This window comes from Castellaniella hirudinis (assembly GCF_047468865.1).
Lineage (GTDB): Bacteria > Pseudomonadota > Gammaproteobacteria > Burkholderiales > Burkholderiaceae_B > Castellaniella > Castellaniella hirudinis_A.
Map to the genome: position 1 here is coordinate 1 of NZ_JBLGTV010000018.1, position 52240 is coordinate 52240.

Sequence of the window (52240 nt, forward strand, 5' to 3'; positions counted from 1 at the left end):
TGATAGTGGGTGGACACCTGTGAAAGTAGGTCATCGTCAGGCTTTTATACCGCAAAACCCCCGCAGCTTATCCGCTGTGGGGGTTTTGTCTTTGTGGCGGCAAATTCGTTAGAATGGTCTCCGATCAATTGTGGCGATTGCCCGCCCTGGAGACTTCATGATGCAAGACGAGAACACCCCTGATTTCCACGCCAGCCCCGGCTTGTCGCAAGGTCAGCTGATACATGTCATGTATGCCTTGTTCGCCATCGGGGTTCTATCGGCGGGCTTCTTGGGGGCAACCGCCATCGCCGCCGTGGTGATGGCTTATCTTAAGCGCGGCGACATGGTGGGCACCGTCCATGCGGGCCACATTGATTGGATCATCCGCACGTTTTGGTGGGGCTTGCTGTGGCTGGTGATCAGCGCCGCATTGGCCTTGATCTTTGTGGGCTATGTCACGGGCCTGGTGGTGTATATCTGGCTGATCTACCGCCTGATCAAGGGCTGGCTGGCCCATTTTTCGGGGGAGACCCCTTTGCCGGGGCTCTAGGCCACGGGCTGCGGCCTGTCGGGGGCCGGGATGCCGTCGTTTGACGCCGCATCCCGCTGCCGCCCGAACTGCCCTTTTGGGGGGATGTCCGGTTGCGGAACCACCCCGGGGCCCGATGGGTCGGGCCTGGGCGAAAATCGGCTTACTTCAGATGCTGGCTGACCAGTTTGGTCAGTTCAAACATGGAAACCTGGTCTTTGCCAAACAGCGGGCGCAGCTTGTCATCGGCGTTGATGTTGCGGCGGTTTGCCGGGTCTTGCAGGTCGTGTTTTTTAATGTATTCCCAGATGCGCTTGGTCACTTCTGTGCGCGGCACGGCTTCGTTGCCAATGACCGCAGCCAGAGTTTCGCTGGGGGTCAGTGGTTTCATGAAGGCCGCATTTGGCTTGCGTGCGGGTTTAGCTGTGGTTGCCATGAAACAGGCTCCTACTTGATTAAAAGAATTGCCCCCGAAGCTTAACGCGTGTTACCGCGAAAGACAAAGCGCCCCCTCAAAATAATTCAGCTTTTTCCTCTGGTGTAGCAAAAATGATCTCTGAACCTTCTCATCCGGGCCATCCTGTGGCCCCCGTGGCGTCCGGCGCGCAAACCCTGACGCTGGCGCGCCCGGATGATTGGCATCTGCATTTGCGCGATGGCGAGGTCCTGCGGGACGTCGTATCGGATTCCGCCAGGCAGTTCGGGCGCGCCATCATCATGCCCAATTTGAAGCCGCCCGTGCTGACGACCGCGGATGCCTTGGCGTATCGGGGCCGGATCGTCGAGGCGCTGCGGGCATGCGGCTTGTCCCAGGCCGATTTCCAGCCGCTGATGACTTTATACCTGACGGACAACACCGCGCCGGCGGAAATCCGCCGGGCCAAGGACAGCGGGGTGGTGCATGGGGTCAAGCTCTATCCGGCGGGCGCCACGACGCATTCGGACGCGGGGGTGACCGATCTGCTGGCCCATTGCCGCGCGGTGCTGGATGAAATGCAGCGCGTGGGCCTGCCTTTGCTGGTTCATGGCGAAGTCACCGACCCCGCCGTGGATCTGTTCGACCGGGAGGCGGTGTTCATCGACCGGGTGATGCGGCCGCTGCGCCAGGCTTACCCTGCCCTGAAAGTGGTGTTCGAGCACCTGACCACGGCCGAGGGGGTGGCGTATGTGCGGCAGGCCGAAGGGCCGGTGGCGGCCACGATCACGGCGCATCATCTGCTGTATAACCGCAATGCCCTGTTCAAGGGCGGGCTGCGGCCGCATTGGTACTGTCTGCCGGTTCTGAAGCGTGAGCGCCATCGCCTGGCGCTGCTGGATGCGGCCACCAGCGGAGAAGCGCGGTTTTTCCTGGGGACGGACAGCGCGCCGCACCCGCGCGGGGCGAAGGAGCAGGACTGCGGCTGCGCGGGGTGCTATACGGCGCGCCATGCGATGGCTTTGTATGCGGCGGCGTTCGAGTCCGTGGGGCGGCTGGATCGGCTGGAGGCCTTTGCCAGTCTGAATGGGCCGGGGTTTTATGGGCTGCCGGTGAATGCGGGGATGCTGACCCTGACGCGTGAGCCGGAGGTGGTGCCGGACACGCTGCCGATGGGCGGGGATGAATTGGTGCCGCTGGCGGCGGGAGAGGCGTTGGCCTGGCGGGTGGTGGCTTAGAGGGGCGGGGGCGCAGGGGAACAGCGACCCCCGGCGCCAGGTTGCGCCGGTTGACGGCGCTTGACGCCGGGCGCGTGGGTGGCGCGCCCGGCGGGTCAGGTTTCGCCGCGCTTGTCTTCCAGGGCAGCCCAGCGCTCGAACAGGGCGTCCAGTTGGGCGGCCAGGGTATCCAGGGCGGTTTGAATGCGGGCGGCTTCTTCGGGGCCGTCACGGTATAGATCCGGGTTGGACAGCGCGCCGGCGAGTTCGGCCTGTTCGGCTTCCAGGGCGGCAATCTGGTCGGGTAGGCTGGCCAGTTCTTCGGCTTCCCAGGGCGCCAGGCGGTTGCGGCGCGGGCGTTCGGCCTGGGCGGGGGCCGGGGCCGCGTCCGGCGCGGCCTGGCTGCGGCGCTGGCCGTCGTCGGGCGCCGCAGCTGTTTTGGCCGCGTCGCCAGCCGCAGACAGCGCGGGCTGCTCGGGTAGCGCGGATGGCCGGGGGCGCTGGGCTTCCCACTCGGCGTAGCCGCCGACGTATTCCTGCCAGTGGCCGTCGGCTTCGGCGGCGATGGTCTGGGTGACGACGTTGTCCAGGAAGCTGCGGTCGTGGCTGACCAGCAGCACCGTGCCCTGGTAGTCCTGCAACAGGTTTTCCAGCAGTTCGAGGGTGTCGATGTCCAGGTCGTTGGTGGGTTCGTCCAGCACCAGCACGTTGTGCGGCTGGGCGAACATGCGGGCCAGGGCCAGGCGGGCGCGCTCGCCGCCGGACAGGCTGGATACGGGGGAATGGGCGCGGGCGGCGGGGAACAGGAAGTCTTCCAGGTAGCTCATGACGTGCTTGCGCTGGGCGCCGATTTCCACCCATTCGCTGCCGGGGCTGATGGTGTCGGCCAGGGTGGCGGATTCGTCCAGGCGGTCGCGCATCTGGTCGAAGTAGCCGATGGACAGATTGGTGCCCAGGCGCACCGTGCCTTGCCGGGGGGCAAGTTCGCCCAGCAGGATGCGCAGCAGCGTGGTTTTGCCCGCGCCGTTGGGGCCGATCAGGCCGATGCGGTCGCCGCGCAGGATCAGGGTGCTGAAGTCGCGGATCAGGATGCGGTCGCCAAAGCCGTGGGTGACGTGTTCGAGTTCGGCCACTTGCTTGCCCGAGCGCTGGCCGTCGCCGACGGCAAAGCGCACCTGGCCTTGCTGGTCGCGCCGGGCGGCGCGTTCGCGGCGCAGGGCTTCCAGGCGGCGCACGCGGCCTTCGTTGCGGGTGCGCCGGGCTTCGATGCCTTTGCGAATCCAGACTTCTTCCTGGGACAGCAGTTTGTCGAAGCGGGCGTTGGCCTGTTGTTCGGCTTCCAGCCACTGCGCCTTGCGCGTTTGCCAGTCGGAAAAATTGCCGGGGAAGCTGAATAGCTGGCCCCGGTCCAGTTCGATGATGCGGGTGGCGACCGCGTCCAGGAAGCGCCGGTCGTGGGTGATCAGAACGAGGGTCATGCGGGCCTGGCGCAGCAAGGTCTCCAGCCAGGCGATGCCATCGAAGTCCAGGTGGTTGGTGGGTTCGTCCAGCAAGAGCAGGTTGGGTTCTTCGACCAGCGCCCGGGCTAGGGCGACGCGCTTGCGGGTGCCGCCGGACAGGCCCGCGATCGGCAGGTCGCCCGCCAGGCCGAGGGAATCAATGAGGGCGGCGGCGCGTGCGCCGCGCGACCAGTCTTCAGCGGCCAGATAGTCGCCTTGCAGGTACTGCAGAATGGTCTGGTCTTCGGGCAGGCTGGGCTCTTGTTCCACCGTCGCCACCCGCAGGCCTTTTTGCCGGCGGACGTCGCCGTCGTCCAGCTGGGTGCGGCCGTCCAGCACGCGCAGCAGGGAGGATTTGCCCGCGCCATTGCGGCCGATCAGGCCGATGCGTTCGCCGCTTTGCAGGGCCAGGTCGGCGTGATCCAGCAGCGGATGGTGGCCATAGGCCAGCTGCGCCTGGGTCAGCGCCAGCAGGGTGTCAGACATATCAATGCAATCTCGAAAACGCAGGCCGGCCATCATGGCGGGCCAAAACGCCATTGTCGCAGTTTGCGCCGGGCCTGACAGGCCCCCGGCCTCTGGATGTCTCGCGGCGCGGCCCAATCGGGCGGCGCACTGACGTACAATGCGTCTGCGGGGCAGATCGGGCAATCGCGGGGCGCATGCCCCGAGGAAGGTCCGGACTCCATCGGGCAAGATAGCGGCTAACAGCCGTCCGGCAAGCCTTTACCGGCAAGCCGAGGAATAGGGCCACAGAGACGAGTCTGTCATGCGGGTGCCTTCGGGCACACGGGTACGGCCACTCCGTACTGCTCGCCAATGCGTTGGCGGGGCATGGCAGGGTGAAACGCGGCAACCTCTATCTGGAGCAACATCAAATAGGCATGCGCCGGCCTTTGGCCGACAGGGCGGCCCGCCCGAGCATGCGGGTAGATGGCTAGATCACGCCAGCAATGGCCTGACCAGAGGAATGATTGCCCGCCGGGCGTGCCCGGCGTACAAAATCCGGCCTATAGATCTGTTCCGCTTTTCTCGTTTCGCCCATAGTCAATGCCGCGCATGCGGCGGGCCGCCGCATGCGCGGACGCGCGCCAGGGGAAGGGCCGAGATGATGCCGCGTTCCATACTGCGCCCGCCGCCGCAGGCCCGGACGCGCGCAAGCGGCAGGGTGCCGCCCAGCGCCATCGCGCCCCCGCCGTCCCGAATGAGCACAAGAACCGGCGGCGCGCCGCAGGCCGGGAAATGGGACGATCCGACAGGGAGAGTCGCCTTTTGCTTGGCGGATACCAGACAGACAAACGTGTAAAAAGCCCGGGTGCTTTCGAGTCCGGTATCCGGGCGCCAAACCAGGGCTTTGGGCAAGGCGTACAACGATGACGTCGGTTGGCCGGGCGGTTGGCAGCGCTTTGTCACGTTTTCTTTTTACAAAGGACATTCAATTCAACCTGCAATCCATTGATTTTTCATCGTTTTTATTTTTGAATCTAAATGGGAAAAGATTGTAAGTGCTTGTTGTCATTGGATAAATTCGGATTTCCGGCTTGACCCGGGTCATGAGATACCGTAGAGTGGGGAAAAGTAGAATTTTGTGGACCAAAGTGGGAGAACCACCCTCGTGTTTCAGGGGAGCAACGCGCTGACGCTGGATGCCAAGGGCCGGATGTCGATTCCGGCCCGGTATCGTGACGCGTTGCTGGCCGACGAACGCGGGGGCTTGACGCTCACTCGCCACCCCGATGGCTGCCTGATCCTTTATCCCCGTTCGATCTGGGAGGCAAAACGCACCCAGATTGCCGCTTTGCCGGCCAGCGCCCGCCCTTTGCAGCGGCTGTTGCTGGGCAGTGCGCTGGATGTGGAAATGGACGGGGCGGGTCGTATCCTGGTGTCGCCCGAATTGCGGGCGGCGGCGGGCCTGACGCGCGAAGTCATGCTGTTGGGGCTGGGGTCCAATTTCGAGCTGTGGGATCGCGAGCAATGGGAGGCGCGCAGCCTGCAGGATGTCAAACAGCTGGACCCAGCCGTCCTTGAGCAGATCTCTTTCTGAATTCCCCCATGGCGTATTCCCACCGTACCGTTCTGTTGGAACCGGCGATCGACGCATTGTTAAGCCCTGCGTTCGGTCGCCGCGCGCCGCTGGCCGCGCCGCCGTGCGAGGGGGTGTTCGTGGATGGCACGTTCGGGCGGGGCGGGCATAGCCGCCTGCTGCTGCAGCGGCTTGCGCCGGGGGCCCGGCTGCTGGTTTTCGACAAAGACCCCGTGGCGATCGCTGCGGCGCAGGCCCTGCGCCAGCAGGATGCCCGGGTCGAGGTCATTCACGATGGCTTTGCAACGCTGCCCGCCCAGCTGGATCGGCTGGGCCTGTCCGCCGTGGACGGCGTCTTGCTGGATTTGGGGGTGTCCTCGCCGCAGATCGACGATGCCGCCCGCGGGTTTTCTTTCATGCGGGACGGCCCGCTGGACATGCGCATGGACACCACGCGGGGCCAGACGGCCGCCGAATGGCTGGCCCAGGCGGACCAAGATCAGATCAAGGAGGTCATTGCTCATTATGGCGAAGAACGGTTTGCTTTCCAGATTGCAAAGGCGATTGTTGCGGGCCGCGAATCCCGCCCGCTGCGCACCACGGGCGAATTGGCCCAGCTCGTCGCCGGTGTCGTCCGCACGCGCGAAAAGGGTCAACACCCGGCCACCCGCACCTTTCAGGCTATACGGATTCACATCAATGCGGAGCTTGAAGAACTCGCGCGCGCCCTCCCGGCCGCTTTGAGTCATTTGCGCCCCGGCGGGCGCCTGGCCGTCATCAGCTTTCATTCCCTGGAAGACCGCCTGGTCAAGCAATGCCTGGCGGCGGCGGCCCATCCCGGGCAGGCGCAGGCGCGTTTGCCCATCCCCGAGAAAGATATGCCGCAGCCGTGGGTGTCGCTGCTGGGCAAGGTGCGGGCCGATGCGGACGAGGTGCGCGACAACGTGCGCGCGCGATCCGCCGTGATGCGTGTGGCGGCGCGCACGGATCGCCCCTTGGACAGCGAACAGGCCAGCCGTCTGGTGCATTTGCCGGGCCGGCGGCCCGCGGCCCGGGGTGGCCGGGGGGGGGGACGGTGATCCGGGTCGTGCTCTTGCTGGCGGTGCTGCTCATGGGGTCGGCGATTTCCCTGGTGACCGTGCGGTTTCAGACGCGTGAGCTGTTCGTTTCCTCTGAACGCCTGAAGTCCCAGGCCCAGGAACTGGATTCCGAATGGCGGCGCCTGCAGCTGGAGCGCGCCGAACTGGCCCGCAACGCCCGCGTCAGCGCCCTGGCCAGAACCGAGCTGCACCTGATCCCCGTGACGCCGGATCGCACGATCTACCTGCCGGCCCCCACCCCCGCCCCGGAAGGGAGGCCCAGATGAAACGCTTCGGCTTTCATGAAAGTCCGGTGCTGGCGGGGCGTCCGGCGTTCTGGCGCGCCCGCCTGGTGGTCATCGTGCTGATGTTGGCGTTCGCGGCGCTGGTCGTCAAGGCGGTCAGCCTGCAAATCCTGTCCAATGAATTCCTGCAGCGCCAGGGCGAGCGCCGCTACGAGCGCACGCTGGTGCTGCCCGCCTCGCGTGGCAAGATATTCGATCGCAGCGGCTCGGTGGTGCTGGCCTCCAGCATGCCGGCCCGGGCGGTCTGGGCGATTCCCGAGGACTTCCACAAGGCGACGGACGCGCAGGTGACGTCGCTGGCCCGCCTGCTGGGCATGAGCGCCCAGGATATCCGCCAGCGCACCCAGGATGAAGGCAAGAACTTCGTCTACCTGCAGCGGCAAGTGGCGCTGGATGTCGCCGACCAGATCCGTCAGTTGAAAATCCCCGGCGTGCAGCAATTGCCGGAGACCCGCCGCGTCTATCCCGAAGGCGAGGTCATGGCGCATATCGTGGGCTTCACCAATATCGAGGATCGGGGGATCGAAGGCATCGAGCTGGCGTTCAACGACCGCCTGTCCGGGCAGCCGGGTTCGCGGCGGGTCATCAAGGATCGCCTGGGACGGGTGGTCGAGGACGTGCAGGCTGTGGTGCCGCCGGTGGACGGCCAGAACCTGCGTCTGTCCATCGACGCCGCCATCCAGTTCGACACGTATACCGCCCTGGAAGAAGCCATGCGGGAGCACAAGGCCCGGGCGGCGGCGGCGATCGTGGTGGATGTCCAGACGGGCGAAATCCTGGCCATGGTCAATTTGCCCACGTTCGACCCCAACGACAGCGCGCAGCGGACCGGCCAGGCGCTGCGCAACCGGGTCATGACCGATACCTTCGAGCCCGGCTCCATCATGAAGCCGTTCACGGCCGCCCTGGCGCTGGATGAAGGCAAGGTGACGAACAAGACCCGCTTCGATACGGGCAACGGGCGCTACCGCTATCAGGGGGCGCTGATTTCCGATGTGGGCCGGTACGGCGTGCTGGACGTGGGCGGCATCATCCAGCACTCCAGCAACGTCGGGATGACCATGATTTCCGAGTTGCTGGATTCGAAGTCCATGTGGACCAAGTTTTCCGAGCTGGGCTTTGGCCGCGTGCCGCAGACGGATTTCCCCGGCATGGCGGCGGGACGGCTGCGGCCCTGGCAGCGGTGGCGGCCCATCGAGCGCGCCACCATGGCCTATGGCTATGGCTTGTCCGTGTCGCTGATTCAGGTCGCGCATGCCTATACGGCCTTTGCGCGCCATGGCGACATGGTGTCCCTGTCGCTGCTGCGCCGCGAGGGCAAGCCCACCAGCGCGCAGGTTTATTCGCCCGAGGTGGCGTTGCTGATGCGCGGCATGCTGGAAGCCGCCGCCGGGCCCGACGGCGCGCGCCGCGCCCAGGTGCAAGGGTATCGGGTCGCGGGCAAGAGCGGCACGGCCCGCAAGATCGTCAACGGCCAGTACAGCACGACGAAATACCGAGGTTCTTTCGTGGGCCTGGCGCCCGTGTCCGAGCCGCGCATCGTGGTGGCGGTCTCCATAGATGAACCCAGTGCGGGGGGGTATTATGGCGGCCGCGTGGCCGCACCCGTTTTTTCAGATATTGTTTCCAGTACCTTGCGCCGCCTGGGTGTGCGGCCCGATGCCCCGGTGGATGCGCTGGTGGCGGTGGCGGGGCAGGGGGGACGTACACCATGAATGCAATTGATATTTTGGCCTGGCTGGACGAACACGTGAACCGCCAGGCCCACCTGTGCCTGGACTCCCGCCAAATCCAGCCCGGCGATGTGTTTTTCGCCTGCCCGGGCGTGGCCGGCGATGGCCGCGCCTACGTGCGGCAGGCTGTGGATGCCGGGGCGGCCGCCCTGGTGTGCGCGGCGGGCGGCCCGCCGCCGGAGGTCTCCGGGGTGCCCCTGCTGCGGGTCGATGGCCTGAACACCTTGCTGGGCGAGGTCGCCCACCTGTGGTATGGCCGGCCGTCGGACGCCCTGGCCGTCATTGCCGTCACCGGCACCAATGGCAAGACGTCCACCACGCGCTGGCTGGCCGATGCCCTGAATGCCGGGGGCATGCCCTGCGGCACGGTGGGCACGCTGGGGGTCACCCTGGCGGATGGCCGCAACCTGGGCGGGGTGCTGACCACGCCGGATGTCCTGACCTTGCATCGCAGCCTGGCGGCCATCGCGCAGGCGGGCGGGCAGGCTGCCGCCATCGAGGCCTCGTCCATCGGTATCCAGCAGGGCCGGCTGGATGGGGTGCACGTGCAGGTGGCGGGCTTTACCAATCTGACCCGCGATCACCTGGATTACCACGGCACGCTCGCGCACTACAAACAGGCGAAATTCGCCCTGTTTGCGCGTCCCGGGCTGCGCAGCGCGGTCATCAACGCCGACGATGCGGCGGGCGCCGAGTTGTTGGCGGCGCTGCCCGGCGAGACCCACCGGGTGGGCTACAGCCTGAATGGCAACGAGGCCGCCGGCTTCCGGGCCGAGGACATCCAGCATGGCGCGGATGGCCTGATGTTCAACCTGGTTACGCCCAGCGGGCGGGTGCAGCTGCTGGCCCCCCTGGTGGGCGAGCACAATGTGTCCAACTTGCTGCTGGTGGCGGGCGTCCTGCGTGAATTGGGCTGGGGACTGAGCCCCACGGCGCGGGCGCTGTCCGTCCTGAAGCCGGTGCCGGGCCGCCTGCAGCTGGTCGGCGCCGTGGGGGGCGGGACGGCGGGGCAGCCGCTGGTGGTGGTGGATTACGCCCATACGCCCGATGCCCTGGAGCGGGTGCTGGTGGCCTTGCGGCCCCTGGCCCGGGGACGGGGCGGGCGGCTGCTGTGCGTGTTTGGCTGCGGCGGCGACCGCGATCCCGGCAAGCGCCCGCTCATGGGTGAAGTCGCCGGCCGTCTGGCCGATGTGGCCATCGTCACCACGGACAACCCGCGCACCGAAGACCCGCAATCCATTGCGGATGCCATCGTGGCCGGCATGCCGGCGGGGGCGCGGGTGCAGATCGACCGGGCGACGGCCATCCTGGACACCCTGTGGCGCGCCAGCCCCCAGGACGTGGTGCTGCTGGCGGGCAAGGGACACGAAACCTACCAGGAAGTCCAGGGTGTTCGCAGCCCCTTCGACGACCGCGAATGGGCGCGTTTCGCCTTGACCTGGCAGCATGGCCAGCCTTTGTCCACCGACAGCCGCCAACTGTCCGCCGGGGCCTTGTTCCTGGCGCTGCGTGGCGAGCGCTTCGACGGCCATGATTACCTGGACGCCGCCCGCCAGGCGGGCGCGCGGGCGGCGATTGTTGCCGAACGCGTTCCGGGCGTCGATCTGCCGCAAATCGTCTTGGGCAATACCCGCCGGGCCTTGAGCCACATGGCCACGGTGTGGCGCCGTCTGTTCGACATCCCGGTGATTGCGGTCACGGGCAGCAATGGCAAGACCACGACCAAGGAAATGCTCAGTGCCATCCTGGCGGCCTGGTGGGGCGACGCCGGGCGCCTGGCGACCCAGGGCAATTTCAATAACGACATCGGCCTGCCCTTGTCGGTTCTGCGGCTGCGGGCCGAGCACCGCGCCGCCGTGCTCGAACTGGGCATGAACCATCCCGGTGAAATCGCCTTGCTGGCGGCGATCGCCCAGCCGACGGTGGCGCTGGTCAACAATGCCCAGCGCGAGCACCAGGAATTCATGTGTTCCGTGCAGGCCGTGGCCGAGGAAAACGGCGCGGTGCTGTCGGCCTTGCCGGCCCAGGGGGTCGCGGTGTTCCCGGATGACGACCCCTACAGCGCGACTTGGCAGGCGCTGGCGGGCGCGCGCGCCGTGCGGCGTTTCGGGTTTGGCGACGGCGCGCCGGTGTCCGCCGCGCAAATCCATGCGGGCATGGAGCAAACGGAATTCCGTCTGCACATTGGCCGCGAATCCGTGATGGTGACGCTGCATGCGCCGGGCCGCCACAATCTGCACAATGCCTTGGCCGCCGCCGCCTGCGCCGCCGCCGCGGGGGCGCCGATGGCGGTGATCGCCGCGGGCCTGGGCGCGTTCCGGCCCGTGGGCGGGCGCATGCGTCCGCAGGCGCTGGCCGATGGTTTCCAGCTGATCGACGATACTTACAATGCCAATCCCGATTCCGTGCGCGCCGCCATCGACGTGCTGGCCGGGCTGGATGGCCGGCGCGTGCTGGTGCTGGGCGATATGGCCGAAGTGGGCGATCAGGGGGCGGCCATGCATGCCGAAGTGGGCGCCTATGCCCGCCAGTGCGGCGTGCAGGTGTTGCTGACCCTGGGCGTGGCCAGCCGGGAGGCCGTTCGCGTCTTCGGCGAAGGCGCCCAGGCGTTCGACGAGCTCGATGCCCTGTTGACGGCGCTGCTGGCGGCGCGGCCCGCGCATATTCTCGTCAAGGGCTCGCGCAGCATGCGCATGGAGCGCGTCGTGCAGGCCCTGCAGGCCCAGCCCGCGCCCCCGGAGGACGGCCATGCTGCTTGAGCTCGCCCGCTGGCTGTCCGATCATCATTTTCGCGCTTTCGGTGTCGTCGAATACATCACGTTCCGGGCCCTGCTGGCGTCGGCCACGGCGCTGGCCATCGGGCTGCTGGCGGGGCCGTGGCTGATCCGCCGCCTGACGGCCATGAAGATCGGCCAAGCCGTGCGCAGTTACGGCCCGCAGACGCACTTGCAGAAAAACGGCACGCCCACGATGGGGGGAGCCTTGATCCTGATCGCCATTGCGACGAGCACGCTGCTGTGGGCGGACTGGACGAATCGCTTTGTCTGGGTGGTTCTGCTGGTGACGTTCGGCTTTGGCTGGATCGGCTGGGCGGACGACTACCGGAAAGTGGTGCACCACGACCCGGAGGGCATGCCCGCCCGGCAGAAATTCTTCTGGCAGGCCCTGATCGGCATGGTGGCGGCCATCTACCTGAGCTTCGCTGTCTCGGTTCCCGCCAATACCGAGTTGTGGCCCTTGTTCCGCGATTGGGTGTTGAGCGGGTTTTCCATGCCTTTGCCGTCGCGGGCCGACCTGATCGTGCCGTTTTTCAAGAGCGTGCGCTATCCCCTGGGCGTGTTCGGTTTCGTCGCGCTGACCTGGCTGGTGATCGTGGGCACCAGCAATGCCGTCAACCTGACCGACGGCCTGGATGGCCTGGCGATCATGCCCACGGTGATGATCGGTTCCGCATTGGGGATTTTCGCCTATGTCGTGGGCCGAGTCGATTATTCCAAATACCTGTTGTTCCCCTATATTCCCGGCGCGTCCGAGCTGATGGTGCTGTGCGCCGCCATTGCGGGGGCCGGGCTGGCTTTCCTGTGGTTCAACACATACCCGGCCCAGGTCTTCATGGGTGACGTGGGCGCCTTGGCCCTGGGGGGCGCCCTGGGCACGATCGCTGTGATCGTGCGCCAGGAAATCGTGCTGTTCATCATGGGCGGGGTGTTCGTGGTGGAAACCCTGTCGGTCATGCTGCAGGTGGGCTGGTTCAAATACACCAAGAAACGCTATGGCGAGGGCCGGCGGTTTTTCCGCATGGCCCCCCTGCATCACCATTTCGAGGTATCCGGCTGGAAAGAAACCCAGGTCGTGGTGCGCTTCTGGATCATCACCATGATGTTGGTGCTGATCGGCCTGTCCAGCCTTAAATTACGATGAATACGCCTTATCGCTTCCCCTCGCTGCGCGACGATGGCCTGACCCTGATCCTGGGGCTGGGGGAAACCGGCGTGGCCGCCGCCCGCTGGTGCGCCGGCCTGGGTATCAGCCTGCGGGTGGCCGATACCCGGCAGAACCCCGGCGGGCTGGCGGAGTTGCACGCGGCGGGGATTGCGGCGGATATGCGGCTGGGCGACGACGCCCTGCGGGACGCGGTGCTGGACGGCGTGACCACGGTGGTACTCAGCCCCGGTCTGAGTCCGCACCAGCCGCCGCTGTCCGGCCTGCTGGCCACGGCGCGGGGCCGGGGCATCGACGTGCTGGGGGAAATCGAACTCTTTGCGCGGGCCTTGAACGACCTGAAACCCCAGGGCTACGCGCCCATCGTGCTGGCGGTGACGGGCACCAATGGCAAGACCACCGTGACCGCCCTGGTGCGCCACCTGGCCGAAGCCGGCGGGCGCCGGGTTCGCGCCGCCGGCAATATCGGCCCGGCCGCCCTGGCCAGCCTGCAAGCGGCGCTGTCGGCCGATGACCTGCCCGACGTCTGGGTGCTGGAATTGTCCAGTTTCCAGTTGGAATCCACGGTTTCCCTGGCTGCCGATGCGGGCGTGGTTCTGAACGTGACGCAAGATCATCTGGACTGGCATGGGTCGATGGCGGCCTATGCCGCCGCCAAGGCCCGCTTGCTGGCCATGAGCCGCGTGCGCGTGGTCAACCGCGCGGATGCCCTGGTGGCCGCCATGGTGGATGATCCGGCCGCCGCCGACGTGCGCAGCTTTGGCCTGGATGCGCCCGAACGCGAGGGCGATCTGGGCCTGTGGGCCCGCAATGGGCTGGACTGGCTGGCGTGGGTGGCGACGCCTGCCGTGCGGGCGGCGCCCGCGCCCGCACGGCGCAAGGCCGGCGCGGCCCCGGTTGTGGGCCGGCCCGCCGGGGCCGCGCAGGCGCTGATGCCCGCCGATGCCCTGCAAATCCGCGGGCGGCACAATGCGCTGAATGCCCAGGCGGCCCTGGCCCTGGGGGGCGCCGCGGGCCTGGATCCGGCCGCCATGCTGCATGCCTTGCGCAGCTACCGGGGCGAAGCCCACCGCACCGAGTTCATCCAGTCGATCGACGGGGTGGATTTCATCGACGACAGCAAGGGCACCAATGTCGGGGCGACGCTGGCGGCGCTGCAGGGCCTGGGTCGGCCCGTGGTGCTGATTGCCGGCGGCCTGGGCAAGGGGCAGGATTTTTCGCCTTTGCTGCCGGCCGTTCGGGCGCATGCGCGCGCTGTGCTGCTGATCGGCCAGGACGGCCCGTTGATCGGCCGGGTCCTGGCTGACGGGGGGGTGCCGCTGCTGGCCTGCGACAGCCTGGAAAACGCCGTGCAAAAAAGCCTCGATATGGCCAAGGCGGGGGATGCCGTCTTGCTGTCGCCTGCTTGCGCCAGCATGGACATGTTTCGCAATTACGCCCACCGCAGCGCCTGCTTTGTGGCCGCTGTGCGCGATTTGGCGGCGGATCGGGGGGCGGTGGCATGAGCGTGCTGGCCAGTCTGAACACCGTGCCGCCCGGGCGCACCACCATGTCCAGCGTCGATCTGGGGCTGATCGTGGCGGTCAGCGCCCTGGTGCTGTTCGGCTTGCTGATGGTGTATTCGGCTTCCATCGCGCTGGCCGACGGCCCGCGCTATGAAAGCTACGGGCGGTTTTATTTCGTCGGCCGCCATGCGGTGTTCATCGTGCTGGGTCTGTTGGCGGCCCTGTTCACCGCCAGCCTCCCCATGCGGGTCTGGCAAAAACTGGCGCTGCCCCTGTTTGCCCTGACCTTGCTGCTGCTGGTGATCGTGCTGGTGCCCGGCATCGGGCGCGAGGTCAATGGGGCGCGCCGCTGGCTGCCTTTCGGGCCGGTCAATTTCCAGCCGTCCGAACTGATGAAGGTCGCCGTGGTGCTGTTTGCCGCCGATTATGTCGTGCGCAAGCGCGACCACCTGCAGGGCTTTCTGCGCGGCTTTCTGCCCATGGCGGCGACGTTGAGCGTCGTGGGACTCTTGCTGTTGCTGGAACCCGATCTGGGCGCCTTCATCGTGATCGGCGCCGTGGCCGTCGGTATTCTATTCATCGGCGGCATCAACTTGAAGCTGTTCGCCACGCTGCTGACGGGGGTGATGTCATGCTTCATGCTGCTGATCTGGCTTTCCCCCTGGCGCCGCGAGCGCCTGTTCGTGTACCTGGATCCCTGGAATCCAGAAAACACCTATGGCAGCGCCTACCAGCTGTCGCATTCCCTGATCGCGCTGGGGCGCGGCGAATGGTTCGGCGTGGGCCTGGGGGCCAGCATCGAGAAACTGCATTACCTGCCCGAGGCCCATACGGACTTCATCGTCGCCGTGATCGGCGAAGAACTGGGCTTCGTGGGGGTGGCCTGCCTGGTGGCGGTATTTGCCTTCGTGGTGCTGCGCGGTTTCGACATCGCCCGCCAGGCCATGGTGCTGGATCGCGTCTTCGATGGCCTGGTGGCCCAGGGCGTGGCCTTGTGGATGGGGGTGCAGGCCTTCATCAACATGGGGGTATGCCTGGGCCTGCTGCCCACCAAGGGCTTGACGCTGCCGCTGGTCAGCTATGGCGGATCGGGCGTCGTGCTGAACCTGGTCGGGATCGCCCTGCTGCTGCGGGTCGATTTTGAAACTCGCGGCATGATGCGGGGGAAACGCCGATGACCCAGCCGCTGATCCTCATCATGGCGGGCGGCACCGGCGGGCATATCATGCCCGGGTTGGCCGTGGCCGATCATCTGCGCGCCCAGGGCTGGCGCGTGCTGTGGCTGGGCGACCCCGAGCGCATGGAGGGCCGCTTGGTGCCCGCGCAGGGGATTACCCTGCTGCCGCTGCGTTTTGGCGGGGTGCGCGGCAAAGGCCCGCTGGCCTGGGCCAAGCTGCCCTTCGCGCTGGCGGTGGCCTGCCTGCGGGCGCATCGCCTGCTGCGCCGGCATCGCCCGGACGTGGTTCTGGGGATGGGCGGCTATGCGGCGGTGCCGGGGGGCCTGATGGCGCGCCTGAGCGGTATCCCGCTGGTCATCCATGAGCAGAATGCCGTGGCGGGATCCGCCAACCGGCTGCTGGCGCGCCTGGCCCGCCGCAGCTTGGCGGGGTTTCCCGGGGCGCTGCCGGGCGCCGTCATGGTGGGCAATCCGGTGCGCCGGGCCTTGTTGTCCGTCGCCCCGGCGGCGCAGCGCTATGGCGCGCGCCAGGGGGGATTGCGCGTGCTGGTTCTGGGGGGCAGTCAGGGCGCGGCCCGCATCAACGCCCTGGTGCCCGATGCCCTGGCCTTGATGGATCAGGCGGCGCGCCCGCGGGTAGTGCATCAGACCGGCGCCCGCCACCTGCAGGCCGTGCAGCAGCACTATGCTCGCCTGGGCCTGCAGGCGCAGACCGTGGCGTTCATCGACGACATGGCGCAGGCGCTGGCCGACGCGGATCTGGTCATCTGCCGCGCCGGGGCCATGACGGTGGCCGAGGTGGCCGCCGTCGGCGTGGCGGCGCTGTTCATTCCCCTGCCGTCGGCGATCGACGATCACCAGACCGCCAATGCCCGGTTTTTATCGGACTGCCAGGGCGGCTGGTTGATGCCGCAGGCTGATCTGGCCCCCGGCGTGCTGGCCGATTGGCTGGCCTCCCGCAACCGGGATGAATTGTCCGAAGTGGCCCGGCACGCCCGCGAACATGCCAGCTTGAACGCCACGCAGCTGATTGCCGAAGCCTGCGTCCATACCAAAGAGGAATCGGCATGAAACATCGTATCCATCATTTGCATTTTGTCGGCATCGGCGGCGCGGGCATGAGCGGCATCGCCGAGGTGCTGTTGAATCTGGGCTATGCCGTCAGCGGGTCGGACGTGCAGGAAACCGCCGTCACCCGCCGCCTGGCCGCCCTGGGGGCCGCCATCCGCATTGGCCACGCCGCCGAGCACATCCAGGGGGCGGGGGCCATCGTGACGTCGACCGCCATCCACGGCGACAACCCCGAGGTGCTGGCCGCCCGCGCCGCCCATGTGCCGGTGGTGCCGCGCGCCCTGATGCTGGCCGAACTCATGCGCCTGAAGCGCGGCATCGCCGTGGCCGGCACCCATGGCAAGACCACGACCACCAGCCTGGTGGCCAGCGTGCTGGCGGCGGGCGGCCTGGATCCCACCTTTGTGATCGGGGGGCGCTTGAACGCCGCCGATGCCAACGCCCGCCTGGGGCAGGGGGAATACATCGTGGTCGAGGCCGACGAATCGGACGCTTCGTTTCTGAACCTGCTGCCGGTCATGGCCATCATCACCAATATCGACCTGGATCACATGGATACCTATGGTCACGATGTGGCCCGCCTGAAAAGCGCGTTTGTCGAATTCACCCAGCGCCTGCCGTTCTATGGCAGCGCCATCCTGTGTCTGGACGATCCCAATGTGCGCGAGATCATGCCCTTTGTCTCGCGGCCCATCACCACGTATGGCATTGATGCGCCCGCCCAGGTGCGCGCCCATGATCTGCGGGCCGAGGGCACTTCGATGTGCTTCGTGGCCGAGCGCCAGGGTTCCCGGGGCGCGCTGGCGCCGCTGAATATCTGCTTGAATCTGCCGGGGCGGCACAATGTGCTCAATGCCCTGGCCACCATTGCCGTGGCCACCGAGCTGGGCGTGGCCGACGAGGCCATCGTGGAGTCCTTGGCACAGTTTCGCGGGGTGGGGCGGCGCTTTACCCAGATCGGGGATTTCGCGGTGGCTGCGCGCCAGGGCGGCGGGCGCTACAGCGTGGTCGACGACTACGGCCACCACCCCGTCGAGATGGCGGCCACCTTGGCCGCGGCCCGGGGGGCGTGGCCCGATCGGCGGATCGTGCTGGCCTTTCAGCCGCACCGCTATACGCGCACGCGCGATTGCTTCGAAGACTTCGTGCGGGTGCTCAGTCAAGCCGATGCCGTCTTGCTGTCCGAAGTCTATGCGGCGGGCGAGCCCCCGCTGGTTGCGGCGGATGGCCGGGCGCTGGCGCGCGGCCTGCGGGTGGCGGGCAAGGTCGAGCCCGTCTTCATCGAGGACGTCGGCGACATGGCCGCGGCCATCCAGGACTTCGCCCGGGACGGCGATGTGGTGATCATCATGGGCGCGGGGACGATCAGCCGCGTGCCCGCTCAGTTAGGGAGTCCGCTATGACCACAGCATTTGGCCGGGTCGGCGTCTTGTATGGCGGGGTTTCCGCCGAACGCGAAGTATCCTTGATTTCGGGCCAGGGCATTTGCCAGGCCCTGCGGGAGGCGGGGGTCGATGCCCATGGGTTCGACACGGGCCGCCAAAGCCTGGGCGAACTGGCCGATGCCGGCTTCGACCGGGTTTTCATCGCCCTGCATGGGCGCTATGGCGAGGATGGCACCATTCAGGGCGCCCTGGAAATGCTGGGCATCCCCTACACCGGCAGCGGGGTGCTGGCGTCCGCTTTGACCATGGACAAGATCGCCACCAAACGTCTGTGGCTGCAGCATGGCCTGCCCACGCCGGCCTTCGCCGTGTACGGCACGGCGGCCGATCTGCCCGCCGTGCAGGCCCTGGGCCTGCCCCTGATCGTCAAGCCGCCCCATGAAGGGTCGTCACTGGGCCTGACGCGGGTCGAAACCGGCGAACAGTTGCCAGCCGCCCTGGAACTGGCGTGCCGGCACGATGACCTGGCCTTGGCCGAGCCGTTGATCCGGGGGCGCGAGCTGACCGTCGCGCTGCTGGGCAGTGCGGATCAGGCGCGGGCCTTGCCAGTGATCGAAATCCGGGCGCCCCAGGGGAATTTCGATTTCGAGCACAAGTATGTTTCCAGCGAGACACAGTATTTTTGCCCCGCCGATCTGCCGCCGGACTTGAGCCGGGAAATCCAGGCGCTGTCTGTCCAGGCCTATCGGGTGCTGGGCTGCGAGGGCTGGGCGCGGGCCGACCTGATGCTGGATGGCCAGAATCGGCCCTGGCTGCTGGAAATGAACACGTCGCCGGGGATGACCAGCCATTCGCTGATGCCGATGGCCGCCAAAGCCGTGGGCATGAGCTATGCCGACCTGTGTGTGGCCATCCTGGCCACGGCGCGCTGCAAGGTGCGCCGCGTGGCCGGCCAGTGACCGATGGAGCCGCTGATGTTCGCCGACGCCCGATTGACCAATCTGATTGCCAACCTGCTGGCCTTGCTGGCGGTGTCTGCGATGCTGATTGGCGCGCTGGCGTGGACGATCCGGCGGCCTTATTTTGCGATCGACCGGATCGAATTGGCGCCCATGAGCGACGCCCGTCTGCAATATGTTTCTCCCAGCGGCATGCAGGCGGCGCTGCAGGGCCGGGTGCAGGGCAATTTTTTCCTGCTGGATCTGGATCAGGTGCGCCGCCAGATCGAGACCGTCCCCTGGGTGCGCCATGCGGCCGTGCGCCGGGTCTGGCCGTCGACCTTGCTTGTGCGGGTCGAGGAACAGCAGCCCCTGGCGCTGTGGAACGAAAACCAGATGATCAATACCTGGGGCGAGGCCTTCACCGCCAATGCGGGAGACCTGCCCGACGATGTCTCGCTGCCGCAACTGAACGGCCCGGTGAATTCCGAGCGGCTGGTGGTGCAGCGTTATGCCGAGATCGCCCGCTGGTTCGCCCCGCTGGGCCTGCGCGTGCGCGAGGCGACGCTGACGCCGCGCTATGCCTGGGAACTGGCCTTGTCCGATGGCATCCAGCTCAACCTGGGGCGCGATCCGGCGGCCGATGCGGCCGATCCCCATGGGCGCTCGGGGGCCTTGCCCTTCGCCGCCCGCATAGAACGTTTTGTCCAGACCTGGCCGGCGCTGACCCGCCGCCTGGGCGACCGCCTGATTGCCAGCGCGGATCTGCGCTACCCCAACGGGTATGCCATCACGCTGGCCCCTGAAACCGCTGCTCAATCTAAACCACCCAAACCATGACTCGTGACATCAAAGACCTGATCGTTGCATTGGATATCGGCACCAGCAAGGTGGTGGCTGTCGTCGCCGAAATTTCGCCCGATGGCGGTTTTGAAGTGCTGGGCCTGGGCCAGCACGAATCCGAAGGCATGCGCAAAGGGGTGGTCGTCAATATCGAATCGACCGTGAATTCCATCCAGCGCGCCCTGGAAGAAGCCGAATTGATGGCCGATTGCAAGATCCGCGAAGTCTATACCGGGATTGCGGGCAGCCACATCACCAGCTTCAATTCCAGCGGTATGGTGGCCGTGAAGGACAAGGAAGTCACGGCCACGGATGTCGCCCGCGTGGTGGAAACCGCCAAAGCCGTCAATATCCCGACGGATCAGCAGGTGCTGCACGTGCTGACGCAGGAATTCATCGTCGATGCCCAGGATGATATCCGCGAACCCATCGGCATGAGCGGCATGCGCCTGGAAGTCCGCGTGCATATCGTCACGGGGGCGGTCAGCGCGGCGCAGAACATCGTCAAGTGCGTGCGCCGCTGCGGCCTGGAAGTCCAGGATCTGATCCTGCAGCCGCTGGCCTCCAGCCTGTCGTGCCTGACGGCCGACGAAAAAGAACTGGGCGTGGTGCTGGTGGACATCGGCGGCGGCACGACGGACATTGCGATCTACACCGGCGGGGCCATTCGCCATACGTCGGTGGTGCCGATCGCCGGCGATCAAGTCACCAGCGATATTGCCGCCATGCTGCGCACCCCCACGCCGGATGCCGAGGAAATCAAGCTGCGCCATGGCGTGGCCAAGCAGATTCTGGTGGATGCCGAGCAGATGATCGAGGTGCCGGGCCTGGGCGACCGCCCCAATCGCAGCGTCAAGCGCCAGGCCCTGGGGGCGGTGATCGAGCCGCGCATGGAAGAATTGTTCGGATTCGTGCAGCAAGTGGTGCGCGAGTCCGGGTACGAGGAACTGCTGGCCTCGGGGGTCGTGTTGACGGGCGGAACCGCCCTGATGCCGGGCATGGTCGAGCTGGCCGAAGATGTTTTCCTCAAGCCGGTGCGGATCGCCGTGCCGATGTACGAGGGAAGCCTGGCCGACGTGATGCGCAACCCGCGCTTCTCGACGGTCATGGGATTGTTGACCGAGGCCCGCATGCAGCGGGCGCGCGGTCGCAAAGTGGCGCAGCAGAAAGGGGCGGTCAAGTCCGTTCTGACGCGCATGAAGGAATGGTTCATGAACTAGCCCATCGGGCCGCGTGAACTATCAGGGGAAATGTTTTGTTTATCCGTATGTGAGGGAGTCGAACATGATGAGTTTTGAAATGCTGGATACCAGCCGCAACGGGACTGTGATCAAGGTCGTCGGGGTCGGGGGTGCCGGCGGGAATGCCGTGGCCCATATGATTCACGCCGGGGTGCAAGGGGTGGAATTCATCTGCGCCAATACCGATGCCCAGGCGCTGGCCACCAGTGAGGCCCCGGTGCAGATCCGTCTGGGGCGCACTGGCCTGGGCGCCGGCGCCAAGCCGGATCAGGGCCGCGCGGCGGCCGAGACCGCGCGCGAGGAAATCCGCGCCGCGCTGAATGGGGCGCACATGGTGTTCATCACGGCCGGCATGGGGGGCGGCACCGGCACCGGGGCGGGCCCCGTGGTGGCCGAAGTCGCCAAGGAGTTGGGCATTTTGACGGTCGGCGTCGTGACCAAGCCCTTTGTTTTCGAGGGCAACAAGCGCATGCGCCTGGCCGAGGAGGGCATCCGCGAACTTTCGCGCCATGTGCATTCTCTGGTGGTGGTGCTGAACGAGAACCTGTACGACCTGATGGACGACGATGCCACCCAGGAAGATTGCTTCCAGGCGGCCGATGATGTGCTGCACAATGCCTGCGCCGGGATTGCCGAGATCATCAATGTCGAAGGCAACGTCAACGTGGACTTCGAGGACGTCAAGACCATCATGGGCGAGCAGGGCCAGGCCATGATGGGCACCGCCATGGCCGCCGGCGCGGATCGGGCGCGCGTGGCCGCCGAACAGGCGATTGCCTGCCCCTTGCTGGAAGGCGTGGATCTGCACGGCGCGCGCGGCATCCTGGTCAACATCACGGCCAGCCGCAGCCTGAAGATGCGCGAAACGCGTGAAATCATGGAAACCATCCGCAGCTATGCCTCCGAGGAAGCCACCGTGATTTTCGGCACGGCCTACGATGAGTCCATGGGCGAGAACCTGCGCGTGACGGTGGTCGCCACCGGCCTGGGCGCGACCAACAGCCGCCCGCAGCTGGTGGCCACGCCGGCCGAGGCCCAACGCACCGGGACGGATGACCAGCCCATGCACCTGGGGCATGATTTCTCGGGCACCGACGTGCCTTCGGTGATCCGCAATCCGCGCACCCACGCTTCGGCCCAGGTGCGCGCCCTGGAAGGCGCCGGGATGGACCATTTCGACATCCCCGCGTTCTTGCGCAAACAGGCGGATTGACCGCCGGCTGCATCAGCGGTCACCTCACATCGCGGCGGTGTCATGCCGGTCGCGGCGCTTGGCGCGTGTTCCCCTGGCCCCTGGGGGAACGCGCGCCCTCGCATGTCTTGATGTTATTGTCGAAAAATTCCTGGAAAACCCTAGGCCGGGTTACAATGCCGGGATCAATTTGACGCGCAGTTTCTGCGTGCCATAGCCAACCAGTCATTACTCATGCTCTTACAGCGCACCATCAAACAATCCATTTCCACCAAAGGCGTGGGCCTGCATTCGGGCCGCCGCGTGGAAATCACCCTGCGCCCCGCCCAGCCCAACACGGGCATCGTGTTCCATCGCGTCGATCTTCCCCAGGTGGTCGATCTCCCCGCGCGCGCCGATGCCGTGGGCGATACGCGCATGGCGTCTGTGCTGCAGCAGGGCGCCGTGCGGGTGTCCACGGTCGAGCACCTCATGTCCGCCCTGGCCGGCCTGGGCGTCGATAACCTGCACGTCGATCTCAACGCCGAAGAAGTCCCCATCATGGACGGCAGCGCCGGCACCTTCGTCTATCTGCTGCGCAGCGCAGGCCTGCAGGAACAAGCCGCCCCCAAGCGCTTCATCCGGGTGCTCAAGCCCGTCGAAGTCCGCGACGGCGATGGCCCGGATGCCAAATGGGCCCGGCTGGAGCCCCACAACGGTTTCGCGCTGTCGTTCGCCATTGATTTCCATCATCCGGCCATCAATGCCACGGCCAACCAGGCGCAGGTGGATTTCTCCCAGGATTCCTACGTCAAGACCATCGCGCGCGCGCGCACCTTCGGCTTTGCCGCCGAGGTCGAAGCCCTGCGATCCATGGGGTTGGCGCGGGGCGGCAGCCTGGACAACGCCATCGTCATGGACGAATACCGTGTCCTCAATGCCGATGGCCTGCGCTACGACGACGAATTCGTCAAGCATAAAATCCTGGACGCCATCGGCGACCTGTACCTGGTGGGCAAGCCCCTGGTGGCCCGTTACGTGGCCTATAAATCAGGCCACGACCTGAACAACCGCCTGGTGCGCGCCTTGCTGGCCCAGCAGGACGCCTGGGAAATCATCCACTACGAAACCGCCGACGCCGCGCCGGCGGCCTTTACCCGCGACTGGCAACTGGCCTGAATCCCGGGTTTGGCGGCCAGCCGCGGGTCAGGCCGGGCGGTGGCGGCGCAGCAGCGTGTCGATGGCCTGGGCCAGCGGCCCCGGGCCGATTTCCCGCCCCAGGGCCTCGAACGCCTGCAACGCCTGGGCATCCAGCGGCTGGGCCAGACGCTGGGGCTTTTGGGTCACATTCCGTCCCATGGCGGCGTCGATCCGCACGACAATGGTTTCCACAGGCCAGCCGGCGTCTTGCAGATGCCGGGCGGCCTGGGGCGTCAGCTGGCGCAGCCGGGCCGCATGCGCCGGGCCCGGAACCACCACCGTCATTTGCTGTCCATCCATGCGGGCCACCCGTACCCATGGTTTCAGGGCCGGCGGCAGCTTGGCGGCCAGCGCCGCTTGCGCCGCCAGCAAGCGGTGGGCCGCCTGCACCAGGCCGGCCCCTTGGGGGTGGTGATCCAGCCAGTCTGCGGCGGAGACCCCCGCCGAGTGGCTGCGATGTTGGACAACCGAGGACATGAAGGAATGATTGAATGAAGACAAAGCCTGATGATTGGCGCGCAAAGGGCATACGCCGCCATTCTACCGCCAGGTGCCTGCAAGGCGCCGGTCTGGTGCTGGCCTTATGCCTGGCGGCCTGGGGCGGGGCCCGCTGGCAGGCTTGGCGCGCGCCGCAGCCCGACGCGGTGCTGCGCCTGGCGCACGATATCCAGCGCCTGGAGGACGCGGCCGCCTTGCAGGGCAGCATCACTGGCCTTGCCGGCAAGGTGGGCGAGCTTCAGGGCCGTGTCCTGGCCATGGATGCCTTGCGTGAGCGCATCGCCCAGGCGGCGGGGCTGAGTTACAGCGCGCCCGAGCTGGCGGCCTTGTCGATGACGCCGGTCGCGGGCCTGCACCCCGAGGCCGACCCGGCCCAGGTGCTGGATGACCTGGATGCGGAGCCGCTGGACATGGCCGGGTCGGCCCAGGCCCTGGGCCGCCACATTGATTTCCTGGGCGCCCAGCTGGATCGGCAGGAAGATGCCTATGCCCTGCTGGACGCCGCTTTGTCGCGCCAGGCCGGCTTCCAGGCCAGCCTGCCCACCCTGGCCCCGGTGGACTATCCCGCGCTCAGTTCGTCGTTCGGCTGGCGGCGCAATCCGGTCAGCGGGCGGCGCAGCATGCATGAAGGCCTGGATTTCGTCGCGCCGCGCGGCACGCCGATCCGGGCGGCCTCGGGCGGGCTGGTGGTGCGCGCCGGGACGATGCGGGGGTATGGCAAGATGGTCGAGATCGACCATGGCAATGGCCTGCGGACGCGTTATGCCCACGCCTCCAGCCTGCAGGTCAAAACCGGGGATATCGTGCGCCAGGGCGACCAGATCGCCCGGGTCGGCAGCACGGGCCGTTCCACCGGGTCGCATCTGCACTTTGAAATCCGCATGGCCGATTATCCGCTGGATCCCACTTTGTTCATCCAGCCGGGCGCCGCCACGCGCCGGGCCGACGCTCCCGTGCGGCTGGCGGATGCGGAACCCGTCAAAGCGACAGACCCGCAGCTGCGTTAAACTGCATCGTTTACCTGCGGTTGCCACTCGGTAACCGTGCCTGACAATCTTTCAGGTCGCCGGTTCTCGCAAACCCAGGGCCGGCGCCCCAGCGACGACATACTATGGTTTCTCTGCTCAAAAAAATCATTGGCAGCCGCAACGACCGGCTGCTGAAGCAGTACCGCAAGCAGGTCGCGCAGATCAATGCGCTAGAACCCTCGCTGCAAGCACTGTCCGACGACGAGCTGAAGGCCAAGACCGCCGAATTCCGCCAGCGTCTGGCCGATGGCAAATCCCTGAATTCCCTGCTGCCCGAGGCGTTTGCGGTGGTCCGAGAGGCCAGCAAGCGGGTGTTTGGCATGCGTCACTTCGATGTGCAGATGCTGGGCGCCATTGCTTTGCACAACGGGAAAATCGCCGAAATGCGCACCGGCGAAGGCAAAACCCTGATGGCCACGCTGGCGGTGTATCTCAATGCCCTGCCGGGGCGCGGCGTGCATGTGGTCACGGTCAACGATTACCTGGCCCGCCGCGACGCCGATTGGATGGGCCGCCTGTATGGCTTTCTGGGCATGCGCACCGGGGTGGTCGTGCCGCAGCAGGAAAACGAAGAAAAACGCGCCGCCTACCAGGCCGACATCACATATGGCACCAATAACGAATACGGCTTCGATTATCTGCGCGACAACATGGAATTCCGCCCGGAAGACCGTCGCCAGCGCAGTCTGGCCTACGCCATCGTGGACGAAGTCGATTCCATTCTGATCGACGAGGCGCGCACGCCGCTGATCATTTCAGGTCAGGCCGAAGACAACACCGAACTCTACGTGCGCATGAACGCCGTGCCGCCCCTGATGGCGCGCATGGCCGAAGAACCCAAGCCCCACGAGCCCGAGCCCGAGGGCGACTTCTGGGTGGACGAAAAAGCCCAGCAGGTGCATCTGTCCGAAGCGGGCCAGGTCAAGGCCGAGCAGGTCATGATCAAGCAGGGCATCTTGCCGGACGGCGAATCCCTGTACGACCCGCGTCATATTTCCCTGATGCACCACCTGCTGGTGGCCCTGCGGGCGCATAACCTGTTCCACAAGGATCAGCAGTACGTCGTGCAAAACGGCGAAATCGTCATCGTGGACGAATTCACCGGCCGCCTGATGGCGGGACGCCGCTGGTCCGACGGCCTGCACCAGGCGGTCGAGGCCAAGGAAGGCGTGCGCATCCAGAACGAAAACCAGACCCTGGCTTCGATTACTTTCCAGAATTATTTCCGCATGTACGACAAGCTGTCGGGCATGACCGGCACGGCGGATACCGAAGCCTACGAGTTCCAGGAAATCTACGGGCTGGAAACCGTCATCATTCCCACCAACCGGCCGATGGCGCGGCAGGATCAGAACGACCAGGTCTTCAAGACCGATGCCGAAAAATACCAGGCCATCCTGGCCGATATCGTCGATTGCCACAAACGCGGCCAGCCTGTGCTGGTGGGCACCACCAGCATCGAAAACTCCGAATTGCTGTCCAATGCCCTGACCCGCGACGGCCTGCCGCACGCGGTGTTGAACGCCAAGCAGCACGCCCGCGAAGCGGAGATCGTGGCCGAGGCCGGCAAGCCGGGGCACATCACCATCGCCACCAATATGGCGGGCCGGGGCACCGACATCGTGCTGGGCGGCAGTGTCGACAAGCAAGTCGACCTGGTGCGCGCCGACCCGGATCTCGGCCCCGACGACAAAGAAGCCCGCATCGCCGCCATCCGCGCCGAATGGGCGCCCCTGAACGAAGCCGTCAAGGCGGCCGGCGGCCTGCGCATCATCGGCACCGAGCGCCACGAATCGCGCCGCATCGACAACCAGCTGCGGGGCCGCGCCGGGCGCCAGGGCGATCCCGGCTCGTCGCGCTTCTATCTGTCGCTGGACGATTCCCTGATGCGCATTTTCGCGGGTGACCGCGTGCGCGCCATCATGGATCGCCTGCGTCTGCCCGAAGGCGAACCCATCGAGGCGCGCATGGTGTCGCGTTCCATCGAGTCCGCCCAGCGCAAGGTCGAGGGCCGCAACTTCGACATCCGCAAGCAGCTGCTGGAATACGACGATGTGGCCAACGACCAGCGCAAGGTGCTGTACGGCCAGCGCAACGAAGTCCTGGAAGCCACTTCGGTGGCCGACACCATCGCCAACCTGCGCGATGCCGAACTCTCGGCTGTGTTCCGCCGCTATGTGCCCGAAGAAACCATGGAAGAACAATGGGACGTGGCCGAGCTGCAAAAGACGCTGGAGTCCGATTGGGCCATGCCCATGCCGTTGGTCGAGATGCTGGAAAAAGAGCCCAATCTCACCGATGACGACCTGCTGGATCGGGTGCTGGCCGAAGGCAAGCGCCTGTACGACGAAAAAGTCACCCTGGTGGGGCAGCAGGGCTGGGAGCCCTTCGAACGTTCGGTGCTGCTGCAGGCGCTGGATTCCAACTGGCGTTCGCACCTGGCGTCCCTGGATCATCTGCGCCAGGGCATTCACTTGCGCGGCTATGCCCAGGTCGACCCCAAGCAAGCCTACAAGCGCGAAGCCTTTGCCTTGTTCTCCGATATGCTGGATCGGGTGCGCAACGAAACCATCCGCGTGTTGATGACGGTGCGCATCCAGTCGGCCGAGCAGGTCGAGGTCGAAGAACCTGCGTCGCCCGGGCTGGAAAACGTGCGCTACCACCATGCGGACTACGACGCCGCCCTGCGCGGCGAAGATCCCGGCCTGGATCAGCCCCCCGCCGCTGGTGCGGGGGCCGCTGCCGCCGCCGGCGCCGTGCCCCGCGTGGGCCGCAACGACCCTTGCCCCTGCGGCAGCGGCAAGAAATACAAGCATTGCCACGGCAAGCTGGCGTGATTGAAAAGGCCGGGGAAACCCGGCCTTTTCAATGGGGTGCGCGCCGGTGCGAGTCGATGTGGAAAAGCAAGGTATCCCGAGCGCTTACTCGATACTGAGCACCAGGCGCTTTCCCAGGACACGGGCGGCGCGATCCAGCGTCTTCAAGCTGGGCCAGTGCCGGGCGTCTTCGAGGCGTTTTGCCTGTGGCCAGCTGGTTTCCAGCGCTCGGGCCAGGTCAGCGACGCTGCGTTCGCCCCGGGCGGCGCGCAACAGCAACGCGCCTTGGGTCTTTGCATCTGGGGCGATATAGCATGATGCGTCCGCCACGTCGCGGCTGGGCATGGGGACGTCCAACCCTTCGGCCAAACGGCCTTCGAGCGTCAGGGTCAGGACTTCTGCGGCATTGAACAGCGCCTCGTCCATGGAGTCCCCTTCGGTGAATGCCTCGTCGAGGTCGACAAACTGGATGCAGAAGCCGCCAGACGGGTCTTCTGTAATATGGGCTGGATAACGAACGTCCATGATCGAAGCCTCTCTGCTTATTTGAGCCGAATGCCGATTTGCCGTTCGATGCTGGCCAGTGTGCCTGCTTTGATGTCACGGCTGCCGTGGAGAGGAACGGTTGTGCGTGCGCCGCCCTTGCCAAGGCGGACGTGGCTGCCTTCCTTTCTGAGGATTTCCCAGCCTTCGGCTTCCAGCCGCTTGATCACGTCTTTTCCATTCATCCACGTCCTTTCATGGTATATCAATAAAGGTCTATATTCAATACGCGGCAATTGGCAATGGATGTATTTCAGGCGTCGCCGGATGACGCCGGACTGTCTACAGCAAAAACACCGTCGCCAGCCCCAGAAACAAAAAGAACCCCAGCGAGTCCGTGGCGAAGGTCAGCAGCACCGAAGATCCCACGGCGGGGTCTTTGCCGAAGCGGTCGCGCAGCAGCGGGATCAGCACGCCCAGCGAGGCCCCGATCAGCATATTGCCCACCATGGCGGCCATCATGACGGCGGCGATGGCGTAGGAATCCGAGATCACCCAGGCGAAAGTGGCCGCCACCAGGCTGCCGCAGGCGCCGACCAGGAAGGTGACCTGGATTTCGCGCTTGACCAGCTGCCAGATGTTGGCCCCGGTGACCCGGCCTGTGGCCATGGCGCGGATGATCATGGTCATGGTCTGGTTGCCCGAATTGCCCCCGATCCCGGCCACGATCGACATCAGGAAGGCCAGGATCACAATATGGCTGACGGTGTCCTCGAAGCGCGAGGCCACCAGCGAGGCGATCGAGGCCGTGCAGAGGTTGATCAGCAGCCAGGGGGCGCGGTTGCGCAGGGCGGACAGCACCGGCGCGAAGATGTCTTCTTCCTGCAGGCCGGCGCGCGACAGTTCTTGCTCTTGCGAGTCTTCCTGCAGCACGTCCACCACCTCGTCGATGGTGACGCGGCCGATCAGGCGGCCTTGTTCGTCCACCACCGGGGCGGACACCAGGTCATAGCGCTCGAAGGCCCCGGCGGCGTCGGCGTCCGAGTCCAGCGGGTTCAGGCTCAACACGTCGGGTTCCATGACCGCGTTGACCAGGGTATCGGGCTCGGACAGCAGCAGGCGCGACAGGGACAGGGTGCCGCGCAATTGGTCGGCGCGATCCACCACGAAAATCTGGTCGGTGTGGTCGGGCAGTTCGTGCAGGCGGCGCAGGTAGCGCAGCACGACTTCCAGCGTGACGTCTTCGCGCACGCGCACCATGTCGAAGTCCATGATGGCCCCGACGGTGTCTTCGGGGTAGCCCATGGCGGCCACCAACTGGGCGCGTTCGGCGTCGGTCAGGCCCTTTTGCACGGCGGCGATCACGTCCGGCGGCAGATCGGGGGCCAGGTCGGCGATCTCGTCGGCATCCATGTTGCCGGTGGCCGCGATCAAGTCCTCGTGATCCATGGACTCGATCAGGGATTCGCGCACCCAGTCTTCGACTTCCAGCAGCACGTCGGCGTCGTATTCCTGGCTGACCAGCTGCCAGATGATCTGGCGCTGGGTGACGGGCAGGGATTCGAGAATGAAGGCGATGTCGGCCGGGTGCAGGGCGTTGACGATCTGGCGGATTTCGTCTTCGTGCTGGCGCTGCAGCATGCCTTCCAGCAGATTGGAGCCGTCTTCGTCTTCCGTGTTGTGCTGGCGCTGCGCGAGCGCGTCCACGACCTCCTGGCGCTTCAGAATGGATTGCAGTTCCTGCAGCGCCAACTGGGCGTCTTCGGGATCCAGGCGGCGTGGGATGACGATGGAGGTGGCGGTTGGCTGAACCGGCTGATCGACCATGAATCCGGGTCCTCAGAGAGGGGGGAGGGGGCGGCTGTGGCGGCTTTCGTCGGTTGCCACATAAGTCAGGGTGGCTTCGGTCACCTTGACGACCTCGGCGGCCAGCCCCTGGCGCTCGGCGTAGACTTCGACGTCGACGGTGATCGACGTGCGGCCTGTCCGGGTGATGTGGGCGTAGAAACTGACCAGGTCGCCCACGAAGACGGGCTGCTTGAAGGTGAAGGCATTGACCGCCACGGTGGCGACCCGGCCGCCGGCGCGCCGGGAAGCCGGAATGGCGCCGGCGATGTCGACCTGGGCCATGATCCAGCCGCCGAAAACGTCCCCGTGGATATTGGCATCCGCGGGCATGGGCATGACGCGGATCACGGCGGGGTGCTGGTGGGTGGGCAGGGTGGTAAGCATGGGGACCTCGGGTGGAATCGGACAACGATCCGGGCTGTCTTGCCCAGTGTCGCGCGTATTTTACGGCAAGCCCCGGCGGGCGCCGGGGAAGCGGCCCGGCGCGGTTGGCGGGTATGGCATCGCATGGCGCCGGGCGTCAGTCTGCGGCTTGGTGCTGTCCCAGGAAGCGGTGCGCCAGCATCACCCAATAGGCCGCGCCCAGGGGGATGAGTTCGTCGTTGAAATCGTAGCTGCTGTTGTGCAGGGTGCTCGGGCCCGCGCCGTGGCCGGGCGTGCGGTGGTCGCCCTCGCCGTTGCCGATCCAGAGATAGCAGCCGGGCCGGGCCTGCAGCATGAAGGCGAAGTCCTCGGCCCCCATGGAGGGGCGCACGCCGGTACGGACGTGATCCGCCCCCACCAGGTCGTTGAGCACCTGGGTGCAGAGCGCGGTTTCGGCGGGGTGGTTGACGGTGGCGGGGTATTCGCGGCTGAATTGGAAATCGGCCGTGCAGCGCAGTGCCTGGGCCAGGTGCCCGGTCAGGTCGCGCATGCGGTTTTCGATCTGGTCGAGCACCGGGGTGGACAGTGTGCGCACCGTGCCGCGCAGCACGGCCTGATCCGGGATGACGTTGTCGGCCGACCCGGCGTGGATTTGGGTGACGCTGATGACCCCCGCGTCCAGCGGGTCTTGGTCGCGGGTCAGGATGGTCTGGAAAGCCAGGGTCAGTTGGGCGGCGGCGACCACGGGATCGACGCCCAGGTGGGGCATGGCCCCGTGCGCGCCCTTGCCCCGCAGGGTAATCTGGAAACGGTTGCTGGAGGCCATGATGGGCCCGGCCGTCAAGCCGAACGTGCCGACCGGCAGGCCGGGCCAATTGTGCATGCCGAACACCGCGTCCATGGGAAATTGATCGAACAGGCCGTCTTCGATCATGTGGCGGGCCCCCCCGCCGCCTTCTTCGGCGGGTTGGAAAATCACCACGACAGCGCCGGGGAAATCCGGGTGCCGGGCCAGATAGCGGGCGGCCGCCAGCAGCATGGCGGTGTGGCCGTCGTGGCCGCAGGCGTGCATGACCCCGGGGTTCTGGCTGGCGTGGGCAAAGGTATTGGCCTCGGGCATTGGCAGGGCGTCCATGTCGGCCCGCAGGCCGATGGTGGGGCCCGGCCCCCGGCCGGCAATGCGGCCCACCACCCCGGTGGTGCCCAGGCCGCGATGCGTGGGGATGCCCCAGGATTCGAGCAGCCGGGCCACGGTGTCCGCGGTGCGGATTTCTTGGAAGGCGAGTTCGGGCCGGGCGTGAATGTCGCGGCGGATGGCGGTCATGTCGGGCAGCCAGCTGCCCAGGGTGTCGAGTAGGGCGGTTTTCATAGATGTCTACCGATCAGGATGTCCAGGGCCGTGGCCAGGTGGCTGTTGCCGGCCACCACGTTGCCGCCTTTGGGCCAGGGGTCTTGATGGCGGATGTCTTCGCACACGCCGCCGGCGGCCCGCACCAGCACGGTGCCGGCGGCCACGTCCCAAGGGGCCAGGCCCATTTCCCAGTAGCCATCGTAGCGCCCGCAGGCCGTCCAGGCCAGATCCAGCGAGGCGGCGCCCAGGCGGCGCACCCCGCGGGTCTGGTGCATGGCGTCGATGAAGCCCGGCATGTATTGCGATTCGAAGGAAAAATCGCGGAACGGGAAACCCGTGGCCAATACCGCATCGGCCAGCGTGCGGGTGTTGGAGCACAGGATGCGCCGGCCATTGAGCCAGGCCCCGATGCCATGCAGGGCGGTGAACAGTTCTTCGCGGTTGGGGTCGTAGACCACCCCGATCAGGGGCGTGTCCTGGGCCAGCGGGGTTTGGCCGTCGGGCCGGCTGCCCGCGTGGGCGATGAGGGCGATGGACACGGCATAATGGGGAATGCCGCTGAGAAAGTTGGTGGTGCCGTCCAGCGGGTCGATGCACCAGGTGGCCTGGCTGCCCGCTGTGCCGCCGGATTCTTCGGCAATGATGCCGACGTCCGGGGTGCGCGCCCGCAGCACCTGGATGATGGCGCGCTCGGCTTCGCAGTCGGCCTGGGAGACTAGGTCGTTGGGCATTTTTGTGTTGATGACCAGGTCGGAACGGTGCAGGGCATGGCTTTGTAAAATGGCCGCGGCTGCATGGGCCGCCGTGACGGCGGCGTCCAGGTAGTCGGCCGACAGGAGATGCGGTGTCATTCGGTGTCGTTCCTGTGTTGCGCCCGCCGGGCCGCCCGTCGGCCTGCCTGGCGCTTGATCCATTGTACGTTAGCCCTTTGCGAGTGTCCCCCGATGTCCGGCTCCTATCAAGTCCTGACCCCCGCCACATGGCGGGAAACCGCCCAGGGCGTGCCTTGCAGCGTCCTGTATGGCGACGTGTACCATGGCGCCGCCGGGGCACTGGCGCAGGCGCGGCAGATTTTCCTGCCGGGCAATGGCCTGCCGGGGCGCTGGCGCGGGCGTCCCGCGTTCACGATTGCCGAAACCGGATTCGGCCTGGGGCAGAACTTCCTGGCGGCGTGGCGGGCCTGGCGCGACGATCCGCAGCGCAGCGCCCGCCTGCACTACCTGGCGTTCGAGGCGCATCCGTTCGCCTTGCCGGATTTGCGCCGGGCCTGGGGGCGCCTGCCGGCGGACATGCAAGCGCTGGCCGATGAGTTGGCGGCCTGCTGGCCGGCTTTGCTGCCGGGGGTGCATCGGCTCGATCTGCAGGCGGGCCGCGTCAGCCTGACCCTGATCCTGGGCGACATCCGCCGCACGGCGCGCCAGGCCCAGGCTTGCGTGGATGCTTTTTTCCTGGATGGTTTCGCGCCCCGCGTCAACCCCGACATGTGGTCATTGGCCGTGTTCAAGCAACTGCGGCGCTTGGCCGGGGCGGGGGCCACGGCGGCCACCTGGTGCGCCGCTGGGCAAGTCCGGCGCGACTTGCGCGCTGCGGGGTTTCTGGTCGACAAGGTGCCGGGCTTCGCGGGCAAGCGCGAGATGACGGTGGCGGTGCTGCGCCCCGGCCTGGGCCAGACGCCGGGGCCTTTGCCGCGTCAATCGGTGGCGGTGGTCGGCGCCGGGCTGGCGGGGGCGGGGTTGGCGCAGGTTCTGGCCTTGCGCGGGCATCGGGTGCAGGTCTGGGACGACTGGGATGTGCGGCAACTGCCCGTCGCGGTGCGCCGACGGGGCGCGGCGGCCCTGGTGCCCGCGTTGAGCCCGGACGACGACACGCGCGCCCGCCTGTCCCGGGTCGGGTTGCAGCGGGCCTGGGCCCATTGGTCCGGGCTGGCGGGCGACGCCCGGCCCCAGCCGTGCGGCGCTTTGGTGTGCGCCCAATCCGAGGCGCAGGCGCAGCGCCAGCGGCAGATGCTGGCGCGCCTGGATTTCCCGGCCGACTGGGTGCGCTGGCTGGATGCCGGCCAGGCCGGCGCGCAGGCGGGGGTGCCCCTCCCGTACGGGGGGCTGTGGTTCGCCCAGGCCCTGCGGGCGTGTCCGGGCGAGTTGGTGGCGGCCTTGCTGTCCAGTCCGGGCGTGCAGTACCGGGCCGGCCGCGTGGCGGATCTGCGGCCGTTGCCCGGCGGCGGCTGGCGGCTGTGCGATGCGGCGGGCGCCATGCTGGCCGAGGCCGATCAGGTGGTGCTGGCCAATGCCCTGGGCGCACCGGCCTTGCTGGCGCGGGTGGCCGGCGCTGCCGCCGGCGCGGCGCCGTCGGTCAGTGCGCAAGCGGCTGCCGCGAGCGGGGGGACGGCGGGGCGCGTGGAACCCGATGGTTCGAGATTGTCCGCCTGGCCCGTGCTGGCCGGGTTGACGCCGCTGGCGGGACAGGTCAGCCTGTATCCGGTGCCCGATGGCCTGTCCGCCGTGCCCCGGTGCGTGGTGTCCGGGCAGGGGTATTGCCTGCCGCCCCGGCATGGCTGGGGGGTGGCGGGCAGCACCTATCGCCCGCATGCCGCAGACGCCGTGGCGGATGCGGCGGGCCATGCGGACATCCGCCGGCAGCTGCGGGGCTGGCTGCCGGCGGACGCCGTCCCGTGGCTGGATCACCCGGCCCCGGCGGGTTGGGCCGGCTGGCGCACCGCCACCCGCGACCATCTGCCCGTGATCGACGCCGTGGCGCAGCACCCCGGCCTGTGGCTGGCCTGCGCCTACGGGTCGCGCGGCCTGAGCTGGTCGGCCCTGGCGGGCGAGCTGCTGGCGGCGCGGCTGGATGTCGAGCCCTGGCCGATCGAGCGTGAACTGCAGCACCGCATCCGGCTGCGTTAGCGGTCGAGTCTTGGCGCGTATATCCCAAGCGCGGCGGCGCGGATACGCGCGGGTATCCGTTGGTAGTGCAGTGCTTAGGTTGAAGATATACTGGTTCGCATGAAAACCATGGCATGAGCGTACATCATGGCGGCGATCCAATCCCGTTGGGGTCGGTGGTTGATTCATGGCCTGTCCGGCCTGTCTATTTTGCTTTTGCTGATCTGGCTGGCTGCGATCGCACTCATGTTGTCCCAGGCCAGCGACTACGCGGCGGAACTCGCGGCCCGGCCTGCGCCTTCGCCGGATGATCGGGTGTTGTCGGGCACGGTCGAATTATCCGACCCGGGGCGGCAGGGGGCGGACGACGTGGCCGCGCCCTTTGGCTGGGTCATCGGCCAGACGCCGTGCGCGCGGGTGCTGGCGCAGGTGCCGGACAGCAGTCAGGATGCGCCTGGGAAATGGGTGTCTGTTGGCGGCCAGGGCGTGGCGGCGCTGGGTGTGCCGGGCATGCTGCGCTTGGCTGTCGGCTGCAACACAGAAGACATCGTAGAGCGCGTATTGCTGCGGTTTTATAAAGATCGCAATGGTCTTGTGCGCATGCAGGCCATGGCGCACGAACTGGATGCGCGCTATCGCGTGGCCCAGACGCCGGATCCGGCCGATCAGGTGAAGGATGGCGAGGGGCTGTTTGGCGCCTGGCGGGCGGACAACGCCGTCATCCGCATGACATACCACGCCATGGATCGCAGTTTCTGGCTGGAATACGCCGATCCCCCATAGGTTAGAACGCCATGCAACCCACCGCCCCGCCCCCTGTGCCGCAGCTGTCCCGCCAAGCCGTTCGTCGCCTGATCGGCGGTTGGCTGCTGCGGCACGCATTCATCGATTGGCTGCTGTTGACCAAAATCTGGTGGATATTCTGGGGCATGGGCGGATTGTTGGTCTGGCTGTTCTTCTGCGTGGTGGCGGGCTATCTGGATCCGAACGATGGCACGGCCGGGGTTTGGTTGTTTGGCTTGATGACGTTCGCCTCGTGGCTGGTGCTGGTCGCGCTGTTTTTTTGCCGGGCGTTGCGCTGGCAGCTGGCGGTGCCCGATGCCTTGCTGCGGACGGTGCTGGACGCGCCGGCCGACGCGATCCCCGAGGCGGATCGCAGCCGGCTGCGGCAGCTGATCGAGCAGCAAGGCCCCTTGGCGTATGTGGCCTTGTTCCGGTGGTGCGGCAAGCAGCATACCGCCGTGTAAAAGCGGCTTTTTCGTGGGCTGGTTCGACGGCGGGCAGGCCGTCCGGTTACCCTGAAAGCAAGCCGGATTTTATTTTATGGCGTAAATCCGTCAAAATACTGTCTTTTACAAGATTCACATGGGCGATCAGGCCCAGAGGATTACGCTGTGTCGCCCACCATTGAATTGGCGGACCCCCTGTTCGAGACTGATCCTGTGACCAGGACACCAGCCTGCGTTGAATGGCTGTATCAGTCGGAAAAGTGGTGTCTGCGTATCGAAGCCCATGCCCCCGGCGTGTTTCGGCTGCGTTGCGGTCCGCTGTCCTGGCTGAACCCCGCTAAAGTCACCCCGCGCGCGCAACGCCAGGCCGACATGCTGCTGGCGCGCCATGAGGCCGTCAGCGAAATGGAATGCCAGGCGCTCGACGCCGGCGGCTGGCAGCTGGCCCAGGGCGACAGCGCCCTGGTGCTGGGTGGGGCGGGGGCTGCCTTGCAGCTGCTGCGCCAGCAGCGGCCCGTCGCCCAGGCGCAGCTGTCGCTGCAGCCCGCGGCCGACGCCGAGGGCCAGTCCGTCTGGACGATAGACTGGGCCTTGGGCGAGACAGAAGGCGTTTTCGGCCTGGGCGAAACCTGCCACGACCTGGATCGCCGGGGCGCGCGCCTGACGTCCGACCAGGCCGCCGACCGCAGCCTGCCGCTGGCCTGGACACCGGCGGGCTGGGGGGTTTACGCCAATACCCTGGATCAGGTGGTGCATGACCTGGGCGCGCCGTCCCGCCTGCGGGTGCAGGTGCATGGGGCCGGTCTGGATCTTTTCCTGTTCGTGGGCGATCCCGGCGAAATCCTCAACCAGTACACCGCCCTGACCGGGCGGGCGGGCCAACCCAACCTGTGGCCCATGGGGGTCTGGCTGGATCAGGCCCCGGGCCAGTCCATCGAATACAGTCTGCAGCAGGTGCGCGGCCTGCGCGCCCAGGGGCTGGCCCTGGACGCTGTGCGCCTGGCGGATCCCGCCATTCTCGGGTTCCAGGCGGATAAGTCCGTGTTCGAGTGGTCCGCCGCCGTCGCCGATTGGCGCTCGGTCGCGGCCGCCGCCCAGGATCTGCACATCCATCTGGCGGGCAGCTGCATTCCCGGGGTTCTGCAGGGCACGGCCTTGTTCGACGAATGGGAAGACCGGGGCTGGCTGCTGTGCGACGACGACGGCAATGCCTGGCTGTGTCCGGGCACCGCCGCGTCGGGCGGGCAGCCTTTCGGTTTGTTGGATCTGACCCATAAAGACGCTGCCCGGCTGTGGACCGAACGCCATTTGCAGGCGCTGGAAGACGGCCTGGAAGCCCCGGTCTGCCTGGCGCGGTTCGATTTTCCCCATGCGCTGGAAGCCCGGGGGGGCGAAACCGGCGCGGTGCTGCGTTCGGCCTATCCGCATCTGGCGCGCCGCGCCCTGTTCGACGCCGTGGCCGGGCCGCGCACGCCCCAGGAAGGCGTGATACTCAGCCGCGATCTTTTCCCCGGGGTGCAGCGTTTCGCCTGGCAGTTGGGGCCGGACGTGGACAATACCTGGGACGGCTATGCGCAGACGCTGCGGGCCGCCCTGTCGGTGGGCAATGCGGGGGTGGCCGTGCAGACCCACGCCCTGGGCTGTGCCACGCGCCCCACGGGCACCATGACGCCGGAACTCTATCTGCGCTGGCTGGCCATGTGCGTGTTTTCGGCCAATTTCAGCTTCCAGGGCCACCCGGATCTGATGCCCGACGCCTTTGACGGGGCCACCCGGGATGTGATCGGGCATTGGCTGCAATGGCGCTATCGCCTGTTGCCCTATGTGGCGGGCATCATCGACGATGCCGTGCGCACCGGCCTGCCGGTACAGCGCTCCATGGCGCAAGCCTACCCGGACGACCCCGAGGCCCATGCCTGGGATACGCAATATTTGCTGGGGCCCGCCCTGCTGGTGGCCCCCGTGACGCAGCCGGGCGAGACCACCGAGGTCTACCTGCCCAAGGGGGATGCCTGGTGGGATCTGTCCACGGGCTGGCGTTACGAGGGCGGCACCCGCTGGACCCTGCGGCCCGGGCTGGATGCCTTGCCGGTCTTTGGCCGCGAAGGCCACATTCTGTGCCTGGGGCCGGCGGCCCAGCATACGGGCGAGATCAATTCGGCCAAAATCCTCGAAGAAGTCTGGATGTTCGGCATGCCCGAACACAATCCGGTGGTCATGCGCAATAAAATCCGCGTCATGCAGATGCAGGGCTCCAGCTACATCAAGGGCCTGGAAGGCCTGAAAATCCTGCCGTCCGAAGGCCTGGAGGTCAAGCGCCGGGGGGCTGAAGTCCGTATCTCGCGGGCGCGCTGACGCCGCACCGGCCCGGGCCATGGCGGGCCGGCTTCAGCGGACGATGCCGGGCGGGCCGTCTTGCAGGGCCGTCGGGCGGCTGACCGGGATGCCGACGCACAGCCCGGGGTCGAAAGCGGTGTTTTCATTGATGCCGTCGCGGCAATAGCCCCTGGGGTTGCACAGCACCCGGGTGCCGCGCACGGTGTAGTCGAAGCTGTCGTGCGTATGGCCATGCACCCACAGGCACGCGCGCCCCATCAGGCCCGTGCAATCCGACACAAACCCCGCGCTCACCAAGGAATCCTCGAAGCGCGGATGCACGCTGCGCAGGCTGGGGGCATGGTGGGTGATCACCACGGTGGGGCCGTCGAACGGCAGATCCAGTTGGGCGTCCAGCCAGTCGTATTGCTGCCGGAACAGCGCGACCGAATCCCGCGGGCTGAAGACCGAGCCGTCGCCATTGCGGATCACCTGGAAATCGCGCATGAAGCGGCCGGTCTGTTCCATGGCCTGTTCGCGTTGTTCGGGGCCGAAGAGCTCGAAATCCGTCCAGAGCGTGGCGCCCAGAAACCGTATCCCCTGGATGACGGCGGCTTGCTGATCCAGCAGGTGGATGCCGTATTCGGCCGCATGCCGCGCCAGTTGGGCGCGGACGTCGGGGATGACGCCGCTGTAGAATTCGTGGTTGCCCGGCACGTACAGCACGGGATGCCGGATGCGCGATGCCCACTGCATGGCCTTGGCCGGCCGGGCGATGTCGCCTGCCAGAATCGTGATGTCCGCATGGGTCTCGGGCAGCGCCAGGCCTTGCATGCTGAGATGCAGATCCGACAGGATATGCAAGCGCAGAACATGACGGTCTAGGACATCTGGCATGGTGGTCTCCAAAGGGGTTCTTGACACATTTTTGGTGTGATGCGATAATCTACGGCTTAGGTTGGGTCGTTAGCTCAGTCGGTAGAGCACCGGACTTTTAATCCGTTGGTCGCGCGTTCGAACCGCGCACGACCCACCAGCCTTTTACCAATGCCCAGGCCATGCCTGGGCATTTCTTCTGATTGAGCCCGGGGCAAACCCGGGCTTTTGCGTATTGTGCCGCCGGTCGCCATGGGCGTGAATATGTGTTTCCCCGGATGCGCAGGGCGGCTGTGCGCACCGTCTGCCGCCGTGCGGTAAGCTGTGCGGACGTCAGAAAATAAAAAAAGGTGTTTTCGATGGATCGCACCGATGCTTCCGTGCAAGGCCTGGTCGCTTTGCTGGGCCTGCAGCCGCACCCCGAAGGCGGTTATTACCGTGAGCTATATCGTTCGGATCAGACCGTTCCCTACCTCGGGGCGGCGCGGCGCGCCGCCACGGCCATTTACTATCTGCTGGACGGCCAGGCGTACTCAGCCTGGCACCGGATCGACGCCGATGAGGTCTGGGCGTTTCATGCGGGCAGCCCTTTGGCGCTGCATGTGCTGACCCCTTCTGGGGATGTCGCCACCACCCTGCTGGGCGATCCGCGCCGGCATGCGGGGGCGCGGTTCCAGGCCGTGGTGCCCGCGGGGTGCTGGTTCGCGGCCGAACTGGCCGCGCGCGCCGGCTCGCGGCCCGCAGCGGACGATGGGGCGGCGGATTATGCCCTGCTGGGTTGCTTCGTGGCGCCGGGCTTCGAGTTTTCGGGTTTCAAGCTGGCAACCGCCGCCGATATGGCCGACGCCGTCCGGCGGCATGGCCCGTGGCTGGGCCGGCTGTTGGCTTGATGCCCGCCCGGGGTTTTCCGCACCGCCGCGCCAGCCAGCCGCGCGGGCGGCTGGTTCAGGCCGGGGTATCGGGCGGCGTCGCCGGTTTGGGGCCGGCGGCTTCGTCCGCCCAGCGCGTCTTGAAGACCAGCACATCGGGCAGGCAGCGCTCGAACGCGGTCACCAGATCGGGGTCGAAGTGTCTGCCGGATTGCTGGTGGATGAAATCCATGGCTTCGTCCACCGTCCAGGCCCGTTTGTACGGCCGCACGCTGGTCAGGGCATCGAACACATCCACCAGCGTCACGATGCGGGCCGCCAGGGGGATGGCTTCGCCCGCCAGCCCGTCGGGATAGCCTGTGCCGTCCCATTTTTCGTGGTGGCGCAGGGCGATGGTGGCGGCCAGCTTCAGCAGCCCGCCGGGGTGTTCGCCCAGGATGTGGGCGCCGATGGCGGGATGCTGGCGCATCACGGCCCATTCATCGTCGTTCAGTTTGCCGGGTTTCAGCAGGATGCCATCGGGGATGCCGATCTTGCCCACGTCGTGCATGGGGGCCGCGTGCAGCAGTTCGTCCGCGTCCTCGTCGCTGTAGCCGATTTCCTTGGCCAGGCGCCAGGCGTAGTGGCTCATGCGCACGATGTGCAGGCCGGTTTCGTTGTCGCGGTATTCGGCGGCCGCGCCCAGGCAGCGGATGATCTGCAGGCGCGTCTGGCGGACTTCGTCGGCCTGCACCAGGGACAGGTGGGTGCGCACCCGCGCCTGCACGATGGGCGGGCTGAAGGGCTTGATGATGTAGTCCACCGCGCCGAGTTCCAGTCCCTTGCGTTCGTCGTCGGCATCGCTCAGGGCGGTGACGAAGATGACCGGGATGTGGCGGGTCTTGGCGTCGTTTTTCAGTGTGGCGCAGACCTCGTGGCCCGACATGCCCGGCATCATCACGTCCAGCAGGATCAGATCCGGGTGTTCCTTGGCCACCAGGGCCAGCGCGGTGGGGCCGTCTTTGGCGAACAATAGGCGGTGCTCGGCCTGCAGGGTGTGGCGCAGCACCTGCAGGTTGGTGGATTCATCGTCCACCAGCAGCAATGTGGGGCGGCGGGCTTCGGCGGCTTCGGTCATGATTGATTCAGCAAGGTGTTCAGTAATGTGGCCGCCCGGTCGAAGTCGAAGGCGTCCAGGGCGGCGTCCAGGGCCTGCGCCTGGCCGGGCCGGGCCTGGGCCTTCAAGCCGTGGCGGACGGCATCCAGCAGGGCGTCGTCGAGTTCGTTGCGCGCCAGGACGGCGGCCAGCGATGCCATCGTCGATTGTAGTTCGGGCGTCAGAGGCGGCGGGCCGTCGCGGTGGGCGGCTGTGGCGGTGGCCGCCGGGGCGGGGCCGGCGGCCGCCGGCGGCTGGAACGGCGCGGCTTGCTGCCGGCTGGCCGCCAGCAGGGCCTGCAGGTAGGGCAATTGCTGCAGCACTGCTTGGATTTCGCCGTTGCGGGTGCGGTCTTCCAGCCTGCCCGCCAACTGGGCGATGGCCATCAGGGCCAGGTTGCCCGCCGCCCCGCGCAGGCCGTGCAGGCTGAAGCGCAGCGCTTCGGGGTCGGGGGTTTGGGCATCGGGCGCCGGCAGCGGATATTGCACGGCCGCCTGATCCAGGAACTGCAGAATGCGCTGCGCCAGCCGGGCGCGGTCGCCCCACAGGCCGATACCGCGATCCCAGTCGATCAGGGGCGGGCTGTCGGCGTCCGGCAGCGCGGGGTCGTCGTCCGCCGCAGTGGGTTGGTGGTGGATGACGCGGGCGATTTCGGCGAATAGGTGGGCGGCATTCAGGGGCTTGACGGCAAAGCCGTCCATGCCCGCCTGCCGCGCTTCGCGGCGATCGCGCGCCATGACGCTGGCGGTCAGGGCGATGATGGGGGTGGGCGCCAGGCCGTTCTGCCGTTCGTGCTGGCGGATCAGCCGGCTGGCCTGCAGGCCGTCGGTGCCCGGCATGTGCACGTCCATCAGCACGACGTCGAAACGGCCCGCCAGGAACTGCCGGACGGCTTCGGCACCGTCGTGCGCCGCGGTGACCTGGTGCTGCTTGGCCTGCAGCACCAGAGTCAGCAGTTCCAGGTTCTGCGCCACGTCGTCGGCAATCAGGATGTTCAAAGGGGGCAGAACCACACTGAGCGCCGCGCCGGCTTCGGCGGGGGGCTTGCCCAGGGGCAAAGGCAGCCAGACGTGGAACACGCTGCCTTTCCCCGGGGCGCTGTCGACCTTGAGCTGGCCTTGCATGGCCTGCACCAGTTGGCGGGCGATGGTGGTGCCCAGGCCCGTCCCGCCGAAGCGGCGGCTGATCGACGCATCCGCCTGGGTGAACGGCTCGAAGATCGTGGCCAGTTGATCCGGCGTCATGCCGATGCCGGTGTCGCGGACTTGCACGTGAACCTGGTGGTCTTCGTAGGCGTAGCGCACTTCTACCCCGCCGGTTTCGGTGAACTTGATGGCGTTGCCCACCAGATTGCTCAGGATCTGCAGCAGGCGCAGGGTGTCGCCCTGGAAGAATTCGGGCATGTCGGCCGGGTAGTGCGTGGTCAGCGTCAGCTGGCGCGCCTGGGCGCCCAGGCGCAGCGAGGATTCGATCTGGTGCGCCAGGGCTTTCAGTGAAAAATCCCGGATTTCAAGATCCAGCCGGCCGTGTTCCAGCTTGGTGGTGTCCAGGATGTCGTTGATCAGCCGCAGCAGGGATCGGGACGACTGGCTGATGGCGTTCAGGTGGCTGCGCTGCAGTGGGCTCAGGTCGGTTTGCTGCAGCAGCTCGGCAAAGCCGATGATGGAATTCATCGGAGTGCGGATTTCGTGGCTCATGTTGGCCAGAAAGCGCGTCTTGGTGTCGGCGGCGTGCTCCGCCCGCTGGGCGGCCTCGCGCAGGGATGCCTCCAGCGCCTGGTGTTCGCTGATGTCGGCCAGCAGGCCCACGTACAGGCGGTCGGCGCCGGCCAGGTCGACCTTGCCCACGGCCAGGCGCACCGGCACCAGGCTGCCGTCCTTGCGCTGGCCGATGACTTCGCGGCCAATGCCGATGATGTGGGGATCGCCGGTGTCGTGGTAGCGTTTCAAATAGCCGTCGTGTTCGGAATGGTAGGGCTCGGGCATCAGCATCTTGATGTTCCGGCCGATGACTTCGGCGGCCTGGTAGCCGAACAGGCGTTCGGCCGAGCGGCTGAATTCCTGCACGGTGCCCAGGCCGTCGATGGTGATGATGGCGTCCACGGCCGTATCGACGATGGCGCGCAGGCGGGATTTGCTGAGTTCCATCTCGCGGAACAGCTGGCGGGTGTGGATCAGGCCGTTCAGGGCGGTGACCAGCACGCCGATGGTGATGGTCAGGGACGACAGGGCCAGCGCCCCGTAGGTGGCGTCCAGGCGGATGGTGTTGTCGGCCATCGAGGGCTCGCCCAGGAACCGCACGGCGGCCATGCCGGTATAGTGCATGCCCGCGATGGCCACTCCCATGATGGTGCCGCCGAGCACGAAGCGCAGGCGGCCGTCCAGGCGGGTGCGCCGCAGCCCGAAATTGATCCACAGGGCCAGCATGGCCAGCGCCACGGCCACGACGATGGACAGCAGGAACAGCACCATGTCGTAACGCATGGCCAGAGGCGTGTCCATGGCCATCATGCCGGTGTAATGCATCAGGCCGATTCCCGCCCCCATCAAGACCCCGCTGCCCAGCAGCAGACCGCGCGACAGCCGGCGGCGCGACAGGATGTACAGCGCCAGCCACGACGCCGCCCAGCCGGGCAGCAGTGAAATCATCGTCAGGGGCAGGTCGTAGCGCACGGGGGCCGGCAGGCTGAACGCCAGCATGCCGATGAAGTGCATGGACCAGATGCCGCCGCCCAGGGCGATGCCCCCCATGCCGAGGGCGATGTGCCGGTAGGGCCGGTTTTGCGTCTGCAAGGCGATGTGCGCGGTGTGCAGCGCCATGAGCGACAGGCAAATGGGCACCAGCACGGACAGCAGCACCAGGCCGGGGTGATACGTGCCCGCGACGAAGTCCGCGCCATCGGCGGCCGTCAGGAAGAAATGATCCATCATCATGAAAGACACAGCCTCGACAGGGGGATCAGGAACGAAGGGGAGCTTGAACGCTACATTATGCCCGTAACCTTCAGGAGTAAAGGAATGGCGCCTGGAATGGCTTCTTGTACACTGGACGGCATCGCCGTTTTGCATCCCTTGTCCATCCAATGAATTTGCGGTCCTTGCGGGTTTCCCTGGTCTTGCCTTTCGTGCTGCTGATCATCCTGGTGGCGGTGACGCTGGGGGCGACCTTTTATTGGTCGGCCAGCCGCAACATCGGCCAGTTTTCCGATCAGTACATGCGCGCCATGGCGGCGCGCATCTCCCAGGCCGTGCATTTTCACGTGCATGGCTCGTCTTCCGTGCTGGATTCCGCTTTTCCAGAAGGGGTGCCGGTCGCCGAGGACATCGCCGCCGACCTGAATGCGCTGCGCACGCGTTTCTGGGTGGCGACGTCCATGTTCACCAATCCCAACGATTATGTGTATTACGGCAATGAGGCCGGGCAAAGCATTGCCCTGAAGCGGCTGGGGGTGGACGAGGTCGAATTGCGCCTGAAGCTGAAAGAAGCCTTGCACCGGCGGTACTACCATTACCGGGGCATTCACGGCATGCCGCGCTACACCGGGGATGAAACGGGGCTGTTCGATCCCCGCGAGCGGGTCTGGTATGCGATGGCGCGGGACACCCCGGATCAGATCTGGACCACGGTGTATATCGACTTTACTTCCAAGGATCTCGTGGTGACGCGCGCGCGGCGCGTTCTGGGGGCCGACCAGCGCTTCCAGGGCGTGGTGGCGACCGATGTCTCGCTGCGCGAAATCAACCGCTTCGTGTCCTCCCTGGATATCGGCGACCAGGGGCGCGCCTTCGTGGTCGAGCGCGATGGCAAGCTGATCGCCGCCACGGGTACTGCCAATCTGGGCATGAGCATAGACGGCAAGCTGATGCGGGTCAGCGCCGCCTATAACGACGACCCCGTCACCAAGGCCGCCTATCAAAGCATCCACGAACTCATCGGCGATGCCAAGGCGGAAACCCGGCGCGACGATGACCGCGAGTACCTGGCCACCGTCCACGATGCGGAAGGCCGGACCATTACTGTGGCGGCCCGGCGCATCGTGGACGATGCCGGCATGGACTGGCTGGCCGTCGTGGCCATCCCCCGCGAGGCCATTTTCATGGGCCTGCGCCGGCAGATCGGCATTGCCCTGGGGATCGGTTTGCTGGCGGTGCTGCTGGCGATTCTGGTGGGGCTGCGTATTTTCGGACGGATCGCCAACGATGCCGTCGGTTTGTCGCGGGCCGTGGATAAGGTGCGCGCAGGCGATCCCTCGGTGGCCATCACCACCCGCCGCCGGGACGAACTGGGCGATCTGGCGCGCAATTTCCAGGCCATGCACGCCGACCTGTTCACCGACCGCCTGACCGGAGTGGCCAATCGCATGGCCTTGGATCATCGGCTGCAGCGTCTGACGGCCGATCCAGACGACACCCCCTTTGCCGTTCTGTTCATCGACTTGAACGACTTCAAGCCCTTGAATGACCGCTATGGCCACGACAACGGCGACCGCGCGCTGGTCGAGGTCGCCCAGCGCCTGCGGGCGGCCCTGCGGATCGACGATTTGCTGGTGCGGCTGGGGGGCGACGAGTTCGTGGTGGTGGCGGCCAAGCCGTCGTCCGGCACCCTGACGGCTTTCAAGGCCAAGCTGCAGGCGCTGATCGAGATCCCGCTGGAGACACTGAAAGGGCTGCCCGCCGATGAAATCGTCCGCCTGGGGGCGGCCATCGGATCGGCCTGCTGGCCGGCGGATGGGCGCGACCCTGAAACTTTGCTGAAGCGCGCCGACAGCGACATGTATGCCAACAAGCCTTCCGGCCGGCGGTGCTAAATAGTTTTTTGTTATATGCTACAGGGTTTATCCAATCAATCGGCATGGTAAATTCTCGGCTCAGGTCCTGCTGATCCGGGACATTGTCATTTTAGTGATCCTGACTCTTGATCGACCTCGAGAACATCCGCAAGACCTTCGTATCGGCCGGCCGCACCGTGCATGCGCTGGCCGATATCCATCTGAATATCCGCGAAGGCGAAGTCTTTGGCATTATCGGGCGCTCCGGCGCGGGTAAAAGCACGCTGATTCGCATGCTGAACCTGCTGGAAAGGCCCACCGACGGCGTGGTGCGGGTGGATGGCCGCGACATCACGGCCTATACCGACGCCCAACTGCGCGAATACCGCCGCCAGGTGGGCATGGTGTTCCAGCACTTCAATCTGCTGCGCGCGCGCACTGTGATCGACAATGTGTGCTTTCCGCTGCGCCTGTCGGGGATGTCGCGCGCCGACCGGGTCGCCCGTGCCCGCGAAGTGCTGGCCTTGGTGGGCCTGTCCGATCATGCGCATAAGTATCCCGGGCAGTTGTCGGGCGGCCAGCAGCAGCGTGTGGGCATCGCCCGCGCCCTGGCCAGCAAGCCGCGCCTGCTGCTGTGCGACGAGGCCACCTCGGCGCTGGATCCGGAAACCACGCAGTCCATCCTGCGCCTGCTGGGCGACATCAACCAGCGCCTGGGGCTGACCATTGTGCTGATCACCCACAGCATGGATGTGATTCGCGCCGTGTGCGATCGGGTGGCGGTCATCGAATCCGGCCGCATCGTCGAATCCGGCCAGGTGCTGGAAGTCTTTTTGCACCCGCGGCACGATGCCACCCGATCCCTGCTGTCGGAAAGCGGGCTGGATGGCGGCGAGAGCTGGCGGGCCATGGCCGATGGCCTGCCGGGTCATTTGCTGCGGCTCAGTTACCGGGGCGATGCCATCGCCCAGCCGCTGCTCAGTCGCATCAGCCGGGATCTCAACCTCGATCTCAGCATCCTGCAGGGGTCGGTGGGGCAGATCAAGGACACCCCGTATGGCCAGTTGGTCGTGGCCGCCCAGGGCGCCGCGGCGGATCTCGATGCCTTGGGCGGTCTGCTGGATCAGGCGGGCGTGCACTACGAGGTACTACGGACATGATGGCCAATGTGGATTGGTGGTTGATCGGCGAAGCCACGATCGACACCTTGTTGATGACGGGATTTTCTTTGTTGTTCACCATCCTGATCGGCTTGCCGGTGGGGGTGCTGCTGTTCCTGACCAGTCCGGGGCAGATGATGAGCCATCGAGGCATCTACCAGAGCACCGCGTTTGTGGTCAATGTGTTGCGCTCGGTGCCTTTTTTGATCCTGCTCATCGTGATGATCCCCATGTCGCGTCTGCTGGTGGGCACCGCGCTGGGCGTGCAGGGCTCCATCCCGCCCCTGGTGGCCAGCGCCGCGCCGTTTTTCGCGCGCCTGGTCGAGAACGTGCTGCGCGAGCTGGATCCCGGGGTCAGCGAAGCTTGCCGCTCCATGGGGGCCACATCGCGCCAGACCGTCCTGTGGGCGCTGCTGCCCGAGGCCACCACGGGCATCCTGGCGGCGGTGGTCGTGACCGCCATTACCCTGGTGGGCTATTCGGCCATGTCGGGGGTGATCGGCGGGGGCGGCCTGGGCGATCTGGCCGTGCGCTACGGCTATCAGCGCTACCAGGGCGATGTCATGGCCGTCACCGTGGTGATCCTGGTCATCATGGTGCAGGTATTCCAGGCCTTGGGCGACCGCTGGGTGGCCCGGCTGAATCGGAAGTAGGGCGGCGCGGGCCCGGGGCGCGCCGACGCGCCGGCCACGCCGGTGTTTTGACTTGGTTTATTGCTTGATTCATTACTCGATACTCAGGAGATTGTTCATGTTGAAGAAATTTGCGCCCGCCTTGCTGCTGGCCTTGCCGTTGGCTTTCGCCACGTCCGCCCAGGCGGGCAAACTGTCGGTGGCCGCCACCCCCGTGCCGCACGCCGAGCTGCTGGAATTCGTGAAACCCGACCTGGCCAAAGCCGGCGTGGATCTGGACATCAAGGTCTTTACCGACTATGTGCAGCCCAATCTGCAGGTGGCCGACAAGCAGATCGACGCCAACTTCTTCCAGCATCAGCCCTATCTGGATTCCTTCAACAAGGAACACGGCACCAAACTGGTGTCGGTGGGCGCCGTGCACGTCGAACCGTTCGGCGGCTACTCGGCCAAAATCAAGAACATCAAAGATCTGAAGGACGGCGCCCTGGTGGCCATCCCCAACGACCCCTCCAATGGCGCGCGCGCCTTGCTGTTGCTGCAGAAACAGGGTCTGCTGACCCTGAAGGATCCGAGCAACATCCTGGCCACCGCGCGCGATATCGCCGAGAACCCCAAGCACCTGAAATTCCGCGAACTCGAAGCCGCGACCCTGCCCCGGGTGCTGCCCGATGTGGATCTGGCCCTGATCAACACCAACTATGCGCTGGAAGCCGACCTGAATCCGATCGAGGACGCGCTGTTCATCGAGGACAAGGACTCTCCCTATGCCAATCTGGTGGTCGTGCCCGCCGATCAGACCGAAAATGCCGATGTCAAGCAGCTGGTGCAGGCGCTGCAGTCCGACAAGGTGCGCGATTTCATCCTGAAGCAGTACAAGGGGGCCATCGTCCCGGCTTTCTGATTCTTTTGGTTTTCGGAATCCCCGGCCATTCGTAGGGGATTTCCCGAAAAATCGGGAAACGACCCAGGCTTTGCGTCAGGATTCTGGCGGATCGCCTGGGTCTTTCAGTTAACATGAGCGTCTGTTGCGGCCTGCTGGCTGCGCTCAATCCATCCCACAAGGAGACCCGGATGTTGCCTAAAACCTTTAAAGCTGCCCTGATGGGGCTGGCCTTCGCCCTGGTGCTGCCCACGGCTCAGGCCGCCGACAAAGAACTGGTCGTCGCCACCGATACGGCGTTCGTGCCTTTTGAATTCAAGCAAGACGGTAAATACACCGGCTTCGATATCCAGCTCTGGGAAGCCATCGCCAAGAAGGCCAACCTCAAATACCGCCTGCAGCCGATGGATTTCAACGGCATCATTCCGGGCCTGCAGACCCGCAATATCGACGCGGCCCTGGCCGGCATCACCATCCGCCCGGATCGCGCCGAGGTCATCGACTTCTCCGATCCCTACTACGAGTCCGGCCTGGCGATCCTGGTGCCCGACGGCAGCGCCATCAAGACCGCGAAAGACCTCCAAGACAAGACCGTCGCGGTCAAGATCGGCACCGCCACGGTGGATTACATGAAGGCCAACGTGCCGTCGGCCAAGCTCAAGCTCTTTCCCAATATCGACAATGCTTTCCTGGAGCTGGCCACCGGCCGAGTGGATGCCGTGGTGCACGACACCCCCAATGTCCAGTATTACGCCAATACCGCCGGCAAGGGCAAGGTTCAGGTCGTGGGCTCTCTGAAAAGCGGCGACTTCTACGGCATTGCCTTTCCCAAGGGCAGCGACCTGGTTCCCGTCGTCAACAAGGCGCTGGCCGATCTGAAGGCGGACGGTTCCTACGACACCCTGTATGAAACCTGGTTCGGCAAGAAACCCGACTAATCCACACGGGAAATCATCGTGACTTTTGAATGGTCTGCAATCTGGGCTGCCTGGCCCGACCTCATGGCCGGTGCCTGGATGACCGTCCAGATCACGCTGATCGGCTTGGTGGGGGGGACGATCATCGGCGGCCTTGCCGGGGTGGTCGTCACCTACGTGCCGGTTCCCATCACCCGCCGCAGCCTGTCCTGGGGGGTGCTGGGGCTGGTTCTGCTGGCCGCGTTGTTCCAGGTCTTCTCCTGGCTGGGCGCGGGGCCGCTGGCCGGCCTGCCGGCGCCGGTATGGTGGGGGTTGCGCCTGCTGATCCTGGCGCTAGTCATCTGGCGCTGCCTGGCCTGGGTGCCCTTCGTGCTGTCGCTGGTCGCGCAGATCTATATCCTGGTCATGCGCGGCACCCCGATCGTGGTGCAGGTGATGTTCATCTATTTCGCCCTGCCGCTGCTGGTCAACGTGCGCATCGACGGCTTTACGGCGGCCACGGTTACCCTGATGATCAATTCGGGGGCCTATATCGCCGAAATCGTGCGCGGCGGGCTGTTGTCGGTGCCCAGTGGCCTGAAGGAAGCCGGCCAAGCCATGGGGTTGCCGTTCTACAAGATCCTGGCGCACATCATCGGCCCGGTGGCCTTGCGCCGCATGATTCCCACCATGGGCAATCAATGCATCATCAGCCTCAAGGATTCCTCGCTGTTCATCGTCATTGGGGTGGCCGAACTCACCCGCCAGGGGCAGGAAATCATCGCCGGCAATTTCCGCGCGGTCGAAATCTGGGGCGCGGTGGCCGTCATCTACCTGATCATGACCGGCTTTATCGCCCTGGTCCTTAAATTCATCGAACACCGGACCCGCATCGTATGAGCATCGTCGAATTCAAGAACGTCACCAAGCGCTTTGGCGACAATGTCGTGCTGGATGGCATCGACCTGTCCATTGATGCGGGCGAGGTCGTGGTGGTGGTCGGCCCGTCCGGGTCGGGCAAGTCCACCTTTCTGCGCTGCATCAACGTGCTGGAGACCATCCAGGGCGGCGATATCGTCGTCAATGGCCTGAGTGTGCTGGGCAAGGCATCCCAGGTGCGCGAATTGCGCCGCGAGGCCGGTATGGTGTTTCAGCAGTTCAACCTGTTTCCCCAGCTGACCGCGCTGGAAAACGTCATGTTCGGCCCCGTCCACACGCGGGGCGTGGCCAAGGCGCAGGCCCGCCAGATGGCCCAAGAACTGCTGGCCAAGGTCGGCCTGGCCGAGCGCGCCAACCATTATCCCGGGCAGCTGTCCGGCGGCCAACAGCAGCGCGTGGCCATTGCGCGGGCGCTGGCCATCAAGCCCCTGCTGATGTTGTTCGACGAGCCCACGTCGGCGCTGGATCCCGAACTGCGCCACGAAGTCCTGCGGGTGATGCAGGACGTGGCCGAGGAAGGCATGACCATGATCGTGGTCACCCACGAAATGGAATTCGCCCGCAAGGTGGGCAGTCGCCTGATTTTCATGGATCAGGGAAAAATCGCCGAAGACGGCGTGCCCGAGACCTTGCTGAACAATCCGCCCAGCCAGCGCCTGAAGGACTTTCTAAAACACGTCAGCTAATTCGCCACGCGCCTGCCGCTTGGTCAGATTCGCGTGGGCCCGGGATGGGCCCAGCCGCGATTTATTTTGCCGCCGTCACCTTCAATGTGCGGGTGGCGATCACCTTGTCCGAGCCTTCGCCCATGATCTGTATCGTGACCTGGCGCAGACGATAGGCTTTGGGCAACTCGGTCTGGCCGTTGATGACGACGTAGCGGCCCATGTCCAGGGGCTGCGTCATCAGGTCGACGTAGCCGGTGTTGCCATTGGGGTATGTGCCGATCCCGATCAGTTTGATTTCGCCGCGCAGGTTCGGGGTCTCGGTCTGGCCGTCGGCCAGATCCTGGATCAGCAGGACTTGGTAGGCCAGGGTGCTGTCTTGCGTGACCAGGTCGGCATAGCGGATGCCTGGGGAGGTGCCGCGGGGGTCGGGCGGGATGGCGGCGATCAGGCTGGCGACGCCGGCTTCCATGTCGGCGGCCTGTTTGCGCAGCTGCTGCATGCGGATGTCTTGCGCCTGCCGGGTCTCTTTCGCTTGGGCGATGTCCTGGCGAATCGCCTTGGCTTCGTTGTTCAGGCGCTGGTTTTCCAGGTTGGCGGTGTTCAGATCGATGCGCAGTTGTTCGGATTGTTCGACCGTCAGGCGCTGCGGGCCGTAGCTGCGCTGCAGGAACAGTACGCCGCCCGCGCCCAGGACGACCCCGGTGACCAGCAGCAGCAGCCAGCGCGGGATGCCACGGCTGCGGCGGGTATAGCCGTAGGGAGTGGGTTTGAAGGTGGGGCGCTTTGATGCGAAAGACATAAAAATTCCTGGGGGCGGGCGGGTTTGCCGCCTGCCCTGTGGTGGTGATGGAAACCCATTAGCATAAACGGTTTGGCGGCGGGCTTGGCGCAGGGACTACAGATGGTTGCTATTTGCTTGATTTGGTGCGGTTTCTTGGCCGGGCCGATCGAAGGGGCGTTGGGTTTTTTGAGATGTCGCGCGTGGCGTCTGGTCAATCCCGAAACACGTCATCCAGTTCGGTGGCGTCCAAGATGTTCAGCAACCAGGTTTCCAGTTGCGCCGCCGTGGCGGCCCGGATGCGCCGGGCAATGGCGTCGGGCTGCGGGCCGAAGCGGCGCTGCATCTGCAGCAGCAAGGTCTTCGACTGGCCCTCCACACTGCCTTCTGCTTTGCCTTCGACAAGCCCCTCGGCAAACCACTTGTCGCGGCCGGCGCGTTCGATCAGCGTGACATACGTCATCTCATTCTCCTTGGTCAAGGCTTCGACCGCCTGTAAAAACTCCGCTTCCAGGTCTTCGGGCAGCGCAATCATCCATTCGATCAGGCGGTACACCTGCATGGCCACCA

At 66.1% G+C, this 52240-nt stretch carries 45 protein-coding genes, 1 tRNA gene and 1 other RNA gene; 33 read left to right on the forward strand and 14 right to left on the reverse strand.

What is annotated here, in order from left to right; all coding sequences use genetic code 11:
- Window positions 1-157: 157 nt before the first annotated feature.
- Window positions 158-532: a DUF4870 family protein gene (locus tag ACMHYJ_RS15485; RefSeq protein WP_414247094.1), complete on the forward strand. Its 375-nt coding sequence runs from the start codon at window positions 158-160 to the stop codon at window positions 530-532.
- Window positions 533-674: 142 nt separating this feature from the next.
- Here ACMHYJ_RS15485 and ACMHYJ_RS15490 read toward each other — a convergent pair whose 3' ends face one another.
- Window positions 675-947 (reverse strand): SWIB/MDM2 domain-containing protein, encoded by a 273-nt coding sequence (locus ACMHYJ_RS15490; protein WP_414247095.1) that lies wholly within the window; start codon window positions 945-947, stop codon window positions 675-677.
- Window positions 948-1060: 113 nt separating this feature from the next.
- On the opposite strand from ACMHYJ_RS15490, the gene pyrC reads away from it, so the two are divergent.
- A complete protein-coding gene (pyrC, locus tag ACMHYJ_RS15495) occupies window positions 1061-2164 on the forward strand; it encodes a dihydroorotase (protein WP_414247096.1) in 1104 nt (367 codons plus the stop codon).
- Between the two features lie 95 nt (window positions 2165-2259).
- Here the strand turns inward: pyrC and ACMHYJ_RS15500 are convergent, their stop codons facing one another.
- Window positions 2260-4128: an ABC-F family ATP-binding cassette domain-containing protein gene (locus tag ACMHYJ_RS15500; RefSeq protein ID WP_414247097.1), complete on the reverse strand. Its 1869-nt coding sequence runs from the start codon at window positions 4126-4128 to the stop codon at window positions 2260-2262.
- 149 nt (window positions 4129-4277) lie between these two features.
- On the opposite strand from ACMHYJ_RS15500, the gene rnpB reads away from it, so the two are divergent.
- The 16 genes from rnpB (at window position 4278) to lpxC (ending at window position 23234) form a co-directional block, all read left to right on the forward strand.
- Window positions 4278-4671, forward strand: an RNA gene (gene rnpB, locus ACMHYJ_RS15505) — RNase P RNA component class A.
- A 586-nt stretch (window positions 4672-5257) separates the two neighbouring features.
- Window positions 5258-5686 (forward strand): division/cell wall cluster transcriptional repressor MraZ, encoded by a 429-nt coding sequence (gene mraZ / locus ACMHYJ_RS15510; protein ID WP_414247098.1) that lies wholly within the window; start codon window positions 5258-5260, stop codon window positions 5684-5686.
- A gap of 8 nt (window positions 5687-5694) precedes the next feature.
- A complete protein-coding gene (gene rsmH, locus ACMHYJ_RS15515) occupies window positions 5695-6744 on the forward strand; it encodes a 16S rRNA (cytosine(1402)-N(4))-methyltransferase RsmH (protein WP_414247099.1) in 1050 nt (349 codons plus the stop codon).
- A 32-nt stretch (window positions 6745-6776) separates the two neighbouring features.
- Window positions 6777-7031, forward strand: a complete 255-nt coding sequence (gene ftsL / locus ACMHYJ_RS15520) for a cell division protein FtsL (protein ID WP_414247138.1) — start codon at window positions 6777-6779, stop codon at window positions 7029-7031.
- Window positions 7028-8764, forward strand: coding sequence for a peptidoglycan D,D-transpeptidase FtsI family protein (locus ACMHYJ_RS15525; protein WP_414247100.1), 1737 nt, complete (start codon window positions 7028-7030; stop codon window positions 8762-8764). Before ftsL ends, ACMHYJ_RS15525 begins: the two co-directional genes overlap by 4 nt.
- The gene (gene murF / locus ACMHYJ_RS15530) at window positions 8761-11541 is read left to right on the forward strand and encodes a bifunctional UDP-N-acetylmuramoyl-L-alanyl-D-glutamate--2,6-diaminopimelate ligase MurE/UDP-N-acetylmuramoyl-tripeptide--D-alanyl-D-alanine ligase MurF (RefSeq protein WP_414247101.1); all 2781 of its coding nucleotides are present in this window, start codon (window positions 8761-8763) and stop codon (window positions 11539-11541) included. Before ACMHYJ_RS15525 ends, murF begins: the two co-directional genes overlap by 4 nt.
- Window positions 11531-12703, forward strand: a complete 1173-nt coding sequence (mraY, locus tag ACMHYJ_RS15535; protein WP_414247102.1) for a phospho-N-acetylmuramoyl-pentapeptide-transferase — start codon at window positions 11531-11533, stop codon at window positions 12701-12703. The genes murF and mraY overlap by 11 nt, the downstream gene beginning before the upstream one ends.
- Window positions 12700-14229 (forward strand): UDP-N-acetylmuramoyl-L-alanine--D-glutamate ligase, encoded by a 1530-nt coding sequence (gene murD, locus ACMHYJ_RS15540; protein WP_414247103.1) that lies wholly within the window; start codon window positions 12700-12702, stop codon window positions 14227-14229. The genes mraY and murD overlap by 4 nt, the downstream gene beginning before the upstream one ends.
- Window positions 14226-15407, forward strand: a complete 1182-nt coding sequence (gene ftsW / locus ACMHYJ_RS15545; RefSeq protein ID WP_414247104.1) for a putative lipid II flippase FtsW — start codon at window positions 14226-14228, stop codon at window positions 15405-15407. Before murD ends, ftsW begins: the two co-directional genes overlap by 4 nt.
- Complete coding sequence (murG, locus tag ACMHYJ_RS15550; protein ID WP_414247105.1) at window positions 15404-16477, forward strand: undecaprenyldiphospho-muramoylpentapeptide beta-N-acetylglucosaminyltransferase; 1074 nt, start codon at window positions 15404-15406, stop codon at window positions 16475-16477. The genes ftsW and murG overlap by 4 nt, the downstream gene beginning before the upstream one ends.
- The gene (gene murC, locus ACMHYJ_RS15555) at window positions 16474-17880 is read left to right on the forward strand and encodes a UDP-N-acetylmuramate--L-alanine ligase (RefSeq protein WP_414247106.1); all 1407 of its coding nucleotides are present in this window, start codon (window positions 16474-16476) and stop codon (window positions 17878-17880) included. Before murG ends, murC begins: the two co-directional genes overlap by 4 nt.
- Window positions 17877-18821, forward strand: a complete 945-nt coding sequence (locus tag ACMHYJ_RS15560) for a D-alanine--D-alanine ligase (RefSeq protein ID WP_414247107.1) — start codon at window positions 17877-17879, stop codon at window positions 18819-18821. Before murC ends, ACMHYJ_RS15560 begins: the two co-directional genes overlap by 4 nt.
- A gap of 15 nt (window positions 18822-18836) precedes the next feature.
- Window positions 18837-19640: a cell division protein FtsQ/DivIB gene (locus ACMHYJ_RS15565; RefSeq protein WP_414247108.1), complete on the forward strand. Its 804-nt coding sequence runs from the start codon at window positions 18837-18839 to the stop codon at window positions 19638-19640.
- The gene (gene ftsA / locus ACMHYJ_RS15570; protein ID WP_414247109.1) at window positions 19637-20863 is read left to right on the forward strand and encodes a cell division protein FtsA; all 1227 of its coding nucleotides are present in this window, start codon (window positions 19637-19639) and stop codon (window positions 20861-20863) included. The genes ACMHYJ_RS15565 and ftsA overlap by 4 nt, the downstream gene beginning before the upstream one ends.
- Before the next feature lie 64 nt (window positions 20864-20927).
- Entirely contained in the window at window positions 20928-22097 is a 1170-nt protein-coding gene (ftsZ, locus tag ACMHYJ_RS15575) for a cell division protein FtsZ (RefSeq protein WP_414247110.1), read from the forward strand.
- A 213-nt stretch (window positions 22098-22310) separates the two neighbouring features.
- Complete coding sequence (lpxC, locus tag ACMHYJ_RS15580; protein WP_414247111.1) at window positions 22311-23234, forward strand: UDP-3-O-acyl-N-acetylglucosamine deacetylase; 924 nt, start codon at window positions 22311-22313, stop codon at window positions 23232-23234.
- Window positions 23235-23261: 27 nt separating this feature from the next.
- Here the strand turns inward: lpxC and ACMHYJ_RS15585 are convergent, their stop codons facing one another.
- Window positions 23262-23732, reverse strand: coding sequence for a DciA family protein (locus tag ACMHYJ_RS15585; protein ID WP_414247112.1), 471 nt, complete (start codon window positions 23730-23732; stop codon window positions 23262-23264).
- 14 nt (window positions 23733-23746) lie between these two features.
- Here ACMHYJ_RS15585 and ACMHYJ_RS15590 point away from each other — a divergent pair, with 14 nt between their 5' ends.
- Together ACMHYJ_RS15590 and secA are read left to right on the forward strand one after the other, a co-directional pair.
- Window positions 23747-24760: a M23 family metallopeptidase gene (locus ACMHYJ_RS15590; protein WP_414247113.1), complete on the forward strand. Its 1014-nt coding sequence runs from the start codon at window positions 23747-23749 to the stop codon at window positions 24758-24760.
- 104 nt (window positions 24761-24864) lie between these two features.
- Complete coding sequence (secA, locus tag ACMHYJ_RS15595) at window positions 24865-27618, forward strand: preprotein translocase subunit SecA (protein WP_414247114.1); 2754 nt, start codon at window positions 24865-24867, stop codon at window positions 27616-27618.
- A gap of 84 nt (window positions 27619-27702) precedes the next feature.
- Here secA and ACMHYJ_RS15600 read toward each other — a convergent pair whose 3' ends face one another.
- The 6 genes from ACMHYJ_RS15600 to ACMHYJ_RS15625 form a co-directional block, all read right to left on the reverse strand.
- Window positions 27703-28122 (reverse strand): type II toxin-antitoxin system HicB family antitoxin, encoded by a 420-nt coding sequence (locus ACMHYJ_RS15600; protein ID WP_414247115.1) that lies wholly within the window; start codon window positions 28120-28122, stop codon window positions 27703-27705.
- Window positions 28123-28139: 17 nt separating this feature from the next.
- A complete protein-coding gene (locus ACMHYJ_RS15605; RefSeq protein ID WP_414247116.1) occupies window positions 28140-28325 on the reverse strand; it encodes a type II toxin-antitoxin system HicA family toxin in 186 nt (61 codons plus the stop codon).
- A gap of 97 nt (window positions 28326-28422) precedes the next feature.
- The gene (gene mgtE, locus ACMHYJ_RS15610; RefSeq protein ID WP_414247117.1) at window positions 28423-29907 is read right to left on the reverse strand and encodes a magnesium transporter; all 1485 of its coding nucleotides are present in this window, start codon (window positions 29905-29907) and stop codon (window positions 28423-28425) included.
- A 12-nt stretch (window positions 29908-29919) separates the two neighbouring features.
- Complete coding sequence (locus tag ACMHYJ_RS15615) at window positions 29920-30312, reverse strand: acyl-CoA thioesterase (protein WP_414247118.1); 393 nt, start codon at window positions 30310-30312, stop codon at window positions 29920-29922.
- A gap of 136 nt (window positions 30313-30448) precedes the next feature.
- Entirely contained in the window at window positions 30449-31660 is a 1212-nt protein-coding gene (locus ACMHYJ_RS15620) for a M20 aminoacylase family protein (protein ID WP_414247119.1), read from the reverse strand.
- Window positions 31657-32493 carry an inositol monophosphatase family protein gene (locus ACMHYJ_RS15625; RefSeq protein ID WP_414247120.1) on the reverse strand — a complete coding sequence of 279 codons (837 nt, stop codon included), beginning with the start codon at window positions 32491-32493 and terminating at the stop codon, window positions 31657-31659. The genes ACMHYJ_RS15620 and ACMHYJ_RS15625 overlap by 4 nt, the downstream gene beginning before the upstream one ends.
- 93 nt (window positions 32494-32586) lie before the next feature.
- On the opposite strand from ACMHYJ_RS15625, the gene mnmD reads away from it, so the two are divergent.
- The 4 genes from mnmD to ACMHYJ_RS15645 all read left to right on the forward strand — a co-directional run bounded on the left by mnmD (window position 32587) and on the right by ACMHYJ_RS15645 (window position 38105).
- Window positions 32587-34542, forward strand: coding sequence for a tRNA (5-methylaminomethyl-2-thiouridine)(34)-methyltransferase MnmD (mnmD, locus tag ACMHYJ_RS15630; RefSeq protein WP_414247121.1), 1956 nt, complete (start codon window positions 32587-32589; stop codon window positions 34540-34542).
- A 126-nt stretch (window positions 34543-34668) separates the two neighbouring features.
- A complete protein-coding gene (locus ACMHYJ_RS15635) occupies window positions 34669-35304 on the forward strand; it encodes a hypothetical protein (RefSeq protein ID WP_414247123.1) in 636 nt (211 codons plus the stop codon).
- A gap of 11 nt (window positions 35305-35315) precedes the next feature.
- A complete protein-coding gene (locus ACMHYJ_RS15640) occupies window positions 35316-35768 on the forward strand; it encodes a hypothetical protein (RefSeq protein WP_414247124.1) in 453 nt (150 codons plus the stop codon).
- A gap of 195 nt (window positions 35769-35963) precedes the next feature.
- Window positions 35964-38105: a glycoside hydrolase family 31 protein gene (locus tag ACMHYJ_RS15645; protein ID WP_414247139.1), complete on the forward strand. Its 2142-nt coding sequence runs from the start codon at window positions 35964-35966 to the stop codon at window positions 38103-38105.
- A 33-nt stretch (window positions 38106-38138) separates the two neighbouring features.
- Here ACMHYJ_RS15645 and ACMHYJ_RS15650 read toward each other — a convergent pair whose 3' ends face one another.
- Window positions 38139-38963, reverse strand: coding sequence for a metallophosphoesterase family protein (locus ACMHYJ_RS15650; RefSeq protein WP_414247125.1), 825 nt, complete (start codon window positions 38961-38963; stop codon window positions 38139-38141).
- A 63-nt stretch (window positions 38964-39026) separates the two neighbouring features.
- On the opposite strand from ACMHYJ_RS15650, the gene ACMHYJ_RS15655 reads away from it, so the two are divergent.
- Together ACMHYJ_RS15655 and ACMHYJ_RS15660 are read left to right on the forward strand one after the other, a co-directional pair.
- Window positions 39027-39102: transfer RNA gene (locus ACMHYJ_RS15655), tRNA-Lys, on the forward strand.
- Between the two features lie 199 nt (window positions 39103-39301).
- Window positions 39302-39832, forward strand: a complete 531-nt coding sequence (locus ACMHYJ_RS15660) for a cupin domain-containing protein (protein WP_414247126.1) — start codon at window positions 39302-39304, stop codon at window positions 39830-39832.
- A 55-nt stretch (window positions 39833-39887) separates the two neighbouring features.
- Here ACMHYJ_RS15660 and ACMHYJ_RS15665 read toward each other — a convergent pair whose 3' ends face one another.
- Complete coding sequence (locus ACMHYJ_RS15665; RefSeq protein ID WP_414247127.1) at window positions 39888-40928, reverse strand: HD domain-containing phosphohydrolase; 1041 nt, start codon at window positions 40926-40928, stop codon at window positions 39888-39890.
- Complete coding sequence (locus ACMHYJ_RS15670; RefSeq protein WP_414247128.1) at window positions 40925-43879, reverse strand: MHYT domain-containing protein; 2955 nt, start codon at window positions 43877-43879, stop codon at window positions 40925-40927. The genes ACMHYJ_RS15665 and ACMHYJ_RS15670 overlap by 4 nt, the downstream gene beginning before the upstream one ends.
- A gap of 164 nt (window positions 43880-44043) precedes the next feature.
- On the opposite strand from ACMHYJ_RS15670, the gene ACMHYJ_RS15675 reads away from it, so the two are divergent.
- The 7 genes from ACMHYJ_RS15675 to glnQ all read left to right on the forward strand — a co-directional run bounded on the left by ACMHYJ_RS15675 (window position 44044) and on the right by glnQ (window position 50910).
- Window positions 44044-45753, forward strand: coding sequence for a diguanylate cyclase domain-containing protein (locus tag ACMHYJ_RS15675; protein WP_414247129.1), 1710 nt, complete (start codon window positions 44044-44046; stop codon window positions 45751-45753).
- Between the two features lie 107 nt (window positions 45754-45860).
- Window positions 45861-46874, forward strand: a complete 1014-nt coding sequence (locus tag ACMHYJ_RS15680) for a methionine ABC transporter ATP-binding protein (RefSeq protein WP_414247130.1) — start codon at window positions 45861-45863, stop codon at window positions 46872-46874.
- The gene (locus ACMHYJ_RS15685; protein WP_414247131.1) at window positions 46871-47527 is read left to right on the forward strand and encodes a methionine ABC transporter permease; all 657 of its coding nucleotides are present in this window, start codon (window positions 46871-46873) and stop codon (window positions 47525-47527) included. The genes ACMHYJ_RS15680 and ACMHYJ_RS15685 overlap by 4 nt, the downstream gene beginning before the upstream one ends.
- A gap of 97 nt (window positions 47528-47624) precedes the next feature.
- Window positions 47625-48410 carry a MetQ/NlpA family ABC transporter substrate-binding protein gene (locus ACMHYJ_RS15690; RefSeq protein WP_414247132.1) on the forward strand — a complete coding sequence of 262 codons (786 nt, stop codon included), beginning with the start codon at window positions 47625-47627 and terminating at the stop codon, window positions 48408-48410.
- A gap of 170 nt (window positions 48411-48580) precedes the next feature.
- Window positions 48581-49327, forward strand: a complete 747-nt coding sequence (gene glnH, locus ACMHYJ_RS15695) for a glutamine ABC transporter substrate-binding protein GlnH (RefSeq protein ID WP_414247133.1) — start codon at window positions 48581-48583, stop codon at window positions 49325-49327.
- A gap of 18 nt (window positions 49328-49345) precedes the next feature.
- On the forward strand, window positions 49346-50185 hold the full coding sequence (locus ACMHYJ_RS15700) for an ABC transporter permease subunit (protein ID WP_414247134.1): 840 nt from the start codon (window positions 49346-49348) through the stop codon (window positions 50183-50185).
- The gene (glnQ, locus tag ACMHYJ_RS15705; protein ID WP_414247135.1) at window positions 50182-50910 is read left to right on the forward strand and encodes a glutamine ABC transporter ATP-binding protein GlnQ; all 729 of its coding nucleotides are present in this window, start codon (window positions 50182-50184) and stop codon (window positions 50908-50910) included. Before ACMHYJ_RS15700 ends, glnQ begins: the two co-directional genes overlap by 4 nt.
- Before the next feature lie 61 nt (window positions 50911-50971).
- Here the strand turns inward: glnQ and ACMHYJ_RS15710 are convergent, their stop codons facing one another.
- Both ACMHYJ_RS15710 and ACMHYJ_RS15715 read right to left on the reverse strand, forming a co-directional pair.
- Window positions 50972-51691, reverse strand: a complete 720-nt coding sequence (locus ACMHYJ_RS15710; protein WP_414247136.1) for a hypothetical protein — start codon at window positions 51689-51691, stop codon at window positions 50972-50974.
- A gap of 193 nt (window positions 51692-51884) precedes the next feature.
- Window positions 51885-52240, reverse strand: a 356-nt coding sequence (locus ACMHYJ_RS15715) for a DUF4351 domain-containing protein (RefSeq protein ID WP_414247137.1), incomplete at its 5' end; no start/stop codon positions are given.

What these genes read in the sequence shown, in the direction of transcription:
- mnmD (WP_414247121.1), top strand. Translation starts at nt 32,587, where the DNA reads ATGTCCGGCTCCTATCAAGTCCTGACCCCCGCCACATGGCGGGAAACC.
- mraY (WP_414247102.1), top strand. Translation starts at nt 11,531, where the DNA reads ATGCTGCTTGAGCTCGCCCGCTGGCTGTCCGATCATCATTTTCGCGCT.
- ACMHYJ_RS15490 (WP_414247095.1), bottom strand. Translation starts at nt 947, where the DNA reads ATGGCAACCACAGCTAAACCCGCACGCAAGCCAAATGCGGCCTTCATG.
- ACMHYJ_RS15605 (WP_414247116.1), bottom strand. Translation starts at nt 28,325, where the DNA reads ATGAATGGAAAAGACGTGATCAAGCGGCTGGAAGCCGAAGGCTGGGAA.
- secA (WP_414247114.1), top strand. Translation starts at nt 24,865, where the DNA reads ATGGTTTCTCTGCTCAAAAAAATCATTGGCAGCCGCAACGACCGGCTG.
- ACMHYJ_RS15615 (WP_414247118.1), bottom strand. Translation starts at nt 30,312, where the DNA reads ATGCTTACCACCCTGCCCACCCACCAGCACCCCGCCGTGATCCGCGTC.
- lpxC (WP_414247111.1), top strand. Translation starts at nt 22,311, where the DNA reads ATGCTCTTACAGCGCACCATCAAACAATCCATTTCCACCAAAGGCGTG.
- murF (WP_414247101.1), top strand. Translation starts at nt 8,761, where the DNA reads ATGAATGCAATTGATATTTTGGCCTGGCTGGACGAACACGTGAACCGC.
- glnQ (WP_414247135.1), top strand. Translation starts at nt 50,182, where the DNA reads ATGAGCATCGTCGAATTCAAGAACGTCACCAAGCGCTTTGGCGACAAT.
- ACMHYJ_RS15640 (WP_414247124.1), top strand. Translation starts at nt 35,316, where the DNA reads ATGCAACCCACCGCCCCGCCCCCTGTGCCGCAGCTGTCCCGCCAAGCC.
- ACMHYJ_RS15670 (WP_414247128.1), bottom strand. Translation starts at nt 43,879, where the DNA reads ATGATGATGGATCATTTCTTCCTGACGGCCGCCGATGGCGCGGACTTC.
- ACMHYJ_RS15635 (WP_414247123.1), top strand. Translation starts at nt 34,669, where the DNA reads ATGGCGGCGATCCAATCCCGTTGGGGTCGGTGGTTGATTCATGGCCTG.
- ACMHYJ_RS15590 (WP_414247113.1), top strand. Translation starts at nt 23,747, where the DNA reads ATGAAGACAAAGCCTGATGATTGGCGCGCAAAGGGCATACGCCGCCAT.
- ACMHYJ_RS15620 (WP_414247119.1), bottom strand. Translation starts at nt 31,660, where the DNA reads ATGAAAACCGCCCTACTCGACACCCTGGGCAGCTGGCTGCCCGACATG.
- ACMHYJ_RS15660 (WP_414247126.1), top strand. Translation starts at nt 39,302, where the DNA reads ATGGATCGCACCGATGCTTCCGTGCAAGGCCTGGTCGCTTTGCTGGGC.
- murC (WP_414247106.1), top strand. Translation starts at nt 16,474, where the DNA reads ATGAAACATCGTATCCATCATTTGCATTTTGTCGGCATCGGCGGCGCG.
- pyrC (WP_414247096.1), top strand. Translation starts at nt 1,061, where the DNA reads ATGATCTCTGAACCTTCTCATCCGGGCCATCCTGTGGCCCCCGTGGCG.
- ACMHYJ_RS15485 (WP_414247094.1), top strand. Translation starts at nt 158, where the DNA reads ATGATGCAAGACGAGAACACCCCTGATTTCCACGCCAGCCCCGGCTTG.
- glnH (WP_414247133.1), top strand. Translation starts at nt 48,581, where the DNA reads ATGTTGCCTAAAACCTTTAAAGCTGCCCTGATGGGGCTGGCCTTCGCC.
- mgtE (WP_414247117.1), bottom strand. Translation starts at nt 29,907, where the DNA reads ATGGTCGATCAGCCGGTTCAGCCAACCGCCACCTCCATCGTCATCCCA.
- ACMHYJ_RS15500 (WP_414247097.1), bottom strand. Translation starts at nt 4,128, where the DNA reads ATGTCTGACACCCTGCTGGCGCTGACCCAGGCGCAGCTGGCCTATGGC.
- ACMHYJ_RS15685 (WP_414247131.1), top strand. Translation starts at nt 46,871, where the DNA reads ATGATGGCCAATGTGGATTGGTGGTTGATCGGCGAAGCCACGATCGAC.
- ACMHYJ_RS15585 (WP_414247112.1), bottom strand. Translation starts at nt 23,732, where the DNA reads ATGTCCTCGGTTGTCCAACATCGCAGCCACTCGGCGGGGGTCTCCGCC.
- ACMHYJ_RS15650 (WP_414247125.1), bottom strand. Translation starts at nt 38,963, where the DNA reads ATGCCAGATGTCCTAGACCGTCATGTTCTGCGCTTGCATATCCTGTCG.
- murD (WP_414247103.1), top strand. Translation starts at nt 12,700, where the DNA reads ATGAATACGCCTTATCGCTTCCCCTCGCTGCGCGACGATGGCCTGACC.
- ftsZ (WP_414247110.1), top strand. Translation starts at nt 20,928, where the DNA reads ATGATGAGTTTTGAAATGCTGGATACCAGCCGCAACGGGACTGTGATC.
- ACMHYJ_RS15560 (WP_414247107.1), top strand. Translation starts at nt 17,877, where the DNA reads ATGACCACAGCATTTGGCCGGGTCGGCGTCTTGTATGGCGGGGTTTCC.
- rsmH (WP_414247099.1), top strand. Translation starts at nt 5,695, where the DNA reads ATGGCGTATTCCCACCGTACCGTTCTGTTGGAACCGGCGATCGACGCA.
- ftsW (WP_414247104.1), top strand. Translation starts at nt 14,226, where the DNA reads ATGAGCGTGCTGGCCAGTCTGAACACCGTGCCGCCCGGGCGCACCACC.
- ftsA (WP_414247109.1), top strand. Translation starts at nt 19,637, where the DNA reads ATGACTCGTGACATCAAAGACCTGATCGTTGCATTGGATATCGGCACC.
- ACMHYJ_RS15565 (WP_414247108.1), top strand. Translation starts at nt 18,837, where the DNA reads ATGTTCGCCGACGCCCGATTGACCAATCTGATTGCCAACCTGCTGGCC.
- ACMHYJ_RS15665 (WP_414247127.1), bottom strand. Translation starts at nt 40,928, where the DNA reads ATGACCGAAGCCGCCGAAGCCCGCCGCCCCACATTGCTGCTGGTGGAC.
- ftsL (WP_414247138.1), top strand. Translation starts at nt 6,777, where the DNA reads ATGGGGTCGGCGATTTCCCTGGTGACCGTGCGGTTTCAGACGCGTGAG.
- ACMHYJ_RS15525 (WP_414247100.1), top strand. Translation starts at nt 7,028, where the DNA reads ATGAAACGCTTCGGCTTTCATGAAAGTCCGGTGCTGGCGGGGCGTCCG.
- ACMHYJ_RS15710 (WP_414247136.1), bottom strand. Translation starts at nt 51,691, where the DNA reads ATGTCTTTCGCATCAAAGCGCCCCACCTTCAAACCCACTCCCTACGGC.
- ACMHYJ_RS15600 (WP_414247115.1), bottom strand. Translation starts at nt 28,122, where the DNA reads ATGGACGTTCGTTATCCAGCCCATATTACAGAAGACCCGTCTGGCGGC.
- murG (WP_414247105.1), top strand. Translation starts at nt 15,404, where the DNA reads ATGACCCAGCCGCTGATCCTCATCATGGCGGGCGGCACCGGCGGGCAT.
- ACMHYJ_RS15625 (WP_414247120.1), bottom strand. Translation starts at nt 32,493, where the DNA reads ATGACACCGCATCTCCTGTCGGCCGACTACCTGGACGCCGCCGTCACG.
- ACMHYJ_RS15690 (WP_414247132.1), top strand. Translation starts at nt 47,625, where the DNA reads ATGTTGAAGAAATTTGCGCCCGCCTTGCTGCTGGCCTTGCCGTTGGCT.